The organism is Acaryochloris sp. CCMEE 5410, from assembly GCF_000238775.2.
In the GTDB taxonomy this organism is placed as follows: domain Bacteria; phylum Cyanobacteriota; class Cyanobacteriia; order Thermosynechococcales; family Thermosynechococcaceae; genus Acaryochloris.
Genome location: NZ_AFEJ02000001.1, coordinates 1,556,088 through 1,613,758 on the forward strand (window position 1 = coordinate 1,556,088; position 57,671 = coordinate 1,613,758).

At 45.8% G+C, this 57,671-nt stretch carries 44 protein-coding genes and 3 pseudogenes (2 of these 47 cut by a window edge); 26 read left to right on the forward strand and 21 right to left on the reverse strand.

Annotation, left to right across the window (positions count from 1 at the left end; translation table 11 throughout):
- Window positions 1–454: the 3' portion of a hypothetical protein gene (locus ON05_RS06875; protein WP_010480760.1), read on the forward strand. Its footprint begins 41 nt before the window's first position; 454 of the gene's 495 nt are visible here — the last part of the coding sequence; the start codon falls outside the window, past its left edge; its stop codon occupies window positions 452–454.
- A gap of 127 nt (window positions 455–581) precedes the next feature.
- On the opposite strand, the gene ON05_RS06880 is transcribed toward ON05_RS06875, so the two are convergent.
- Window positions 582–1,184 (reverse strand): FxLYD domain-containing protein, encoded by a 603-nt coding sequence (locus tag ON05_RS06880; RefSeq protein WP_262561314.1) that lies wholly within the window; start codon window positions 1,182–1,184, stop codon window positions 582–584.
- A gap of 165 nt (window positions 1,185–1,349) precedes the next feature.
- On the opposite strand from ON05_RS06880, the gene ON05_RS06885 reads away from it, so the two are divergent.
- Entirely contained in the window at window positions 1,350–2,348 is a 999-nt protein-coding gene (locus ON05_RS06885; RefSeq protein ID WP_010480764.1) for an NAD(P)-dependent alcohol dehydrogenase, read from the forward strand.
- Window positions 2,342–3,244 carry an SDR family oxidoreductase gene (locus ON05_RS06890; RefSeq protein ID WP_010480765.1) on the forward strand — a complete coding sequence of 301 codons (903 nt, stop codon included), beginning with the start codon at window positions 2,342–2,344 and terminating at the stop codon, window positions 3,242–3,244. The genes ON05_RS06885 and ON05_RS06890 overlap by 7 nt, the downstream gene beginning before the upstream one ends.
- Here the strand turns inward: ON05_RS06890 and ON05_RS06895 are convergent.
- Both ON05_RS06895 and cutA read right to left on the reverse strand, forming a co-directional pair.
- Complete coding sequence (locus tag ON05_RS06895; RefSeq protein ID WP_010480766.1) at window positions 3,241–3,573, reverse strand: DUF565 domain-containing protein; 333 nt, start codon at window positions 3,571–3,573, stop codon at window positions 3,241–3,243. The genes ON05_RS06890 and ON05_RS06895 overlap by 4 nt on opposite strands.
- A gap of 21 nt (window positions 3,574–3,594) precedes the next feature.
- Window positions 3,595–3,915, reverse strand: a complete 321-nt coding sequence (gene cutA, locus ON05_RS06900) for a divalent-cation tolerance protein CutA (RefSeq protein WP_010480767.1) — start codon at window positions 3,913–3,915, stop codon at window positions 3,595–3,597.
- A gap of 297 nt (window positions 3,916–4,212) precedes the next feature.
- Between cutA and ON05_RS06905 the strand changes: the two genes are divergently transcribed.
- Window positions 4,213–6,375 carry an ATP-binding protein gene (locus ON05_RS06905; RefSeq protein WP_010480768.1) on the forward strand — a complete coding sequence of 721 codons (2,163 nt, stop codon included), beginning with the start codon at window positions 4,213–4,215 and terminating at the stop codon, window positions 6,373–6,375.
- A 249-nt stretch (window positions 6,376–6,624) separates the two neighbouring features.
- Entirely contained in the window at window positions 6,625–8,238 is a 1,614-nt protein-coding gene (locus ON05_RS06910) for a cyclic peptide export ABC transporter (RefSeq protein WP_010480769.1), read from the forward strand.
- A 27-nt stretch (window positions 8,239–8,265) separates the two neighbouring features.
- Here the strand turns inward: ON05_RS06910 and ON05_RS06915 are convergent.
- From ON05_RS06915 to pds, 4 genes and pseudogenes are all read right to left on the reverse strand, one after another.
- Window positions 8,266–9,294 (reverse strand): annotated as a pseudogene (locus tag ON05_RS06915) (transposase).
- Between the two features lie 148 nt (window positions 9,295–9,442).
- Window positions 9,443–10,318, reverse strand: coding sequence for a 6-carboxytetrahydropterin synthase (locus tag ON05_RS06920; RefSeq protein ID WP_010478196.1), 876 nt, complete (start codon window positions 10,316–10,318; stop codon window positions 9,443–9,445).
- A 104-nt stretch (window positions 10,319–10,422) separates the two neighbouring features.
- Window positions 10,423–11,364: a phytoene synthase gene (locus ON05_RS06925; protein ID WP_010478198.1), complete on the reverse strand. Its 942-nt coding sequence runs from the start codon at window positions 11,362–11,364 to the stop codon at window positions 10,423–10,425.
- Window positions 11,348–12,790, reverse strand: a complete 1,443-nt coding sequence (gene pds / locus ON05_RS06930; protein ID WP_010478200.1) for a 15-cis-phytoene desaturase — start codon at window positions 12,788–12,790, stop codon at window positions 11,348–11,350. The genes ON05_RS06925 and pds overlap by 17 nt, the downstream gene beginning before the upstream one ends.
- A gap of 295 nt (window positions 12,791–13,085) precedes the next feature.
- On the opposite strand from pds, the gene ON05_RS06935 reads away from it, so the two are divergent.
- Entirely contained in the window at window positions 13,086–14,072 is a 987-nt protein-coding gene (locus ON05_RS06935; RefSeq protein ID WP_010478202.1) for a methyltransferase domain-containing protein, read from the forward strand.
- Window positions 14,073–14,114: 42 nt separating this feature from the next.
- Here the strand turns inward: ON05_RS06935 and ON05_RS06940 are convergent, their stop codons facing one another.
- Window positions 14,115–15,281: a glycosyltransferase family 4 protein gene (locus tag ON05_RS06940; protein WP_010478204.1), complete on the reverse strand. Its 1,167-nt coding sequence runs from the start codon at window positions 15,279–15,281 to the stop codon at window positions 14,115–14,117.
- A gap of 7 nt (window positions 15,282–15,288) precedes the next feature.
- Here ON05_RS06940 and ON05_RS06945 point away from each other — a divergent pair, with 7 nt between their 5' ends.
- The 6 genes from ON05_RS06945 to ON05_RS06975 all read left to right on the forward strand — a co-directional run bounded on the left by ON05_RS06945 (window position 15,289) and on the right by ON05_RS06975 (window position 21,946).
- Entirely contained in the window at window positions 15,289–15,555 is a 267-nt protein-coding gene (locus ON05_RS06945; protein ID WP_039781450.1) for a hypothetical protein, read from the forward strand.
- Between the two features lie 53 nt (window positions 15,556–15,608).
- A complete protein-coding gene (locus ON05_RS06955; RefSeq protein WP_236619095.1) occupies window positions 15,609–16,751 on the forward strand; it encodes a DUF4832 domain-containing protein in 1,143 nt (380 codons plus the stop codon).
- A 71-nt stretch (window positions 16,752–16,822) separates the two neighbouring features.
- The gene (gene murJ / locus ON05_RS06960) at window positions 16,823–18,208 is read left to right on the forward strand and encodes a murein biosynthesis integral membrane protein MurJ (RefSeq protein ID WP_010478211.1); all 1,386 of its coding nucleotides are present in this window, start codon (window positions 16,823–16,825) and stop codon (window positions 18,206–18,208) included.
- A gap of 137 nt (window positions 18,209–18,345) precedes the next feature.
- Window positions 18,346–19,458, forward strand: coding sequence for a glycosyltransferase (locus tag ON05_RS06965; protein WP_010478213.1), 1,113 nt, complete (start codon window positions 18,346–18,348; stop codon window positions 19,456–19,458).
- Window positions 19,455–20,816 (forward strand): O-antigen polymerase, encoded by a 1,362-nt coding sequence (locus ON05_RS06970; protein ID WP_010478214.1) that lies wholly within the window; start codon window positions 19,455–19,457, stop codon window positions 20,814–20,816. Before ON05_RS06965 ends, ON05_RS06970 begins: the two co-directional genes overlap by 4 nt.
- Window positions 20,813–21,946 carry a glycosyltransferase gene (locus tag ON05_RS06975; protein WP_010478217.1) on the forward strand — a complete coding sequence of 378 codons (1,134 nt, stop codon included), beginning with the start codon at window positions 20,813–20,815 and terminating at the stop codon, window positions 21,944–21,946. Before ON05_RS06970 ends, ON05_RS06975 begins: the two co-directional genes overlap by 4 nt.
- Window positions 21,947–22,063: 117 nt before the next feature.
- Here the strand turns inward: ON05_RS06975 and ON05_RS06980 are convergent, their stop codons facing one another.
- The gene (locus ON05_RS06980) at window positions 22,064–23,200 is read right to left on the reverse strand and encodes a DegT/DnrJ/EryC1/StrS aminotransferase family protein (RefSeq protein WP_039781455.1); all 1,137 of its coding nucleotides are present in this window, start codon (window positions 23,198–23,200) and stop codon (window positions 22,064–22,066) included.
- A 2,583-nt stretch (window positions 23,201–25,783) separates the two neighbouring features.
- Between ON05_RS06980 and ON05_RS06985 the strand changes: the two genes are divergently transcribed.
- Entirely contained in the window at window positions 25,784–28,330 is a 2,547-nt protein-coding gene (locus tag ON05_RS06985; protein ID WP_236619096.1) for a polysaccharide biosynthesis tyrosine autokinase, read from the forward strand.
- Window positions 28,331–28,382: 52 nt separating this feature from the next.
- On the opposite strand, the gene ON05_RS06990 is transcribed toward ON05_RS06985, so the two are convergent.
- Complete coding sequence (locus ON05_RS06990; RefSeq protein WP_010478223.1) at window positions 28,383–28,694, reverse strand: helix-turn-helix transcriptional regulator; 312 nt, start codon at window positions 28,692–28,694, stop codon at window positions 28,383–28,385.
- 80 nt (window positions 28,695–28,774) lie between these two features.
- Here ON05_RS06990 and trxA point away from each other — a divergent pair, with 80 nt between their 5' ends.
- Together trxA and ON05_RS07000 are read left to right on the forward strand one after the other, a co-directional pair.
- The gene (trxA, locus tag ON05_RS06995) at window positions 28,775–29,098 is read left to right on the forward strand and encodes a thioredoxin (protein WP_010478225.1); all 324 of its coding nucleotides are present in this window, start codon (window positions 28,775–28,777) and stop codon (window positions 29,096–29,098) included.
- Window positions 29,099–29,216: 118 nt separating this feature from the next.
- Entirely contained in the window at window positions 29,217–30,317 is a 1,101-nt protein-coding gene (locus ON05_RS07000) for an alkene reductase (RefSeq protein WP_010478226.1), read from the forward strand.
- A gap of 139 nt (window positions 30,318–30,456) precedes the next feature.
- Here the strand turns inward: ON05_RS07000 and ON05_RS07005 are convergent, their stop codons facing one another.
- Together ON05_RS07005 and ON05_RS07010 are read right to left on the reverse strand one after the other, a co-directional pair.
- Window positions 30,457–30,933: a nuclear transport factor 2 family protein gene (locus ON05_RS07005; protein WP_010478228.1), complete on the reverse strand. Its 477-nt coding sequence runs from the start codon at window positions 30,931–30,933 to the stop codon at window positions 30,457–30,459.
- 283 nt (window positions 30,934–31,216) lie between these two features.
- Window positions 31,217–31,348 carry a hypothetical protein gene (locus tag ON05_RS07010; protein ID WP_255345109.1) on the reverse strand — a complete coding sequence of 44 codons (132 nt, stop codon included), beginning with the start codon at window positions 31,346–31,348 and terminating at the stop codon, window positions 31,217–31,219.
- Here ON05_RS07010 and ON05_RS07015 point away from each other — a divergent pair.
- The 3 genes from ON05_RS07015 to ON05_RS07025 all read left to right on the forward strand — a co-directional run bounded on the left by ON05_RS07015 (window position 31,347) and on the right by ON05_RS07025 (window position 36,213).
- Complete coding sequence (locus ON05_RS07015) at window positions 31,347–32,603, forward strand: ABC transporter substrate-binding protein (protein WP_050857522.1); 1,257 nt, start codon at window positions 31,347–31,349, stop codon at window positions 32,601–32,603. The two genes, ON05_RS07010 and ON05_RS07015, sit on opposite strands and share 2 nt — an antisense overlap.
- Before the next feature lie 39 nt (window positions 32,604–32,642).
- Window positions 32,643–34,751, forward strand: a complete 2,109-nt coding sequence (locus tag ON05_RS07020; RefSeq protein ID WP_010478232.1) for a pentapeptide repeat-containing protein — start codon at window positions 32,643–32,645, stop codon at window positions 34,749–34,751.
- 694 nt (window positions 34,752–35,445) lie between these two features.
- Window positions 35,446–36,213 carry a GUN4 domain-containing protein gene (locus ON05_RS07025; protein WP_010478236.1) on the forward strand — a complete coding sequence of 256 codons (768 nt, stop codon included), beginning with the start codon at window positions 35,446–35,448 and terminating at the stop codon, window positions 36,211–36,213.
- Between the two features lie 29 nt (window positions 36,214–36,242).
- Here the strand turns inward: ON05_RS07025 and shc are convergent, their stop codons facing one another.
- Window positions 36,243–38,162, reverse strand: a complete 1,920-nt coding sequence (gene shc, locus ON05_RS07030) for a squalene--hopene cyclase (protein ID WP_010478237.1) — start codon at window positions 38,160–38,162, stop codon at window positions 36,243–36,245.
- Between the two features lie 321 nt (window positions 38,163–38,483).
- Here shc and ON05_RS07035 point away from each other — a divergent pair, with 321 nt between their 5' ends.
- A complete protein-coding gene (locus tag ON05_RS07035) occupies window positions 38,484–39,350 on the forward strand; it encodes a DUF928 domain-containing protein (RefSeq protein WP_010478240.1) in 867 nt (288 codons plus the stop codon).
- Window positions 39,351–39,435: 85 nt separating this feature from the next.
- Here ON05_RS07035 and ON05_RS07040 read toward each other — a convergent pair whose 3' ends face one another.
- Window positions 39,436–40,404 carry an O-antigen ligase family protein gene (locus ON05_RS07040; RefSeq protein ID WP_010478242.1) on the reverse strand — a complete coding sequence of 323 codons (969 nt, stop codon included), beginning with the start codon at window positions 40,402–40,404 and terminating at the stop codon, window positions 39,436–39,438.
- 165 nt (window positions 40,405–40,569) lie between these two features.
- Here ON05_RS07040 and ON05_RS07045 point away from each other — a divergent pair, with 165 nt between their 5' ends.
- The 3 genes and pseudogenes from ON05_RS07045 to ON05_RS07055 all read left to right on the forward strand — a co-directional run bounded on the left by ON05_RS07045 (window position 40,570) and on the right by ON05_RS07055 (window position 44,262).
- Window positions 40,570–41,112 carry a dihydrofolate reductase family protein gene (locus tag ON05_RS07045; RefSeq protein ID WP_010478246.1) on the forward strand — a complete coding sequence of 181 codons (543 nt, stop codon included), beginning with the start codon at window positions 40,570–40,572 and terminating at the stop codon, window positions 41,110–41,112.
- 579 nt (window positions 41,113–41,691) lie between these two features.
- Window positions 41,692–43,014 carry a S41 family peptidase gene (locus tag ON05_RS07050; RefSeq protein ID WP_010478250.1) on the forward strand — a complete coding sequence of 441 codons (1,323 nt, stop codon included), beginning with the start codon at window positions 41,692–41,694 and terminating at the stop codon, window positions 43,012–43,014.
- 183 nt (window positions 43,015–43,197) lie between these two features.
- Window positions 43,198–44,262 (forward strand): annotated as a pseudogene (locus ON05_RS07055) (ISKra4 family transposase).
- Between the two features lie 131 nt (window positions 44,263–44,393).
- Here the strand turns inward: ON05_RS07055 and ON05_RS07060 are convergent.
- Window positions 44,394–45,548, reverse strand: a complete 1,155-nt coding sequence (locus ON05_RS07060; protein WP_262561323.1) for a glycosyltransferase family 4 protein — start codon at window positions 45,546–45,548, stop codon at window positions 44,394–44,396.
- 663 nt (window positions 45,549–46,211) lie between these two features.
- Here ON05_RS07060 and ON05_RS07065 point away from each other — a divergent pair.
- Window positions 46,212–46,415, forward strand: coding sequence for a hypothetical protein (locus ON05_RS07065; protein WP_010470810.1), 204 nt, complete (start codon window positions 46,212–46,214; stop codon window positions 46,413–46,415).
- A gap of 288 nt (window positions 46,416–46,703) precedes the next feature.
- Complete coding sequence (locus ON05_RS07070) at window positions 46,704–47,045, forward strand: hypothetical protein (protein ID WP_010470812.1); 342 nt, start codon at window positions 46,704–46,706, stop codon at window positions 47,043–47,045.
- A 78-nt stretch (window positions 47,046–47,123) separates the two neighbouring features.
- On the opposite strand, the gene ON05_RS07075 is transcribed toward ON05_RS07070, so the two are convergent.
- The 5 genes and pseudogenes from ON05_RS07075 to ON05_RS07090 all read right to left on the reverse strand — a co-directional run bounded on the left by ON05_RS07075 (window position 47,124) and on the right by ON05_RS07090 (window position 54,016).
- A complete protein-coding gene (locus ON05_RS07075; RefSeq protein WP_262561325.1) occupies window positions 47,124–48,491 on the reverse strand; it encodes an RNAseH domain-containing protein in 1,368 nt (455 codons plus the stop codon).
- Between the two features lie 60 nt (window positions 48,492–48,551).
- A pseudogene (locus ON05_RS38440) lies at window positions 48,552–49,175 on the reverse strand (pPIWI_RE module domain-containing protein); the annotation flags it as partial.
- On the reverse strand, window positions 49,147–49,638 hold the full coding sequence (locus tag ON05_RS07080) for a hypothetical protein (protein WP_010470816.1): 492 nt from the start codon (window positions 49,636–49,638) through the stop codon (window positions 49,147–49,149). The gene ON05_RS07080 and the pseudogene ON05_RS38440, both read right to left, overlap by 29 nt.
- Window positions 49,635–52,901 (reverse strand): hypothetical protein, encoded by a 3,267-nt coding sequence (locus tag ON05_RS07085; protein WP_201767948.1) that lies wholly within the window; start codon window positions 52,899–52,901, stop codon window positions 49,635–49,637. Before ON05_RS07085 ends, ON05_RS07080 begins: the two co-directional genes overlap by 4 nt.
- 53 nt (window positions 52,902–52,954) lie before the next feature.
- Window positions 52,955–54,016 carry a hypothetical protein gene (locus tag ON05_RS07090; RefSeq protein WP_010470818.1) on the reverse strand — a complete coding sequence of 354 codons (1,062 nt, stop codon included), beginning with the start codon at window positions 54,014–54,016 and terminating at the stop codon, window positions 52,955–52,957.
- Window positions 54,017–54,243: 227 nt separating this feature from the next.
- On the opposite strand from ON05_RS07090, the gene ON05_RS07095 reads away from it, so the two are divergent.
- Together ON05_RS07095 and ON05_RS07100 are read left to right on the forward strand one after the other, a co-directional pair.
- Entirely contained in the window at window positions 54,244–54,498 is a 255-nt protein-coding gene (locus ON05_RS07095; RefSeq protein ID WP_010470819.1) for a UPF0175 family protein, read from the forward strand.
- Window positions 54,476–54,979, forward strand: coding sequence for a DUF3368 domain-containing protein (locus tag ON05_RS07100; protein ID WP_236618879.1), 504 nt, complete (start codon window positions 54,476–54,478; stop codon window positions 54,977–54,979). Before ON05_RS07095 ends, ON05_RS07100 begins: the two co-directional genes overlap by 23 nt.
- 4 nt (window positions 54,980–54,983) lie before the next feature.
- On the opposite strand, the gene bchH is transcribed toward ON05_RS07100, so the two are convergent.
- On the reverse strand, window positions 54,984–57,671 hold the 3' portion of the coding sequence (gene bchH / locus ON05_RS07105; protein WP_010470821.1) for a magnesium chelatase subunit H. It continues 1,098 nt past the right edge of the window; only the last 2,688 of its 3,786 coding nucleotides appear in the window; its start codon lies beyond the right edge, outside the window; its stop codon occupies window positions 54,984–54,986.

Below are 57,671 nucleotides of genomic sequence, written 5' to 3' on the forward strand. Positions count from 1 at the left end.
TGCCCTTTCTCTGACTGCCTGTAGCGAAGCAGGTGATGCGGTTAAGGATACAGCTGACAAGGCCAAAGAAACCGCCGCTGAAACCACCGAGAAGGTAACCGATACTGCAACTGAAACTGCAGAAAAAGCTAAAGATACTGTTTCAGATACCGTTAACAAAGGTGCAGACCTCGTTGCCCTCAAAGATAACGTCTCCACCATGAAGGATGGCGTTACCTCAACCCTAGATGCTGCAAAATCTGGAGATTTTGACACTGCAAAAACAGAATTTGCCAAAGTACAGGACGCTTGGCCTGCACTCAAGGACAGCATCAAACCTGACTCTGCTCAATCCATTCAAGATGGTATTGAGGCTGTCAAGACCAACCTAGGTGAAGGCGAGCCCAACAAAGACAAAATCGTTAGCGCTCTCCAAAACCTGCTGACATCTGTCAAAGACATCAAGCTAGGCTAGAGTTCCATATTTCTAAACTTGTAATCAATGGTAAGGGCTAGAAAATGTAACTATTCTCTAGCCTTTCTTATCTCTTCTTCAGGGGCCATGCTAGTCTGCAGCCAGATGGGCAGTCCAAGCTTCCAAGCTATTCAAAATCAGGACTAACTTGAAAGGCTGGATCGAGCAATCGGACTTCATAGGCTTCATCTGGAGCAATGGTCCACAAGGTATCGGCAAAGGTAACGGATTGACCTGGCCCAATGGTGCTGGGTTTGGGTTGAGCGCTGCCGGTTTGCAACAGATTTCCCCGTCTATCTAGAATTTCGTAGTTGACTGCAATGACGGTCACTAGCTGATCATTTTCATTGGTGAGAATTCCAGACAGATGAGATGAGCCGTTGAGCTGAATGATGTAGTCCAAGTCAATATCTTCGACCTTAAGATTACGAAGTATCTTCTGCAGCTTTACTTCTCGATCGTCACGGGCAGCATATTTGGGTTGAACGGTCGATTTTGGTCTAGCACGCTCCGCTGATTGTTTGAGATTGATTAACTGCTGCCAATAGGACTGAAATTGCTGGTTTTGCGCCGCTGTCTCACCAATAATGACAATATCCTGTTCAGCCTGAGCAATAGTGGGTAATGCGAGGGGCAGCATCGCTAGCAAGCTCAACAGAGCTTTCAGCAGTGGAGTTGGAGAATTGCGGTTCATCATTTCGCTCTTAGCCTTTTTATCGCGTGTATTCAAGTCCCCTTTTCAACCCTAACGAACGGAAACTGGAATGCGTGTGATCAGTCATAAATCTTGCAATGCAGGGTTTGAATTTCGCCAATTCTTAAAACAGTCCACAGACCCGATGTGGTGAGATTTTTTAGATTATTATCACCCCATCTGCTTCATGAGGATGAATGAATGGTCAATGCCTATGCGGCCTTTGAACAGGGGGGAGTCCTTCAGCCCTTTGAGTATGATCCTGGACCGTTAGGTCGCCAACAGGTGGATATCCAAGTTGAGTATTGTGGTATCTGCCACAGCGACCTCAGCATGATTAAAAACGAATGGGGGATGACCCAGTATCCCTTTGTGCCTGGCCATGAAATTGTCGGTATTGTGGCTGAGGTCGGCTCTGAGGTGACGCCCCTGCGGGTGGGCCAGCGCGTCGGATTGGGGTGGTATTCGTCTTCCTGTATGCATTGTGAATGGTGTATGGGAGGCGATCACCATCTTTGTCTATCTGCTGAAGGCACTATTGTGGGCCGACCCGGTGGATTTGCTGATCAGGTTCGGGCCGATCAGAGCTGGGTGGTGCCCATTCCAGAGTCCATTGATTCGGCGGTTGCAGGTCCCCTCTTCTGTGCCGGAATTACGGTATTTCAGCCGATCATTCAATGTGGCGTCCAGCCCACGGATCGAGTGGCAGTGATTGGTATTGGTGGACTCGGCCATTTAGCCCTACAGTTTCTCAATGCCTGGGGATGTGAAGTGACGGCGTTATCCACTCAACCTGACAAGGAAGCCGAAGCCCGCAGATTAGGCGCTCACCATTTTGTCAATACTCGCGATCCAGCAGCATTGCAGGCAATCGCAAATTCCTTCGATTACATCATTTCCACTGTAAATGTGTCTTTAGAGTGGTCCATCTATCTCAATGCGCTTCGGCCTAAAGGTCGACTGCATTTGGTTGGGGTGGCCCCTGATCTTTCTTTACCTGTCTTTCCCTTATTAGGGGGGCAGCGATCCATCTCAGGCAGTCCTGTAGGGAGTCCAGCCACAATCACTAAAATGCTGAACTTTGTAGCTCGCCATGGGCTTGCACCTCAGACTGAGGTTTTTCCTCTCGCTCAAGTCAATGAAGCGTTAGAGAAGTTACGCAGTCAGCACCCTCCCTATCGTTTGGCCCTGAAATGCTAAGTTCTAACGATTCCGCTCCAACCCCTAAGCTGCTGATAACGGGTGCCAGTGGCTTTTTGGGATGGTATCTCTGCCAGGTTGCCCAATCCAGATGGCAGGTCTTTGGCACCGCTTATTCCCATGCCGTCGAGATCCCTGGATGCTCGATGGTGACGGTTGATTTACGGGATTTTGCTAGCCTCAAACAGGTTTTGCAAACGGTTCAGCCGGATGCGGTCATTCACGCTGCTGCCCAAGCACGTCCCCATGTCTGTCAAGCCGAGCCCCAATCGACCCATGCTATCAATGTAGAGGCGTCCTGGACCCTCGCTGACTTATGTGGGGAGTCTCAAATTCCATTGCTGTTTGTCTCAACCGATTTGGTTTTTGATGGGCAAGATCCTCCCTATCAGGAATCTGATCTGGTTTCCCCCATCAATACCTATGGAGAACAGAAGGTAAAGGCAGAGCAAGGCATGGTGGAACGCTACCCTTCCACAGTGATTGCTCGTATGCCTTTGATGTTTGGTGTGACGCCCCATGCAGCCAGTTTTATTCAACCGATGATCCAGAATTTAGAGGCAGGCATAGCGTTGCAGCTATTTGAGGATGAGTTTCGAACCCCTGTGAGTGGATTGGATGCGGCGCGTAGCATTCTGCTGGCGCTCGCCAAGGGGGAAGGATATATTCATCTAGGTGGCAAAGAACGTCTCTCTAGATATGAGATGGGGCAACAGTTAGTAGACTGCTTAGGATATCCGCCTAGCCTATTATCTGGCTGTTCTCAGATAGATGTATCCCTGTCTACTCCCCGCCCTGCAGATGTCTCTTTAGATAGTTCTCTCGCCTATTCTCTGGGCTATGAACCGAAGGTTTTTGGCCAGGCGCTTCGTCAGCTTGAATTGGGTTCAGGTTAACTGCCCAACATAAAGGCAATCACAAATAAACCGTAGGTCAGTCCTAGTTTGAAGGTATTGAGAGCTTCTCCCCAGAGGGCTTTGCGAGCATTGCCCCGATTGCGATGAAAGATCCAGTTCACTACTTCTGTAAACAAGAGGACTAGGGCGGCGACGGTGATGTCGAGGTAGGCTAACTGACCTGCGATCGCAGCAAAGGATACGCCAATATAAATCCCAAACAACAGCGCAATCACCAGCACCGAAATCCGCCGCCAAGGGTTACGCAATTCTTGCTTCAGTTGCTGGCCTAGACCAGAGACTAAGGTATTGAGACGGGTATTCTGCATTAAAAATGTTCCCTGCAACAGTTATGACTGAACCTGGGTTGAAATCCAGTTGAGATAGGGCATCGAACCTGCCGTCACGGGCAAAGCAATGATCTCTGGTACATCATAGGTGTGTAATTCACGCACTTTCGTTTCTAAGTCCGCAAATTTATCCTGTTGAGTCTTGATCATCAACTGCCATTCTGGCTCATTCTGCACCTTGTTATCCCAGGTATAGATGGATGATACGGGAAATAGACTGACACAGGCCGCCAGGTGATCTCGAACGAGAAGCGCTGCGATCGCAACCGCTTCATCTTCAGAAGAGGCAGTAATCATCACCACAATCGCGTCTGTTTCCATGCTCGAAAATCACTAGTTGGGTTCAACAACAGTGTATCGGCTATTGGGTCTAATCTGGCATGGCAGTCTGATCAATGCTTAGGATTCGCATTCGCAGATGACCCATCAACCATAACCCTAAATATTTCTTATTTTGGATTAATCCGGAACTATACAGCAAATTCAAAGAATGAGAGCTAAAAATCTTATTTTTTTGCTCAAGGCTGATAATTCACCACCATTAACGATGCCAGGCAAACTGTATGTCTAGGGCACCTTAAAGGATATGCAGCTTAGATTAAGACCACATCTTTGAATATGGTCAACGAGTCCTCACCGAAGCGCTGGGAATTCAGAGCCCAAGACATTCCCGCGCTCTTTGCATCCGAAGCAGACTGTGACCTTCTTTTGCAGTCGTATCGTGTGCGCGCTGATGGCATTATGGTGGCCATGAACGGCTTTTTATGCCTTGTTTGTTTTGCCCTTGCTCCCCTACGCAATACAGGAGCTGCAGCATTAGCGATTGGAGTTCCGACATTGCTCCTCTCCCTTTGGCTAAGACATCGCCATTCGGGTGAGTTAGGGACGCGACTCTATATGGCCTGTGGCTTTATGATCTACACGGCTTTAATTATTCATCAGAACGGAGGTGTGACCGAAGCCCATTTTTCTGCCTTTGGACTGATTGGGGTCCTCCTTTACTATCGCGACTGGCGCACCATTCTTACTGCTACCGTATTTATCTACTTACATCATTTCGTCTTGGGTTATGGCCAAACATTAGGTTGGCCCATTTATGTGTTTGCTGACTCCCATTTTTGGCGGATGTTTGTCAGTCATGTGCTCTATTTCCTTCCCTTTGTGGGGATGATGTCCTATCTCTCTATTTGGCTACGACGAGAAGGCTATGAAAACCAACAGGATCTAATTGCCCTTAGACAAGCAGAACAGGAATTAATTCAATTTAATGAAGTCCTAGAAAAGCGGGTTGAAGAACGGACGTTTGCATTGCAAGCCGCAAAACTGGAAGCGGATCGTGCCAACCAGGCTAAAAGCGAATTTCTGGCCAATATGAGTCATGAACTCCGTACTCCCCTCAACGGCATCCTCGGTTACGCCCAAATTCTTAGCCGTTCCAAAACTCTATCCGCTGACGATAGAAACGGGGTAGGTGTCATATTAGATAGCGGTTCCCACCTATTGTCACTGATCAACGATGTCCTTGACTTAGCCAAAATCGAAGCCGGTAAACTGGAGCTTGTTCCGACCACCACATCTTTACCTAACCTCTTGCAAAGGGTCGTGGATATCTGCCAAATCAAGGCCACGCAGAAGGGACTTCAGTTCTCGTATAAACCTAGTCCCCAGTTACCTGAAGGAATATTGGCTGACGAGAAATTGCTTTCTCAGGTACTGATCAATCTCATCGGCAACGCGATTAAGTTTACCAATGCGGGGACTGTGACCTTCCAGATTGAAGTCTCCAAGGGGAGTGATGAACAGGTTTCTCTAATGTTCAAGGTGATCGATACAGGCAGGGGCATTGCCGAAGAAGATATAGACAAACTATTTGAGGCATTTGAACAAGTTGGAGATCATCACAAACAGTCTGAAGGAACTGGATTAGGTCTCGCCATTAGCCAACGCATTGTTCAACTCATGGGGGGGACGATTCACATCAACAGCAAGCCGGGGGATGGTAGCGAATTTTGGTTCATACTAGACTTCCCGCTGGTCGAAAGTGGGAAAAAGCGACAACCCTTCCGATCTCGTCAGCGGATCATCGGCTACCAAACTTCCCACAACCGACAGGGTGAGATTCCCCTTACTCTTCTGGTTGTAGATGATCATGGGGAGAATCGAGCTGTTTTGCTCAATCTGCTTGAGCCTCTTGGATTTACTGTGATTGAAGCAGAAGACGGTCAAGTCGGGTTAGAGCAAATTCGCCGACACCGCCCGGATTTAATCATCACCGATCTAGCCATGCCCATCATGGATGGTTTTGAGTTTCTGCGGCATATTCGTGAAGACGAAAACTTTAAAGCAACGAAAGTGATTGTCTCTTCTGCTTCAGTATCACGATCAGATCAGCAGATGGCCTTGGAGCAAGGTGGAGATGCCTTTTTAGCCAAACCAATTGAGATCAGCTTACTCTTTCAAATGATCGCTGAACAATTAAGCATTAGCTGGCTCTATGAGGAGGGGGAGCAACCTCTTGCATCTGAGACGGTCCCAACTGAGATCATCCTACCCTCGACTACAGTGCTCGAAGAGCTATTCGCTTTATCTCAGTACGGTGACGTATTTCGTCTAAAGGAAAAACTGAATGCATTGGTAGAGTCAGATCCGATGTATACTCCTTTCGCTCAGCCCATTTTGGAATTGACCAAGTTATTTATGGTCGAAGAAATTGCAGAGATGCTGAGCACCCAGTTAGAAGAGAAACTGGCTCTATCGGTTGCGAGTAAACCAACAGATTAAAAAAACAGGCGTTCTTCACTACACGTTCCTAGCCCTTTAGTAATGAGGCTGGCAAATCATGGTGCGTGCTAAGGATCTATCTCATATATTTTGGCTAAGATAAATATTCCTAAATACCGGATAGTAAATCTTTCCCTGGGAACAGTATGATAAACCCCTTTCAAATTCCGTTTTCAGTTTGATCGCGGACGCAGGGATTTTATTTTCATGCTTAAGCCTTAATTCCATCGCACTTCACACAAGGCATCCATGCAAATTATCTGGCTTCTGATTAAAGCATCTTGGATCAGTGCGACCCTAGCGATTCTGACTGGGATTACCAGTGGGGTTTGCAGTGCCCGGCTGATTGCTTTGGTTAATTCTGCCATTAGCCAGAACGCTACTCAGTCACTGCTTATCTCCTTTGCCGGGTTGTCTGTTTTGGCCTTTGTGACCGGGAGTCTGTCTCAGTTTCTACTGGTTGATCTGGCCCAAAATTCTGTCTATCAATTGCGCCTGCGTTTGAGTCAGCGAATACTTGCATCTTCCCTACGACAGCTAGAACAGTTAGGCCCCAGCCGACTGTTTGCTGTCTTAACCCAAGATGTGCAGGCCATTTCTAATACCGTTTTTGTGATTCCATTCTTGTGTATTGACCTTGCGGTCGTGGGTGGATGCTTGATCTATCTGGGTTGGTTGTCGATTTGGGTCTTTCTGATTGTGGCGGCTTTTATGGTCGTTGCGATTCCCTTGGTCCAGCTGTTGCTCAACTTTGCCTATCGCTATTTGAATCTGGCCCGTCAAGAAGATGATCAACTGTTTACCCATTTTCGGAGCATCACCGATGGCCTCAAAGAACTGAAGCTGCATTCTGTCCGCAGGCAGACTTTTTTTACCGAAGATCTATCTGTCAGTGCGGGGAAATCGCGTCAGTTCCAAAAAAATGCCTTTAAGTTTGCAGCATTATCTAGTGGCGGCGGCCAGTTCCTATTCTTTCTGCTGCTGGGGGTACTTCTGTTTGGCGTCCCCGAGATCTTACCTTCCACTCAAGCCGTTTTACCTGCCTATATCCTCACCCTGTCTTATCTGATGGGACCTTTGGGAAATATTATCCAACGCTTGCCCAATCTCGCCAGCGCCAATGTCTCCATTCAAAAAGTCAACCAAATGGGATTGAAGCTGGCTGAACATGCTGAGGTAGAAACGGTTGTAACCAAACCCACTCCCAAGGATTGGAACCAGTTGAAATTAGCAGGGGTGGTCCATACCTATCAAGATCCAGGGGCAGATCATCAGTTTAGGGTGGGACCGATTGACCTGACGATTAATTCAGGAGAACTCGTCTTTATTGTCGGCGGCAATGGCAGTGGCAAATCTACTCTGGCAAAGCTGATTACAGGTTTATACACCCCTGAGTCAGGAGAGATCCATTTGGATGCTGAACCAATTGTAGATACTAATCGTGAGTGGTATCGGCAGCTTTTTTCGACGGTTTTTGCAGACTATTATCTGTTTGAACGATTAATCAGCGAGGAGTTCTCTACCCTGGATGCCCAAGCTCGGGCCTATTTGCGCAAATTAGAGCTGGAGCAGAAGGTCTCCGTACAGGATGGACAGCTATCCACCACGGGACTCTCTCAAGGCCAGCGAAAACGGTTAGCCCTGTTGTCTGCCTATCTAGAGAATCGATCCATATACTTGTTTGACGAATGGGCTGCGGACCAAGATCCCATTTTTCGGGAGATCTTTTACACGCAACTGTTAGCAGAACTCAAACAGCGAGGCAAAACCGTACTTGTGATTAGCCATGATGACCATTTCTTTCATCTGGCAGACCGGATTATCAAGCTCGATTATGGTCGAATCGAATCTGATCAGGACTAACGCATTGACAGAAATTACCCCCAATGTTCAAGAGAGCCATCCCAGCAGTGGTTGTTCAAGAATGAATTGTCGAGCAACCTCTTGATATAACTTGCGTTGTAGGGCATACCAGTTGTCTATCTGTTGGTGCCAAACTTGTAATTCCAGCTCCACAAAAGCCCTAAGAGCACAAAACACATGGGTATGAACAGCCTCAGTTAAACGCACACGAAACCGCTGAAGTCCACACAATTGTTTGCCTGCACGATGAAAGCATTCAATGCCCCAATGGAGTGTGTGTAAATGCTCAAACTCAGCTTTACCTGCAATAGCAAGCTCCTTCGGGTCTGGCGCATACAGAAGGTAATAGCGACACGATTCGTTTTGAATCGCTGGCAAAAAACCTTCACGATGCCCACCCCTTTGAGGTAAACATGTAATCCTTGTTCAGGGATGACAAGGGTATCCACGCGTTGATACTGGCTCTGGCCCAATCGCACCTGTCGATTTTTGGCAACACCAACCAGGAATCCCAATTGCACGTCTTTGAGTAAATTGAGATTGGCCTTGGATGCATACCAAGCATCGCTGGTGAAGGTCGTCGGTCGAAGCCCCCAAGCTAAAACCTCTTGGAGCATTTCCTGGAGATATTGATTCTTGGTTTGCCCTCCTGTTTGTCATAAATACGATAGTTAATGGGGACTCTCAAGCCATTGGGACTGGTGTAGTACAGGGTGATTAAGGGGATTCCCAAATCGGTTTGCTATGTTTGCTACTCCAGTAATATCCCAACAGGTCCATTTTCTTGGGGTTGCTGTAGAGTTTCTCAAGAACAGTATCATCAGCACTCAAAACGCCTCCGGTCAGCTCAATCCATTCATTGTCTGCAAGTAAATCAAATAGATCTTTGGGCTCATAGCGTTCTCGAAGCAAAAAGCGGTTGATGCTGTCGTGAGAAACATCTTTGAGGATTTCTGCCATATGGCTGCATCCATCTCCTTGGGGTTGAGCTAGGAGATAGCGGACATAAAGGTCTTGGGTGCACTGAGCAGTTGAAGGCTTGCTGGGTATTCGCAACAGAGGGAGAACATTAACGGCCTTTATCTTTCAACCCACAAAATAAAACCCGTGTCAATGCGTAAGTCCTGCTGATGAGTATCTGGCTGGTAAACAGCGTTAAGCCATTAATGATGAACCAAGCCAGCGAGGATTTGATTTTCGAAAACTAGCCCACTAATGCAGGTTCACCCACTCGACCAGAGAGCACTGGCGCTGCATCAAATAAGTCAGAGCACAGCACTTCGCAGGAATTATTCGGACTTTCAATCAGCTTGATGCGATGAAGTTCGGCTCCAATTTTGAGGATCGGCTCTCGCAAGAGTTTGGCGATATAGAATGCAATATTTTCAGCCGTGGGAACGACCTTTTCAAAGTAGGGAATGTCTTTATTCAAGAAGGTATGGTCAAGGGGTTCTAGGACCACATCGTCGACCAGGCTTTGGAGAGCGACTAAATCCACAATCATGCCTGTCCGGGCATCCACCTCACCTTTGACGGTCACTTCTAGGTGGTAGTTATGGCCATGACCATGAGGTCGAGCGCATTTGCCATAGATTTCGCAGTTTTCTTCAAAACTCAGTTCGGGAAGTGCCAATCGATGCGCAGCACTAAAATGACTTCCAACAGTTAAATAGGCTTCCATGCCAGCTCCTTTATAGTCGGCCCAAAGTTTGGGATGTTCAAAAAGTTGAATATTTACTAATGGCAAGTGGGGGGCTAACCGCTGCCAGATCACCCGGGCCAGATGCTCCGTGGTAGGCAAGGTTTCCTGAAACTCGGGCCATACCTCATTTAGATAGGAAAAATTGAGGGGGTCAGTAACCTCCCGCTTAATCACTTGCTTGACATCCGAGAGATTTAAAACCATCCCATATTGATCGAGTTCGCCCCACATGGAAACAAACAGTTCATAGTTATGGCCATGACCCGGGGAACGCGTACATAGACCAAATTTTTCCTGATTTTCTGATGCAGATAGCTCAGGTAACCAATACCGATGGCTGGCAGAAAACTCAGCGCGTCGGTGGATAAGACATTTCATAACAGGGCAAACCGTAGCAACAGCCGTTCTTCGTTGGAGACACGGCGATAACATTTCTTAAAATTTTAACCTATGGCTCAGGTTCTCTGGGTGAAGCCAAAAGCTTACAGGGATTTAAGCCAAGCCAGAGGTAAGGACATCAACTTCCGCCGGCTGGGAACATAGGCTCGACGGGTAAAGACATCGTATTGGTTCTGCTCAATCACATCCAGAATTTGGCGGTAGAGCACCAGGGCCGACCATACGGGCCAGCGTGCATCCCTTTGCAGGGTGCCAATGCCTGACTCAGCCTGAGCAAAATACTTGCGCGCCCGGCGGATTTGGAACTTCATAAAGGCTCGCCAGCGATCATCGATGACGCCATTGAATAAGTCTGCTTCGGTGTAGTCAAAGGCAGCTAAATCCTCTAAGGGGAGGTAAATCCGCCCACGTCGAGCATCTTCACCGACGTCCCGGAGGATATTAGTGAGCTGATTGGCAATGCCTAAATCGACAGCCTTGTTAATGGTATTGACGGGATTGTTGAGAATTCTAGGGGGACTCCAGGGAGCCTGTAAGCGATCGCAAAAGCGTTCCACCCCCATAATCTGGGCCGACATTAGACCGACGGTTCCAGCAACCCGGTAGCAGTAGAGGTGCAAGTCTTCAAAGGTTTCGTAGCGATCGCGGACTAAATCCATCCGCTGTCCGGCAATCATATCCCGGAACGGTTGGATATCGAGGCCAAAGCGTTCTACTGTGTCCACAAGCGCCACATCCGGGTCGTCCACAGGATGGCCTGCAAACACAGATTCAAGCTGTTCTTCCCACTTATCTAGCGTCTCAGAGGTGGTAAACGCCGCTTGGGGACCGTCGACCAATTCATCCGTCAGCCGACACCAGACATAAATAGCCCATACGCCTTGACGCTTTTCGGGCGACATTAGTTGGGTGCCCAGATAAAAGGTCTTGGCATAATCGGCGGTTACTTGCCGACATTGCTCGTAGGAGTCTTCAAGAGACGCCAGTTTTTTTGTGGGTCTTGGAGTTTCAGGCAGTTGCAGCATTCGGGATTGACTGGGAAACTGGCTTGGACGTTACAGAAGCGTTATTTGAGGATGAAAGAGCTTTGGCACTGTTAATGGCTTGTGCTGTCAGCTTACCAGAAAGCACCGCCCCCTCCATACTGCCCAGATAACGTTGCATGGTGTAACTTCCAGACAAAAAGAAGTTGGAAATGGGCGTTGTTTGTACTGGACGGAACTGTTGCCGACCTGGAATCGCTTTGTAAACTGAGCGGGGTGTTTTTACCACTCGGGCTTTCAGAACTTTGGCCTGATCGGGAATTTCATCCGGGAAAAGTTTGGCGAGTTCCGCAAGGGTGGCCTCAATAATGTCTTCCTCGGATCGGCTGATCCAATCCTCTGCCGGAGCTAAAACCAGCTCCAACATCGATTTGTCTGGATCAGAATATTCTCGGCAGGCATTGCTCATATCGGCGTAGACGCTTAACAGCGGTGACCGAGAGAAGAGTAAATGGTCTACATCGCTGAGCTTGCGGTCAAACCAGAGCTGGATACTAATTACGGGCACCCCTTCTAGTTCCTGAAGCTGTTTGAAATAGGGTTTGACTTTCCACTCGTCAGGCATCATCAGCTTCATGGCGTCTACGGACATGGCCGAGACATAAGCATCTGCAGTGATGGTGTATTCCTCAGAATCAGCAGATCCTTTCATCAAGAAATGATTCACACTGCCATCCTCATTGAGGACAATCTTTTTCAGCGGGGCATTGACCAGAACTTCACCCCCTCGCTCCGTCACATAATCGACGATGGGCTGACAGAGCCGCTCCGGTGGCGCACCATCCAAAAAGGCAATCTTGGAGCCGTAGCGCTCTTGTAAAAATCGATTGAGCGCCGTTAGGGGAATGGTGGCTGAGACTTCATCGGGGTTAATAAAGGTTAGGGCTTTGGAGGCGGCGATAAAAATATCGGAATTAACCCGATCATCGATGCCCTGCTTTTCCAGCCATTCCAGCAAAGAGTAGCGATCCATATCTTCGACGTATTTCTGCCCCCGAACAATCGCAGGCAGCAACCCGATCGCAAACCGTATCTTTTGCTCCCAGGTCAACATATCGTTGTTGCGAAGGATGGAAATAATCACGTTGATGGGGGACGGTAGGTCCGGCACATCAAACCGTGACAACACCCCCGGCTTTTCGGGTTGATTAAAAATCAAGGCATGCTTTTTCCACTGCAGCCGATCTTCAATATCCAGCTCCTTAAGTAGCTGAAGCATGTTGGGATAAGCCCCAAAGAAAGCGTGCAGACCTGTTTCTACCCAGTCTCCATCTTCGTCTTTCCAGGCGGCCACTAAGCCCCCCAGGACAGAGGCCCGTTCTAAAACGATGGGAGTATGCCCTTGGTCAACTAAATATTTGGCACAGGAGAGACCAGCCAGACCTCCACCTGCGATCGCAACTCGCATGAATTGTTATGTCCCTTGGATTACAGCGTCTTTTCTGAACCACCGACCTACCAAGTGGGGGTTCACAGCCCTAATTATACCTTTGCAAACTGTAACAATTCAGAAAATCTGAAAAAAATATAAATTTTCTGAAATTAACGAATGCAGATATTGCATGACACCTTCTACTTTGGTGAGATTCATCGCCACCAGGTTTTGGATTCAACTTGCTGTACTGGTAAACCGCTCAAACCCTGTCAGTACAAGATCTTGTTATATTTAAGAGCAACTTAAGCTTTTCACCCAGTTCCCTTCAATGAACATTCTCTTTGTCCTGATTGCTCTTCTCGCCCTGGTTACCGTTGGTATTGCAGTTTACCTACTCACTGCCCGCAGCTATAATTCTGCGGACTCTGTGGCCAACTCCTACGATCAGTGGACGGAAGACGGCATTTTAGAATTTTACTGGGGTGAACATATTCATTTAGGGCATTATGGCTCCCCTCCCCATCGTAAAAACTTCTTGCAAGCCAAATATGATTTTGTCCATGAGATGGTGGCCTGGGGCGGGCTGGATAAATTCCCAGCCGGGACAACCCTTTTAGATGTGGGCTGTGGCTTCGGCGGCAGTAGTCGAGTCTTGGCCAAAGACTATGGTTTTTCCGTTACTGGGGTAACCATTAGTCCTAAACAAGTTGAGCGGGCTAGGGAATTAACCCCAGACGGGGTAGATGCTCAATTCAAAGTGGATGATGCCATGGCTTTGTCTTATCCAGATGCCAGCTTTGATGTGGTCTGGTCCGTGGAGGCTGGCCCCCATATGCCCGACAAAGCCGTATTTGCCAAAGAGCTGATGAGAGTCCTGAAGCCTGGTGGTGTATTAGTGCTTGCAGATTGGAACCAACGGGATGATCGCCAAAAACCCCTGAACTTCTGGGAGCGACCTGTGATGCGCCAACTGCTGGATCAATGGTCCCATCCTGCTTTTGCTAGTATTGAAGGCTTTTCTGAAGAACTGGCTGCCACGGGGTTCGTCGAAGGCAAGGTGATTACGTCCGATTGGACAAAAGAGACATTGCCGTCTTGGTTAGATTCTATTTGGCAGGGCGTAGCCCGTCCGGCTGGCTTAGTAAAGTTTGGTTTTTCTGGCTTATTAAAATCTTTGCGAGAAGTCCCTACGATTTTGTTGATGCGGTTGGCCTTTGGGACTGGACTGTGTCGATTTGGTATGTTTCGGGCTCAACGTGCCCATACGCCCATGAATTCCCATGCAGGCACGGTCAGCGAAATAGCTCAGGTCTAAAGGGATTTTGAGTAGGGGCTATTTCTATCGGCTTTGCCTCTGTTAAGCAGCGGCAGCAATGCCCAAATTTTGATAGTAGGAGAATAGACGTTTGAATACCACGTTCTCGTCGTAATCCTTTTCCACGCGCTGACGTCCTGCTGAGCCATAGGCCGTTCTTAAGTCGGGATCGGCCAGCAATGTCCTCAGAGCCTCGGCCAACGGAGTAGTGGTTTGGGACGGAACGATCAATCCTGTTTGACCAGGAAGAACGGCTTCGCGGCAACCGCGAATATCTGTCGTGACTACGGGCAAACCCATTGCCATCGCTTCCAAAATTGAGCGGGGTAATCCTTCATGGGCAAAGGTTGCCAGGACAAAAATATCCATTAGCCCTAGCATTTGGGGAATATCCGTCCGATCCCCAGTAAACGTGACATGGGACTTGAGGTTAAGCTGTTCAATTTTTGCAGTCAGCTGGTGGTAATAAGGTTCTGGATCAGACTTGAGTTCCCCACCCACCACTAAAATATGCAGTTGGGGAAATTCTTCCACCAACTGTGCTGCTGCTTCAATTAAATATCCACTGCCTTTGGTCCGGGTTAATCGCCCAACCGTACCGACAATTAGTTTGGCAGAAGCCGGAATCCCAAACTCATCTCGCAAACGAGATTGGTGATCGGACTCTAAAACACTGCGACTAAATCGATCAATATCAACTCCATTGCCGAGGTAGCCCAATTTCGATTCAGGGCACAACTTCTTTTGGGCAGCCGTCTCTATATCTTCATGATTTTGGGACAAAATCAGGTTGGTGATTTTGGCACATCCATATTCAATCGCAAAATATATCTGGTATTGCAGGGGTGGAGTCAGTTGATGAAAAGGCAGACCGTGGGAGGTATACACAATCGTGGGAACCCCAGCCAGCTTTGCCGCAATTCGTCCTAACACTGCGGCAATCGGAGTATGGACATGGACCAGATCGTAAGCTTGCGATCGCATCAACTGGATCAGACCCTGTATAGTCTTGACGTTTAAAAGGGGGGAAATCTTACGATCAATTTGAATCGGGTGAACCGTATACCCCTGGGCCTGTAGACGATCGACTGCACTATCGGGGGAGCAGGCAATCTCAACGGTAAGCTGTTGCGATCGCAAGTAATCAATTTGAGGTAATAACAACGTTTCCGCCGTGGCCCCCAAAGCGCAAACGTGCAAAACTTTCATATTTTCTTTGTTTACCCCTCTTCTCACTCAAGTAGACTTTAAAAAAATGGGCAAAGAACTGATGCAAAAAAAGATACAAAAAGCTAGTTCAGTACTATGGAGTTGTATTTTTTTATCAGCATACTTTAATGCTAGTACCAATGGAGTAATTGCCGCTGAAATAAGCAGCACACAATCCCAAAAATATGAAAAGAGCAACCTAGACTTCCCCAATCCAGAACGAGGTTTTTTTTTCCATATAGTCCTTGGGGGACTCAACCTCGCCCTAACCTAGAGTTAAATGAGCTAAAAAAGTTAAGGACTCAAAACATAACATTAGCTCGAAGAATCTATCTCATCTCTGAGTTTAGAACACAACCCTTATCACAATCATTTCTAGATAAAGTATCTACGGATCTTTCAACAGCCCGAAAGTCCGGAATAAAGCTAATCATCAGATTTGCCTACAATTGGCTGGGAGGAGGGGAAGACACCTCTGTTGAAAGAATAGTTTCTCATTTGGATCAGTTAGAACCAATACTGAAAAACAATTATGATGCGATTGCTTATCTAGAAGCAGGATTTATTGGATACTGGGGGGAATGGAATCGATCAACTAATGGACTACGAACCAACCCTCAAGCAAGAAGAAAAATATTAAAAAAATTACTATCCGTTCTGCCTCCCGAACGAATGGTTGCCCTAAGATATTCCTATTACAAAGGTGATATTTTTAACCAACAACAACCGCTCACTGAGAGCGAAGCCTTCAATAGAAGCGGTAGAGCCAGAACCGGAGCACATAATGATTGCTTTCTAGCTGAAATCGACGATTGGGGTACGTATAACCACACCGATCCGAAGATTATTAACCAGCAGAAGGCTTTTTTGAACTTAGATAACCGATACCTTGTACAGGGTGGTGAGGTCTGCAATCCTAGCCCATATGATGACTGTCCCAACGCTCAAAAAGAGCTAGCCTACATGCGCTGGAGTACCTTAAATAGCTTCCCTTCTGATGGGAAAAGCATATTAGCAGACTGGGTGACTCAAGGCTGTATGGACAACATCAAGCATCGCCTCGGTTATCGGTTTAGGTTAATCAATGCAGAAATGCCCATCAAAATTGCCGCTGGTGAACCATTTAGCTTAAACTTTTCAGTCATAAATGAGGGTTGGGCCAATGCCTACAATCCTCGAGAGTTAGAAATTATTCTTCGCCACAAATCAACAAGACGGAACTATACTCTACTTACAGAAGAAAATCCTCAATTTTGGATACCTGGGCAAAAGACCACTATCAATATCCTTGTCCAAACTCCCAGTACCTTACCATCGGGGACATATGAAGTATTTTTGAATCTTCCAGATCCATCGAAGCAATTATCCCATCGGCCAGAGTATTCGATCAGACTAGCAAATAAAGGCACTTGGGAAGAAGACACTGGATTCAATTCACTACAGATGAACCTAATCATTCGAAGCAAGTAAATCGCATCCAAAACTTTAAAAAACACTTTATTTAAATTCTGATTAACCTCAGAGATATTTAGGAAAAGTAGATGGAGCAAAGTAAACCACAGAAACTATTTTCTTCCCTAAAAAAAATAAAGAATAACTCCCTGAACAACCAGATTTTCAGTGCCACACTGATTGTAGTGATGCTGACAGTAGGTGTCAAAATTGCTTCTTTTATTAAAGATCTGGTTGTAGCTTGGCGTTTTGGCACCAGAGATGAGTTAGATGCCTTTTTGATTGCCTTGGTCGTTCCATCTCTACTCAGCAATGTTGTCGCATCTTCTTTCAACTCTGCCCTTATTCCTACCTATATACAGCTTAGAGAAACTAAAGGTATATCTGAAGCGAATAAGCTATTCTCCAATTTGATGGTCTGCGTTCTAATAATATTAAGCCTACTATCAATATTGATGTTAGGTTTTGCCCATCTATATTTGCCATTTCTTGCAGCAGGCTTTGATGAGCAGAAATTGGCTCTAACGTTTAGAATACTTTGCACCATTTCTCCCATCATTCTCCTAGACGGAATCATTTGTAATTGGCGAGCAGTATTGAACGCGGAAGAAAATTTTACTGTAGCTGGTGTTGCCCCAATCTTTACCCCCATTGTGACTATTATTCTCCTTCTACAGATCCATTCATGGGGTGTTTATACTTTAGCGGTTGGATTATGTGCTGGGATGATCTTAGAGGTACTGGCAATAGGACTCACACTCAGCAGAAAAGGGATTCCACTCATCCCCAAATGGCAAGGATGGGACGACAATTTAACCCATATTTTTAAGCAATATCTTCTGGTCTTATCTGGAGCTGTTTTACTTTGCAGTGCCGTTCCAATTGATCAAGCAATGGCAGCAATGCTATCACCCGGAAGTGTGGCCTCACTGAACTATGGAAATAAAGTAATTGCTGCTCCCATGGGGCTTTTTACCAGTGGTTTAACAGCTTCAATCATACCGTATTGCTCAAAAATGTATGCCAATGGAGACTGGATAAAAATCAGGCAAACGATTAGACAAAATCTAGGTTTAATTGCACTTATTGGCACTGCCTTAACCATAACAACCATTATCTTTTCAGAGCCAATCGTTCAACTTCTTTTCCAGAGAGGTTCTTTCGTTGAAAAAGATACTAAAATCGTTAGCCAAATACAGTCTTTATACTCTCTGCAAATCCCATTTTATATCGGAAACCTATTTTTAATTCGCCTAGCTAGCTCAATCAAGCAGAATCATCTTCTCCTTTGGGTTTCCGGCTTAGATCTCATCCTCAATATAGTCCTGAATTATATATTTATCAACATAATAGGGATCAAAGGGATAGCACTTTCAACTAGTATTGTCTATATATTTTCTTTCTTTTTTCTCTTCCTGCAAATCAACAGATATACGATTCAAGAAGCTAAAAAACTTAAAGTCGCAAGATATTGAGGAAAATACTAATGAAATTAGCATATAAAGAATCATCATAAAACTTCAAATGATGATTCATTCAAGAATAAATAGTTTTCAAGCTATAGTTCTTAGAAAAAACTAGGCAACCTAATTTATATTTCATATTTAAACCCATGAAAAATATAGCTTTTTTACTACCGACTCTTCACGGTGGAGGTGCCGAGAAAGTAGTTATTGCCTTAGCCAATGGTTTTATAGAAAGAGGTATACCGGTTGATTTAGTACTAGTCAATTCAGAAGGTGAATATTTTAATCAGATTCATCTCGCGGTTAATATTGTCGATCTCCAGCAAACCAGAGCTTTGAAGGCTGTAATACCTTTAGTTAAGTATTTACAAAGCTCTAAGCCATCTGTACTCATCTCCCACATGAGCCGAGCCAATCTTGCAGCCATCATAGCCAAAAAATTGTCCAGGGTAGATACGTCTCTAATCTTAGTGGAGCACAATACCCTATCTGCCACTCAGTCAAAACTATTCCGGGCTAAATTATTTCCATTCTTCATGAAACTGCTATATCCCCAAGCCGACACAATTATTGGTGTTTCTCAAGCAGCGTCAAGAGACTTAGAAAAATCATTAAACTTGAAGGCAGGGTGCATTCAAACGATATACAACCCAGTTGTAGATAAGACCTTAGGTTTAATGGCGGAGCAACCTATACAACATCGATGGTTAGAAACTGGCTCCCCTCCTGTATTTTTGGCGGTCGGTAGATTGACTGCACAAAAAGATTTCGATACCGCCATCAATGCATTTGCAATCGTCAGAAAAAAAATCCCTTCCCGGCTCATGATTTTAGGTGAAGGGGAACTAAGACCACACATTGAAGACCTGATTTCCACCCTCGATATTGCCCAAGATGTCCTTATGCCTGGTTTTGTGCAGAATCCGTTCGCATACATGCGTAAAGCAGCAGCATTTATCCTATCGTCTCGATGGGAGGGATTAGGGAATGTTCTGATTGAAGCAATGGCATGTGGCACTCCAGTTATTTCCACTAATTGCCCCCATGGACCCAAAGAAATCTTGGAAAATGGCAAATATGGCCAATTAGTACCTGTCGGTGATACGAATGCCCTCGCCAAAGCCATGCAGAACGTCTTAGAAACTCCCATAGACTGTGAACGTCTGATTGAAAGAGCTAATTACTTTTCAGTCGAGCGTGCAATCACTCAATATCTATCAGTTATTGGCATTAACGAACCCTTGAAATTGACTCTATGATCTTGTTAGCTTATCTTGGGTTAGTCATTTTCATTGTTATATTTGAACTTATCAGGGATAAACAGGCTTTAATTGATTTCCTAAGTTTTTTTAATGTTCTTTTCTGCTTGGCATTTCCTTTGCCAGGGATATTCTTACTTTTTTCAGAGCACAGCAACCTAAATACATCTATCCTCAAAGGAACGACGATTAACCTTAATAGTTTCCAAGTCCCTTTACTAATTTTTTTGACTTATTTTTTTGTTGTCATAGGATTCCATTTAGACTCTGCGATTAACTCTGCCAATAGAATTTACATCAAAGAAAAGAATAGTGGCTATTTTGTTGTTACCTATGCACTGATTTTATTGTTAATATCTTTTCTTTCAATCGTAATCTATAGCGTTCAAAACGGTGGACTTGTCAATGCAATCTCTAATGCATCCTTACTCCGTTCTACCGTCATTGAAACGCCTCAATTCTCTTTAGTTAAGAGATTCTTCTTGCTATCTTTTATGGGATCTTTCTTAATATCTTCCATCCTATTCAACGATAAATCAAAGGGAAAAAGCATCCAATTATTGATTGTATTTATATTTTCCATTGCTATTTCTTTACTTTCTTTTTTTCTGATTGCAACCCGCGCAAATATTCTAAGATATGTACTCACATTCTATTTGGTATATTCCATCAGAAAAGGTAAACACTCCTTGGGTGTCGTAATATTCTTTATTACATTACTCGCAATCATTTCTTCCTACGGGAAAGAAATCTTTGGAAGTTTAATCTACCTTTCAGATGGTATTGATGCTGTTACGGATAATTTTCAGAATAGTATTGACGCCAATATACAGTCAGAAAGCGACCAATCTAACGTACTGGATGAATTCAGTGCTCCATTTTTCTCAATATTTGCAGCTACAAACTCCACCTATGAACTCAGGCTGTTGAGTGACTGGTTCTATGGATTAGCATCATTTCTCCCTGATCGGATTTATGAAGCACCACCAACTGTCTCTTATTACAATACAAATTTCTTAGTTAATACGGATAAATATGAAATTCCGTCTGGCTTTATCTCTTCATGTTTATATAGTATGTCTTGGCCAGGATTAATTATTTTTAGTTTATCCTACGGATGGATAGGGAGATTTATCCAGCAAGTCACTTATAATCATTCACTTGAAATTCATTGGATGCAATATATATATGTCTACTCTGCATTAGTTTGGTCAGACTATACGATATATGCAGATCCCAAAATATTACTTCAAACACATTTTTGGTTTTTTATTTCATGTTTCTTTCTGGTTGTATTATCAAGTAATTTAGTTGTATCTGATAAATATTCAATTGCAAGAATGAGGTCAGATAAGTGAAGAACAAAAAAACGATATTATTTATAATCACAAACTTTGATAGAAATGGAGCGCAAGTCATACTCTATAACATCTTGTCCAAAATAGATCGCTCACTTTTTAAGCCCGTCGTTATTTCTTTAATGAGCACCTCTGATTTCAATAATCAATTCCAAGAATTAGAAATCCCCATATATGCATTAGGGATGCAACAAAGACTTCCCAATATAACTCACCTTTCCAAATTAGTCTCAATTATCAAAAAACATCAGCCAGATATCATTCAAGGGTGGATGTACCATGGCAATATTGCTAGCTGTTTTGCCTCTTTATTCAGTTCTCATTCACCTCCAGTAATATGGAGTATTCACCACTCAATAAATGAACTCTCAGCTGAGAAATTACTCACTCAACTCTTGATCAGAATTGGAACCTTACTTTCTTCGTTTACCAGGGAAATAGCTTATGTTTCCAAAACAAGCCAAGAGCAGCATGAAAAACTAGGATATGCGACTCAAAAAAGTTGTGTTATACCCAACGGCTTTGATACTTCGCTATTTGTCCCTTCCGCTGAAAAAAGGAACGCTTTTAGAAATGAACTTAACTTAACAGAAGCAGAGACTGTGATTGGTATCGCTGCCCGATACCATCCTATGAAGGATCATCATAATTTTCTTACGGCTGCAGCGCTACTTGTCCCAAAATTTCCTAACGTCCATTTTGTCCTTGTGGGGGATGGGGTAGATGAATCCAACACAACCTTAACTGAATTAGTTAAAACAGCAAGACTTCAAAAGCATGTTCATTTGCTTGGCAAGCGAATAGATATGCCAAATATTTTCGCAGCCTTAGATATATTGACCTCTGCTTCTGCATATGGGGAGGCTTTTCCATTAGTCGTTGGTGAAGCGATGTCTTGCCAAGTGACCTGTGTGGTAACAGACGTTGGAGACTCAGCTTTTCTAGTTGGGGATACTGGGATAGTGGTACCCACTAAAGATCCTGAATCCCTAGCGAATTCTTGGAGTACATTAATCACACGAACTCCAGAGCAGAGATTTCTGATGGAAAAAGCTGCCAGACAAAGAATTCTTGACTCTTTTTCATTAGAGTCAATTGTGAAACAGTATGAGGGCATGTATGTAAGCTGAGAGTCTACCTATGGCCAAAATCTCTCGATATTGAGGACCTCATAGAAAATTTACGCCTGGTCGCAAGAATAGTTTTCCCATCGCTATAGAGATGAAACTGTCAAATTATCTCAACCCTCATGAAGCAAGGGATGAAATAATGGCAATAACGCGATCCAAATCTGCATCTGTCATGCCAGAACCAGACGGCAAGCAAATACCATTATTAAACAAATCTTCGGACACTGTACCGCCAATATGGTCGCATTTAGCAAACAGTGGCTGCAGGTGCAAAGGTTTCCAAACGGGTCGGGACTCAATTTGATGATCCCGTAGAGCTTCTTGGACCCTATTTCGGCTCACTCCAAATTTGCGAGGGTCAATCAGCATACAGGATAACCAGTGCGTTGCCCGTCCGAAAGTGGGCTCCGGCATTAAGGTTAGCCCAGGTAATGACCCCAGATCTTGAAGATATCGATGATAGATGCGACGTCGGGCAGCGACTTTTTTGGGTAAGAGCCTGAGTTGGCCCCGACCTATACCCGCTAACACATTACTAAGACGATAGTTATATCCCAAGTGGGAATGTTGATAATGAGGAGCTATATCTCTGGCTTGCGTCGACAAGAAACGAGCTTTGGCAATTAACGTTGCATCTTCTGAAACCAACATTCCTCCACCAGATGTTGTGATAATTTTATTGCCGTTAAAAGAGAACACCCCCAGTCGGCCAAAGGTGCCCGTAGCTTTGCCCTGATAGTTTGCTCCCAGCGATTCAGCAGCATCCTCAATCAGGGGAATATCATACTCATTGCAGAGTTCTAAAATCGGTCCAAGATCCGCACTTTGACCGTACAAATGGACTAAGACAACGGCCTTTGGTAATTTACCTAGGCGAGCCCGCTGTCTTAAGGCCTGCGAGAGTAAATTTGGGTCCATATTCCAGGAGGTGCGATCGCTGTCTATGAAAACAGGCACTGCCCCTTGATACAGAATCGGATTCGCGCTAGCAACAAAGGTCAGTGTCGAACAAAATACTTCGTCACCTGGTTCAACGCCTACCAGCTGCAACGCTAGATGTATGCCAGCCGTACCTGAACTCAGGGCTGCTGCATGGGAAATTCCCACTGCTTCACTAAATTCCTGTTCAAAGGCATCTAAATGTGGCCCTGCAGGCGCAATCCAATTGGTTTCAAACGCATTCACCACAAAGCCCAATTCATCCGTACCCAAATGTGGTGGAGATAGAAGAATTGGGGGTGCTGTTTTTTGGATATCAAGGTCTGAATGGTCAGCAGTATTCGGTTCGCTGGTATCGGGAGTTCTATTCTCTGAGGTTTCAGATTGAAAGTGTTGCAAGAAAAAGTTAACGGTATCTTGCTGAATCCAACCTTTTCGCACAGAAATTTCCCCAAATTTGAGATCAGACTGTTCCTGAACTTGGAGAATTTCAGAAATTTGACGTTCATCTAGTAGATCAGCTGCTTGCAGATATTGTCCAATAGGCTGATAAGCAGATTGTGTTAGTAGTTGTGGGAATTTATCTACAAAAAAATGGATGGTGGACGTTTTTAAGGTACCTTGCGAAGCTAGAATTTCGCCAATTTTGAGATTGTTGCATTCTGCCTGCGTTTGCAACGCTTTTTCAAGCTGCTGAGTAGAAACTAAGCCCGCTTTTTTGAGAACAGATCCTAATGGTTTGAATGGAGTTTTAGTGATAGAGCGATCTAAAGGAGTATGTAACATCGATTTAGCAATCTCATGAAGAAAATGAACATGGACGCACACGAGAAACTAATTTAGAATTGGGAATCCCATGAGGCTTGAACAAAGGATTTCGCCATTAATGCACTCAATCTTCGTGAAGTCCTTTTAGTGCATTATTTTGGCTAGGTGATCTAGCCTACATAGTCACTATTCTAAATTTTAGATATCTTGAGGAGCTGATATTGAGTGACACAAGAGGCTCTCACTCAGAAAAGACCACACTCAAATGCCTTGTGACACTTCACTCCGCTTGAATGACTGATGCTCACGCCGTAACGACAGTAGGGATATGAGCAAGGTTGATGATTAGAATATTTGAACTAGTTGCGTCACCAAAACCATCACCCCCCCAGAATCGTTGATGTAAAGAATAAGTTGGACGCTTTTTTATTTCAAGTCTTGTGGAAATATGAAGTATCCTAAATCAAATCTACCATAATCTTTGTGTTCCTTGACACAAGAAGTTGTGCTTTCATCACCAAGATTTACTAATGAGCATCTAACTATCTGTTTTAGGGCAAAAAATGGATGTAGCTTTTTTTTATACTGAAAAGTGGTTTTATTCCAGGATCAAAATTTAATCTATACACAAGTACTTATACATATTTTTTTAAGATCAAGTAAAATACTCAATAAGCTAAAAAACATCTATGGCTACCACTAAGAAGACTCAAAACGGTTATTGAGGTAGACAAACTTATATTATGAATGTCTATTTATATAGCCATCACTCTAGTTATATCCTCAAAAAAGTAAGATATTTTTGGTCGGAATTATTTTTGATTTTAGAGATATGATATGAAAATGATCTAATTTGAAATAAACTCGTTAATATACTCTGATAATATATCTTGAAAATAAAATTCATAAGAAGCTGAATGTCAAACTAATCTATCTATTAGAAAATAAGATTTATTTGATGGTTAGTAAATGAAATTATGCGCATTCTTCTTATACTCATGTCCCATTTGTACTAATACCATTCTAAGCGATGAGATTTTACTCAGACGACTAAAAATAAAGACTTATAAAAATAGTGGCATTCCAATTTCCCGTAAGACTTCATACAATTTACTCTTCCATTTGGAAAGAATATGTAGCAGGTATCATTATTAGATTAGTCAATACCTTATACTTGTAAGATAAAATTCCATCAAGTCAGCAGATGTGATAAGCAAGTTAGTAAGACCAATGATTACTATAAAATCTATGCCTTACCCACAAGTGGATTAAACGCATATGCAGAAGCATTTTTGGTGCTAAGACAAATGTTTCAATATCCCGTAGATTGGCCTTTTCCACAGCATCGTCAACGACAGAATAGGGGTTCAACCTCCTCGCCGTGCCCACTAGGCATTCTCTGGGGCAAAGAATAAGGGGGGTTAGCTCACCTCAAGTCTTTTGCTGGTAAGTACTTCAGGACTTGTGGGTAAGGCATAGACTATAAAATAGTGGAGGGAAGACCATACAAATTTTGAATACCATTCAAAATGTATTTAATACAAGAGATATATCAGCTTCTATAACGATAAATCTCACTATGCTTAGGTCAATTGGATAACTAACTTAGTAAGTCTGAATACTCTTAAGAGTGAACTTTGATAAATATGAAATAAGCAATCAACTGCCTTTTTGTAACTAGCAATACAATTGAGATTCAATTCAGCAAAATCTTGGAACAGGCGCTATGGTCTCTCTGAGAGTAAAATATCCCGAACGAGTTCAAGAACGACTACTTCACTTCTAATACTAAGATGACAGAGTCAATAGAGTTGCGTTGATGAATGATAGTGATCAAGTCCAGCATAAATATCATCTATATTAAGACATGCGTTCTCTTAAATTTTTATCTGACTAACTAATGATTGAGTATCAGCTTAAACATGTATAAGTAAATATATCCGGTTTTTAAAAGCTAGATAAAACTAAGAGCTAGAGCTGAGGAATTAGAAAATTATTAATGTATTTTTCTACATTTTTTTTGCACAATAGGAGTTGGCATTAGTGTTAGCCTCTCAAATCAGTAAATCAAGGAAATTTAGGCTAATCCTTCAACGCCATTGGCTACCATCTTCAGTAGCTTTCATTTTGGTGCTAACCCTCGGAACACTCGCAATAAAGCTGCTATACCAGCCTCTCTATGTCGCTGAGGGCCAATTGCGATTTACAAAAGTGAACCCCATTTCTAAACTCACTACATTAGGTACCGAAATTGGGAATTTAGATCCCCTTGATTTAGAGGGAAGGCCCCTTGAGACCGAATCTGCTGTCATTCAGTCCACGCCTCTTCTGCAAACAACCTTAAACAAACTAAGCACCCAGGAAGAGATTGATTACCCACTAGATCTCAAAGGTTTTCGGCAAAATTTTGTTATTGCAGATGTTAAGGGAACAGATATTCTCCGAATTACCTATAAATCCATTAATTCTGAGCATGCTGCTGCCGCAGTAAATTTATTGATGGAGGTTTATCTTGAGAACCATCTTCAAGACAATCGAAACTCCATTGAGACGGCTAGCAAATTTATCTCAGAACGAATTCCTCAATCAGAAAAGACTGTTCAAAATGCTGAAAGAGCACTCCGACAATTTAAGCAGAAAAATCAGATTGTAGACCTGAGTAACCGAGAGCAAGATGCCGAGGCAAAAATTGCTGAATTACAAGGAAAAATCAGTGATGCCCAAGCTCAAATTGCACAACTTCAAACTGAAGCAAATGTACTAAGTAATCAATTGGGCATGACGCCGCAACAAGCCATGGCAGCAGTTAGCCTAAGCCAATCTGCCGAGATTCGCGATGTGCTCACCCAGCTACAACAAACTGAGTCTCAGCTCGCCCTACAGACTAACCAGCTTACGGCCACTCACCCTACGGTTCTCGGTCTAGCTCGGGATGTAAACAAATTAAAAGCTCTGTTCCAACAACGTGCCCAGAAAATACTGGGGACAGAAGTAGCCGCCCCTGAACCCTTGATTGGTTCCCTGCAAGAAGAGTTGACTGCTGACCTCGTCAAATTAGAGGCCCAAAGACAAGGCTTAGTCAGTCAGGTCATTGCTCACTCAAAAACTTTAGAATCCTATAAGCAACAACTCAATATTTTCCCTGGTTTGGCAGAAAAGCAGCGAGAGTTAGAGCGAAAATTGGAGGCAGCACAGTCTACCTATGCTTTACTCTTGCAAAAACAGCAGGAGATTTTAGCTGAGGCGAATCAAAAAGTGGGGAATGCGCGAGTTTTGGTCCCCGCTCAAATTCCAAAATCGCCAGTTACACCGAGTCAAGCCGACTATTTGGCAACTGGATTATTAGGGGTGTTAGCCTTCTTCTCTACTGCCTACATACTGGAAACCCTGGATAAATCCATTCGGACTGTCGAAGACGCCGTGCATCAATTTGAGTATCCTCTATTGGGGGTTATTCCCGCGTTCGGGAATTCTAATCATTCGCTGTTTTACGATGGGGGATTACAACAATTAGCCCCTAAACTATTCCTCAGAGATTTTCCTGATTCACCGGTCAGTAACGCCTTTCGAATGCTACAAGTTAGCCTAAAATCGATACAAACAGGCCGCCATTGCCAAACTTTAGTGGTGACAAGTACATCGCCCCAAGAGGGGAAATCAACGGTGGTCGCAAATTTGGCCATGGCCCTTGCCCAGGCAGGAAATTACGTTCTGGTTGTGGACGGTAATCTTCGAAATCCGTTCCAAGACCGTATGTGGGATGTCTCGAATGAATTCGGCTTAAGCAATGTCTTGTTTGGGCAGGCTGATTTAAAGTCAGCGACTCAATCGGTCACTGCCCATGTGGATGTAATGACAGCGGGTAATCTTCATGCCAATGCCATGGGGATCTTGGAATCAAAACATATGACTGTGATGCTCAATGCAGCCAAATCTACCTATCACTATGTTCTGATTGATGCTCCTTCTCTAAACTCAGCAGCAGATGTATCTATTTTGGGAGGGCGAGCGGATGGCATTGTAATTGTGGTTAAACCTGGTATCGCCAACCTTCCCAATATAGCTGCAGCAAAAGAGCTATTGATGCGCTCAGGACAACAAGTAAAGGGGCTGATTATCAATGGCGCTTTATCACAGGATCAACCCTACGGTACCTTCCAGGCTCACTCCATGAACGGTCAGGTGGCTCCCCAGCCTTTGCCAACCCCATCCTCTAGTATTTCGTTCAATCCAAATCCTTTCCCCGATTACACCCCTGAAGCCCCATCGCAGGTTTTAGTACAGCCGAAGAGTCAAGCCCCCGATGAACTCCCGTTGCGGGATTTACAAGATCAAGTTGAGCATTTGCGGGCAGTCTGGATCCGATCGGTTCAGTTTGTAGATGAACAAGAAGAAGAGCTGGTTCAACTGCACCATACAGTGTCTGATTTGCAAGAGCAGATCCGCGATGCAGGCGGTTACTCCCACAGTTCTTCGGCAGCAACGGATCTGATTCGGCTAGAGCTTCGGTTAGCCCATGAAAAAGAACGGTTGCGCTTGTTTGAAAAAACTTTGGCTGGGCAACGGCAACGTTTACAGTCCCAGCAGGCGGTTTTTCAACATCATCTAGGACTGCTCCAGCGACGGATTAAGCGAATTGTGGGCCATCTCAATCAGGATCACCATTGGCATGCTTGATGGATTGTATGTTGCCCTTTCTGATTGCGGATCTACCTCAATAGCGAGGAAACTAGGCTGAAGTTTTGAGGCTGTCTAAAACAGACGCTAATAAACCAGGGAATAGGTCATCGAGTTCTTCTCGCCGCAGAGAATTATGATGTTGAGTCCCTTCTTTGCGCGAATAAATCACACCAGACTCCCGCAAAATTTTGAAGTGATGGGAGAGGGTGGATTTCGCAATTTCACAATCGAAGGCATTGCAGGTCAATTCACCTGAAGTGGCTAGTTGATTCACAATATCTAGTCGCACGGGATCTCCCAGGGCGTACAACACAGCCGCCAAGGAGATCTGCTGCGGTTCTGGGTGGAACAAAATTTTCATAGTTGCATTATGCCATGGGATGATTTATATTTTAATTATTCGAGATTCTCGAATATACGAACAATTAAGGAGGCTCCATTATGTCTTCTACTACTGCTATCAATGACACCACCTTTACTACAGAGGTGCTTGAGAGCCAGCAGCCTGTTCTCGTTGATTTTTGGGCCCCTTGGTGTGGACCTTGCCGCATGGTCGGTCCCATCGTTGATGACATCGCTGCGGACTACCAAGATCAAGTCAAAGTCGTTAAGTTCAATGTGGATGAGAGTAGCGATGTTGCCAGTCGATATGGCATTCGTAGCATTCCCACACTAATCGTCTTTAAGGAAGGCCAACCCGTTGAAACGCTGGTAGGGGCATCTCCTAAAGCAACCTTGGTTGAAGCCTTAGACAAACATCTATAAGACTCCTGATTTTTCGTTCCTGATGGTAAGGCGAAGCGCGCGCCGCCTCACCGTTTACTTTGTTTTGCCTGGTAGGCAAGTTCAGTTCTGATACTCCAAACCAACAGGAAGAGTTTCCATGTCTATTTCATCATTGTTTGACCCCATTCGTCTGGGTGCTGTTGACCTCCGCAACCGAATGGTAATGGCACCATTAACCCGAGGTCGATCCGGCCCGGATCGAATTCCCAACGCTTTAATGGCTGAGTATTACCAGCAGCGGGCGAGTGCAGGTCTGATTATTACAGAAGCGACTCAAGTTTCTGAGCAAGCGGCGGGCTGGTCTGAAACGCCAGGGATTTATTCTGAAGCCCAAATTCAGGCTTGGCGCCAGGTGACTGATGCCGTTCATCGGCAAGATGGCAAGATTTTCCTGCAACTTTGGCATACGGGACGGGCCTCTCATCCAGATTTTCAGTTGAATGGGGCACGACCGATTTCTGCCTCGGCGATTAAGCCAGCGGGTGAAGTTCATACCCCGCAGGGTAAAAAAACATTTGTGACCCCCAGGGCTGTGAGTCTGGAAGAGATTCCAAGTATTGTTCAAGACTTTGCTCAAGCTACTGGCAATGCTCGAAAAGCGGGATTTGATGGGGTTGAAATCCATGGGGCTAATGGATACTTAATTGATCAGTTCCTTCGAGATGGCACCAACCAACGGCAAGACGCCTATGGGGGCACGATCGAAAAACGAGTCCGGTTTCTGTTAGAAGTTATCGAGGCGGTGGTGGATACCTGGAGTGCTGATCATGTTGGCGTTCGACTGTCTCCTACGAATGCCTTTAATGACATGAGAGATAGTAATCCGATCGCAACCTTCACGCATGCAGCCCAAGCCCTCAATACTTATAATCTGGCCTATCTTCATGTCCTTGAAGCCTTGCCGGGTCATATGCTGGCGGTGGAAGGCGAGCGGGTGACTCCCTATATTCGACAGGTTTTTCAAGGTCCACTGATGATCAACGGTGGCTATGATGCGGTCAGTGGTGCGGCTGCGATCGCAAACCAAGAAGCCGATGTAGTCGCCTATGGCGTCCCGTTTATTGCTAATCCTGACTTACCGGAACGCTTTGCTAAACAAGCCCCCCTCAATGAACCCGACCCATCCACGTTCTATACCCGGGGGGCAGAAGGCTATACGGACTATCCATTTTTAGACCCGTTAGAGACTGCCGCATAGCAATGAGCAATTTTTCCTGATACTTTCCTAGATCGTCTCGTGGTTTCCCGTTGGGTGACTACGAGGCTTTTTTGATCGGTGAATTTGCACCTAAAAATTAATGATGTATTTTTTAGGTGCATTGTCTCAATCGGGGCCATTACAACCCTAAGTCGGATAGGCCAGGATGATCGGCAGGACGGGGGCCTAAGGGCCAGTGGAATTTGCGATCGCCCTCCTGTATCGGCAGATCATTGATACTGGCAATACGGCGTTTCATGAGACCTAGCTCATTAAACTCCCAGTTTTCATTCCCATAGGCGCGAAACCAACTCCCCGAATCGTCATGCCATTCATAGGCAAAACGCACAGCAATTCGGTTATCGTGGGTGGCCCAGAGTTCTTTAATCAGACGATAGTCCAATTCTTTCGCCCACTTGCGCTGCAAAAAAGCCACAATTTCGGCACGACCTGAAACAAACTCAGCGCGGTTTCGCCAAACACTATCAACGCTATAGGCCAGAGATACTTTTTCAGGATTTCGACCATTCCAGGCATCTTCGGCAAAGCGGACTTTATCGGTTGCAGATTCGATATCAAAGGGAGGCAAAGGGGGTTTTGCAATATCTTCAGGCATAGGAAAACGATTCAAAGTAGAAAAACAATGAGCCTGGAGGGTTGGCTGGATTGCGGATTAGCCAAACCTAGAGCCACACTCAGTCCCCAAGGATAGGGAGTTCTGTTCCCTGAAAGGGTAGTCTATGATTCAAAATGCTATTTCCGAGGCAACACCAATTATTCTGAGGTTGTCTCTCTATCGAGCAGCATTGGCCCCATAACGACGGGATATTTTACGCCTTAAGTCGTATTGAATTTTCTCAAGGGGCGTCTTTGAATAGAGGGGTTTAGTCTAGAACGCTTCAGCCAGTAGAGTCTCCGCTATCAGTGCTGAGTCGTTGAGACCCATGAACCAACCCACTATCCGGGAGACAAGCGTTATCGTCTTTAGAGAAGTGGCGATCAGCAAATAGATTGTTTCGGCTAGCCACCATGGCTTTCTCTCAAAGTAGAAGACAGTGTTTATCCATCATCCTGCTCATGGCTTTGGGATGGCTACCTGGATGTCAACTGCCTCGTCAGACTATACCTAATGAGGGAGCTTCGGGTAGCACGATTACCTTCGGTTCAGTCTTGGCTTTAGCTGGACAAGAAGAGGGGTTGGGCAATCGTATGAAGATCGGTTTAGAAACGGCCTTGAAGGATCAAAAAGTGAAAGGGCGATCCATTCGTCTGATCTTCAAAAACGACTATTACGAACCGGCTAGTACTCGACAAGCCACCCAAGAAATCATCCAAGACCAGATCTTTTTAATGATTGGCAATGTGGGGACACCGACGGCCAAAGTATCTCTCCCCATCCTGGCCGAACAGAATATTCCTGCGGTCGGCTTTTTCACCGGCTCGGGAATTTTGAGACCCGGCAAAGGTCCCATCGTTAATTATCGTGCCAGCTATGCGCAAGAAATTAAGGCGGTGGTTCAACTGGCAATTCGCAATGGAGTAACGCCTGAACAAATCTGTGCCTATGTCCAGAATGACAGCTATGGCATGTCTGGTTTAGCAGGGTTAAAGTCAGCCCTGATCGCGACAAAGGGCGATGCAGCGATTATTCAATCCTTTGACAAGATCCTTACTATGGCGGGGGATAATCCCCAACGCAATCATATTGGCCCCGTTGGGGTCTATGCGCGCAACACGCCGAATGTAGTCCCTGGCTATCAGTCCATCAAAGCCTGGGAAAAAAACAGTGGCGTCAAGTGTCGCCTCATCGTCACAGTCGGCTCCTACAGTAACATTGCTCGCTTTGCCAGCCACCTGCAACAGCAAGGTGAAAAAAGGATTATCTCAGCGGTTTCCTTTACCGGAGGCGACGATTTTATGCTCGATTTAGAAGAGTATGGCATTCGTGACCGCGTGATCATGACTCACGTCGCTCCTCTCCTGGATTCCAACCTGCCCATCGTTCAAGAAGCGAGAACGAAACTGGAAAATGAATTTGGCCATGTCTCCTTAGAAGGCTACATTGTGGGCAAAATGACCCTGCGTATCTTAAAAGATATTCCAGGAGAAATCACACGCGACAGTTTTATGCAGCAAGTTGCCCGTTCTCAGTTTGATTTAGGAGGCGTCACGATTAATTTTGTTGAGAACCATAACCAAGGGTCAAATTTAGTGATCTTGAGCTACTTAACCCCTCAAGGATTCAGAACTTTAGACGCTGCAACCTTCAAAGCAATGCTCCAATAACCGGAGGTTAAGTGTGCATCCTACTAGACAGTGACGTTGATGAGTAAAACACCCCCAGGAGAGGCCCCCCATCCCCACTATCCAGGACCAGAGCTGAATCCAACGCTTCTAGACGAGAACGAGGGGCAGCCCTTGATAGAGAGCTTTCAGCGAGTCAATTTAATCTCCGAAGATTACCTGCGGTTAGCTGTCATTCAACAGGAAGCCAGCCAATTTCAGCTTTCTTTAGCCACCTATATTCATCAACTCGAACAATATAATCAGGCACAACAGTCTACTAGCCCTCCCAAACCCCCTCTCCTCAAGCCGTTTTCGATTCTGGATGCCAAGGTAAGTGATTTTGTCGCTTGGCTTGAAATGATTTCGATCATCAAGCTGGCAACGGTCCTGGGGGAAGCAGCTATTCTCATTGCTTTTATTTCCTATCTTTTCTCTATCCCTTATCAACAGCAAAAGAAGATAGAAGATGCGCGGAATGTTCTGGTCGATCAAAAGGGGCAACAACATAGTGATGGCAGAATAGCGGCCCTCAAAACCCTCGATTCACTCTGTGCGAGTAATGCTGGCCTGCAGGCCCCCAAGGCCCAAATGGTCGGCATTCAACTGAATCAATGCCACAAACTCTCGGTCAGTCTCCATAGTATTCAGCAATGGCCTTTCCAATTTTTCGAGCATCAAGGGATTGATTTATCCCACGCCAACTTAGAACAGGCCAATCTTGCCCATGCCAATCTTGAAAAAGCCAACTTAAAGGGCAGTAATTTAAAGGGCATCAACCTGAGTGAAGCAAATCTACAGGGCGCAAATCTGCAAGGGGCCAATTTAGAGGGAGCCAACCTGGAAGGAGCCAACCTGCAAGGGGCTAACTTTACGGATGCAGTATTGCATAAAAGCTTACTCAATAATGCCAACTTCACGAAGGCCAATCTAACCCGGGCAAAAATGCACCAGGTTCAAGGAATATGGACCAAATTCAACCATGCAATCCTCCATCGTACGGATTTATACCAAGCCAACTTGAATCGTTCCATCCTCAAGGGGAGCGATTTGTACAAAGCTAACTTGGAGAATAGCTCCCTCCAATCGGTAGATTTTTTAGACGATGCCAACTTGCGATCGACGAACTTAAAAAGGGCCGATCTCTCTAAAGCTAGCTTTTGGGCACTCCATCAACTCAAACGGGCCAAGCACTGGCAGTCTGCCATCAAAAGTCCAAATTGGATGCAAACCATTGCCCGTCCTCGCTCACCTCGCTTACGAATTGGCTTGATCAAATCAGCCGATAGCACGATCTTTAAAGCCTATGAATTGGGGATGCGGCGGGCTGCCAATCGGCGGGTAGAAATTTGGAGTTTGCTATCTGCCTCTGGGGTGGAAAATGAAGCCCAAACTATCCAGGAACTGATTGATTCCGGGATTGATGCCATTGTGTTGTCTCCAGAGGATCCATTAGGGTCTATCCCAGCCCTTGAAAAGGCTTACCAAGCTGGCGTGGTGGTAATCACGGTGGATTTTTGTTTTGACAAAGAAACCGCAAAAGATATGGTGTTTGCCTGTTTCAACACCAATAGCTTAAAGATGGGAGCCGATTCTGCAGAACACCTCACCCAATGGGCTGCCACCCATCTCCAGGATCAGCCTTTAAATATTGGTGTGGTGGATAGTGCGGAATATGAACGGTATTACCCCAACTATCAAGGCTTCCTCAACGGCATGGCGGCCTCCGACGTTACCTGGAAAGAAGTTTCGTCCGTAGATGCAATTACACAAACCGACATTGCTCACATTAAAGCAATGCTGTCGGAGAATCCCCAGATCAATATCTTATGGGGCGGATCCAACTTGGCCACAGAACTGTCTGTGGCAGCAGTGGAAGACTTAGGGTTGCAAGCAAAAGTCAAAGTTTTTGGCATTCTGGATTTATCGAAAGACAAGGCTCGAATGCTATTAGATCCCAACAGTCCTCTACAATCAATCATCGATCAGGCTGGCGTCAAAATCGGCTACAAAGCCGTCCATACCGCTGTGGAAGTTTTAAGACACAAAAAAACTCAGTACACTGAAGATCCGATAGACCACCGGCTATTGACCCAGACCGATAAAGCGGCTGTCAAAGAGCTATTAACTGAAGCCAACAGCATTCAGTAGTTAGCAGCGAAAAAGTATTTCAAAAATCATACTAACTATCTTAAAAATTAAATATTAACTAAAAAGAGAAAATATTAATATGGATTTTTATACGCTTTTGGATAGAATCAAGAAGCAACCCAGCCTTTTTCTTGCAAGACCTAGTACATATGATTTCCAGTCATTTTTGTTTGGCTATGAATATGCGAAATCTTTGTATGGAAACTCACAAACTGAGGAAGAAAAAGAATTTTATCAATTTATAGAATGACTGAGAGAAGAATTCCCAATAAAAACAAATCATTCATGGACCAATATAATCATGTTTTACTCTTGCGATGAACATGATACATTAACTAAGTTTTTTGGTTACTACTCAGGCTTAAATCATTGTGTTGAGAATGAAGGCCTGACTCTCTCTGGAGCTATGTTTTAAGCACAACAGGAGTCAAATCACAATCGTCCATTGAACAAGAAATCTTCTCATCAAAAAATTTGTGAAGCTGATAAATGGATAATTATCCTTGCTGCCATAAACTAAACTGCTTGATTGCACCAAATGTTGTGGTCGAGGGTATTTTATAAATATGAGGGAGATTTTCTAGTCAAAAAACTAAAACAAAAACATATTTATATATGAAGAAATCAGACTTCCAGAATATTTCTACTTGGTTTCTGACTGCTATTTCCAAGTAAAAATAGGTGATTTACAGCTATGAGTGATATTCGTGAGTGCTACGAGACTTTTGATCTAGAGCTAGATGCCAGCTTAAGTGATCTGAAGCTAGCCTATAGAGATCTAGCTGCCGTATGGCATCCAGACCGCTTTACAGATAATCCTAGATTACAGGCAAAAGCAGAGGAAAAATTAAAGCGGATTAATAGATGTTATGACATCCTGAAGGCTCATAACTCTCAAAACAGTTCTGCTCATTCTCCACCTAAAGCCACTAAAAAGCCGACTACCCACAAAACAAATAGTGAACAGAAAAAGCAACCCATAAAGAAACCTGCCGATCTGAGTAGACTAAGGGATCAGCTCCTAATGGGAGATTGGTGCCAAGCAGATCTAGAGACCCAAAATATTCTATTGTCATCATCAAATAGACAGTCTGAAGGGTGGCTACGACCCAAAGATGTCGATAACTTACTATATGAAGATCTTCAATCAATAGATAAACTATGGAGTGAATTCAGCCATCAGCGTTATGGTTTCAGCATTCAGAAAAAGATATGGGAAAGCTTGAGCTGTCAATCTGCCTTTTGGACCCCCGTATATGAGCAAAAGTTTGGGGATGCTCTTGGTTGGAGGGAGAACGGTTTTTGGATTAGACCAGAGAAAAGCTTTGAGTATTCACTAGGAGCATCCGAAGGCTGCTTTCCCAGGTTATATATCTTTTCATTATGGGGATGGTGGTCTTATTCAAACCGCAAAATCGGTAAATTGCGGTTTGAGTTCGAGAGAATTTTCCTTCGTCTCTGAGCCTCTGACTATCGCAAAGTCGCTTTTTCCTAACTATTCCTCCTGAGCATTTTTTGGTAACGCCCCAAAGCAGTCAAGGGAAAATGCTGCTGGTAGAGATGGTATTTCAGATAGAAATGGCAAGGAAATCCTGTGCCAGTGAAATAATCTTCATCCCAGGTGCCATCCATCTTTTGCGTGGTCGTGAGGTAATTCACGCCCCGCTCAATCGCAGCATCGGCATAGGCAGAGGTCGCTTCCCCCGCCGACAACAGTCCCATAATGGCCCAAGCCGTTTGGGAGGCTGTGCTAGGCCCTTGGCCTTTCAGCTTAGGGTCATCGTAGCTGGCACAAGTCTCGCCCCAACCCCCATCCGTATTTTGGCAACTCACCAACCAAGCCGCTGCGTGCTGAATTTGGGATTGCCAGCCTTGGGGATCGATCAAGGCTAGGGCAGCCAATACGCCGCTCGTGCCATAAATATAATTTACTCCCCAGCGTCCAAACCAGCACCCCTCCGGTTCTTGCTCAGCTCGCAAATATCGAAGGGCTCGATCCACACTGTTTTTCCCTGTCGTTTGATGGCAACGACCGATCATTTCTAACACTCGGGCCGTGACATCGGCAGTATTGGGGTCAATCATGGCTTTCAGATCCCCATAGGGCAAAGCGTTCAGCCAGTCTTGATCGTTATTGATGTCGAAGGCCGCCCACCCTCCAGGACGGCATTGCATCGTGGCGATCCAGTTTACGGCTCTGGCAATGGCTGCATCCTTTGCCTGCTCGTCCGGTAGCTGGACCTCGTTTAAGGCCATAACCACAACGGCGGTATCATCCACATCGGGATAAAAGCGATTGTCAAACTCAAAGGCCCAGCCCCCAGGTAAACCGCCTGGATTTTTGATGGACCAATCTCCGTAATCTAGGATTTGCTTATCCAGCAGCCATTCTCCTGCTTTCACTAGGGCAGGATGATCAGGCGCTAGCCCCGACTCAGCCAGTCCCCGCACGACCAAGGCGGTATCCCAGACGGGTGAGATACAGGGTTGAATCCAATATTGGTCTTCGGTTTCAAGAGCAAAGGCATCCAACGCCGCCATGCCCCGTTCAATAATTGGATCGTGGACAGCATAGTCCAGGGCCTTCAGGCCCAAAAGAGAATTAAGCATGGCCGGGATAATTCCACCCCAATCCCCTGTTGCTTCTTGACGCTCCAAAATCCAGCGTTCAGCAGCGCGAATCCCTTCTTCTCGAAAGGGAACGAGATTGGTCGATTCAGCAAATTTGAATAGGCCATCTAAATAGATAAACGCATCGGTCCATTCATTGCTGAGGGGCAGATCAAACTGGGCGCGATTTCGTCCTTCTACATAGAGTTCATCCAGATTGAACCCAGCTTCCACGGCATAGACCGGCTCCCGATCCATCACGATCAGCAAGGGAACGGTACTGCCCCTGGCCCAACTCGACATCTCATAAATGGTGAAGGGAAATTGTTCAGGCAACAACATCACCCAGGGCGGTAAGGAAGGAATACCTCGCCATTCATAGCAGCCGATCAGGGCTAAATGCAGCTTGGTAAACACGCGGGTGCGACTTATCCCCCCATGCTCCAAAATAAACTGCCGTGCTCGCACCATGGCCGGATCTTCCATGGGCACGCCTAAGAGCTTCAGGGCCATATAGGCTTCGACAGAAACGCTGATTTCCCCTCCATCGCCGAAGTAGAGTTCCCAGCCGCCGTGATCTCGCTGTTGCGATCGCAAATACGTCTCCACTTTCTCCAAGGGCCGACTGCGATCTGTTCCCCAAATCTTATGCAGCAGCACCACTTCAGAAGTAATCGAAACATTGGATTCCAGCTCCGCCCACCAATAGCCCTTCTCGTCTTGCTGGGTGAGCAAATAGCTTTGCGAAGCTGCGATCGCAGCTTCGAGGGTTTTTGGATTCACTCTGTCTCGAACAGCCATAGCTCTTAAAATTCAGTCAATTGTGACGACAGTCGATTCATCTTACCGGATTCCGCAAAGGTGCAGCACAATGGTGGTTCCACTCTCCTATCTGGAACACATTCTTAGAGGGAGGAGTCTATGTTAAATAACTGTTTCCCCACCCAAATCCCCCTACCCCCTTTACTCAAGCGATCACCTTCCGGCATTCTCCCTTCAATCCGTGAAGCGGTCAGGATATCGCTTGGGTATGATGAGGGAGTACTTAGTGTCTGAAACATTTTGCAAGCTCCCCTTGAACCGTTCTGCACCCCACTTTTTGAGAGGCCCAGCTGACTAACAATGTCTAAATATTGTTCTACCCCTGCAACACGGATCGCGACCTTAGCAGTGGGAGGCTTAGTGGGAGTTCTATGGTGTGCCTTACCTAGCCATGCTGGATTTAAGCCACCTGGAGATCTATCAAAACCTGGTAATCGTCGAGGGCTAGCGACACGAGCCGTCGAACCCAGGAAAGGGCCGTTAAACGAAAGTACACCTCGAAGACCTTCCCGAGTGGTTCCGATTCCCTTACCCAGGCCGGATGCACCCCCCATCTGGGAATTACCGGATGACCCCGCCTTTTCGCCAGGGCCGGGCCAACCCAAAACCTGTACGGCCAGTGGTCGCCCCACTCTCACCACATTGGTGCCCAAAAGTAATATTGGCTTCAGTGCAACGGCTTACCCGACCTTTTATTGGTTTACTCCCACCCATAGCTACCGGATTGTTCAGTTCAGTTTGTACGAGGTGGGGGCTAACGGTCGCTCTAAGAAAGAAGTCTATTCCACGACTTTCCAGGCTTCAGGCCAAGCAGGGTTATCTAGAATTGCGATTCCCGATCAAGTCTCCACCCTCGCCTTGAAACCCAAGACAGATTATCAATGGGTCGTGGGACTCTTCTGCACCCGTAAAGGCCGAAATGGTATCATCGCCAATGGCTGGATTCGCTACGTACCGCCTACCCAAGAAGTCGCTAAAAAGGTCTCAAAATCTAAACTCAAGGACCAAGCGGATGCCTTCGCAGAAGCGGGCTATTGGTATGATGCCGTCCAGGCCTTAGCTGCCGCACGCCGGGAGAAGCCTGAGGATAAACGTCTCAGTAAGACATGGAAAACTCTATTTGAAGCAGACGCCGTTCAACTGTCGGGGATTGCTGCTCAGAAATAGCCCAGTATCCAATAACATCTAGAGCGTTGTCTAGGTGCATCCCTATGTTCTCAAGGGCAGTACGGAAGACTGGCACAGCGCTCTCTCACTTCAACCTGAATAATTTGCGAATGGGGCGTGAGGATCTAGCTTCTAGTGAGGTGATCAATTCATACTCTCCTGGGCGAAACTTTTTCTTAGAGGGTGTAATCCCTAAGGTAAAGGTTCCCACCTTGCGATCTAGATCATTCGTTTCTCGAAACACTTGGATGGGGGGAATTTTGTCATCCTTGGTCTTGCCAAGATAGCGGAGGATATAAGTGATTTCAGAATCTCCTCGGAATTGCACATTGGCAATGCTGGGTAGTTTAGCTGTAAAGGCTAGCGTCTTGATTTCAGTGGAGAGTTCACTCAAATCTTCGGCACAGGGGTCTTCCGCATCGCTACTCCCCTCACAAATTTTGATGCTACTGACGCTGTTATTTAGACCCGCATCTTCAATGTCCCCTTCGTTGCGCTTGCTGACATCCTTAGGATCTGTCCAAACCGAAAAGATCTGCTCTTCGGACAGCGGTTTTTGATTACCAATGCCTTCCGGCGTTAACGTCACTCGATAGATACCAGGCTGTAGGTCAACCTGATCCAGCTGCAGGGCCACTTCTCGTTTACCCTTCGGGACATCATAAACATTGCTAAACACCTCAGACTCTTGGTCAGGCTCTGGCCAGTAATCCAGGGTGGCTTTAACCTGATTTGCTGTTTTACCTTTGCGGAGTTTCGCGCTGACCGTAATGGTTTGAGTCTCTTCCAAGAAAGCAATCTCATGCTTTTCACACTGACCGTCTACCGGCGATTTACAAACAGCCACATTGGTAAAGCGGACCAGATTTCCCCCTGTAATGCCAAGAGCGACGAATAAAATTATCACAGCCAGAAATATTTTCAGAAACCGAGGCTTCAGCCAGGGAAAACGCTGATTGAGCCGGTCCTGAATGGGGGGAGCCACAATAATGACGGCGAGTAGTGCAATGATAAAACCAAGCCACTCTCCTGAAATCAGCAAACCTAAACTCATTAGGAGCGCTATCACTGCTAGAAGCCACTGCAAAAATTTCATGGTTTTAGCAAAATATCACCAATTCCCCCACCGTTTTATAGCACTAAATCGTCTATTTACTTTACTGAAATAGTAATTAAGAACTCTGGGTGAAGCCAAAATTTAGCAGGTCAAACGTCACCTATGGGCACAAAAGTTTCAGTTTTTATTGCGACCAGCTTAGATGGATTTATCGCCAGAACCAATGGAGACATCGATTGGCTCAATGAGGCGAATGCAGTAGTCCCAGAAGGGGAAGATTGTGGCTTTCAAGCCTTTATGGCCTCGGTGGATGTCTTGGTCATGGGGCGTAAAACCTATGAACAGGTTCTATCTTTTGGAGCGTGGCCCTACGGTCAAACCCGAGTCATTGTTTTGAGCCGAACTCCTATCCAATTTCCAGATGCTTTGCCTGCGTGCATTACCCACTCAGCAGACCCCCCACTCATGCTCTATAATCGCCTTGTCCAAGAAGGAGCCCAGCATTTATATATAGATGGTGGGGCTACAATCCAGCGATTTTTGGCGGCGGGTCTGATTGATGAACTCACCATTACCGTGATCCCTATTCTGTTAGGCGAGGGGATATCTCTGTTCGGTTCCTTGGCAAAAGAGATACCGCTGACCCTCCTCAGCTCCCATTCCTATGACTTTGGATTTGTCCAACTTAAATATGCTGTTCCTTGACATGGGCTCCCTGCTCCCGCAGATGCATGGACAGCATGGTGGTGCGATCTCAGATCTGTATTGCGGTTTGATCCTTCAGACGATCCCATCCTCATCACTGCCCCTTCAACTCAAGGATGATCAGGTCGTAAAGTTATGGCCAGCTGATCTCAGCACAATACTTCAAGTGTTTGAATTCCTTTGAGACCCGCGTTTAAGAACGGTTCAAACAATGCCGAACAGTTAAAATCTTCAACATCTTCCGGATATACCAAGATCACATCACGCTGTGGCACAGATGGAGCATGATAAAGACATCTCAACGGTTCATCAGTTAAGTCAAATCAGTTAAGACATTTGAGAAAAAAGAAACCTGTAAGTGCTGTCTCGTTATCATCAGTAGTCAGCATCGTCTCCATCCATTAAGTGCGCTCTCCCATTCAACAAAGGAATTTAAGATCAAGAAGCAGATAACTCTAACCTTTAGACTACCGGAAAACATCAGCGTTGACCGGTAGTCAGAGCCATCTCCCTCACAAACTTTAGGGTGATCCAGTCCTAAAAACCCCAATATTGACCCATCAAACGCTCCTCATATTTATGGTTATTCTTCGGCCCCAGGTTGCCCTGCTATCGACTGCCCTCTCAATTGCAACCCTCACAATCGCTTTCCCCACCCCTAAGACTTGGGCAGCCCCAAACTCCGACTCGTCCAAGGCCATCATTGACGAAGTTTGGCAGATTATCAAAAATGATTATTTAGATACAACCTTCAATGGTACAGATTGGCCCGCTATTCGCAGCCAATACCTAAACCGTACCTATACTTCCAAAGAAGAAGTCTATGATGCAGTTCGAGAAATGCTAGACCAGCTTGAGGATCCTTATACTCGCTTTTTGGATCCTCAGCAGCTTAAAAACATGCAAATCAGTACTTCAGGCGAACTAACCGGAGTGGGGGTACAAATCACTCAGGATGAAAAGACGAAAGACATTACTGTTATTGCTCCGATTGAAGGCAGTCCTGCTGCCCAAGCAGGGCTCTTAAATCAAGATGTGATCATTCAAGTAGATGACACCAGCACTGAAGGGATGGATATTGATGAAGCGGTTAAGTTAATTCGAGGCCCCGTTAACTCTAATGTGACCCTTACCGTTTTACGGGGGCAGGATCAGTTGAGTTTTAAGATCAAGCGGGCTCGTATTGAAATCCATCCGGTTCGATTTTCCTCTCAAACGACTCCATCTGGTCCTGTGGGCTATATCCGCCTTAACCAATTTAGCAACAATGCCACTTCTGAGATGCGCGAAGCCATCCAAGAATTGGAAAAACAAAAGGTCACTGGATTTGTTCTAGACCTGCGCTTAAACCCGGGTGGATTGCTATATTCCAGCACTGAAATTGCCCGAATGTGGATGGGGGAAGGAACAATTGTGGCTACTGTGGACCGTGAAGGGGGCGAAGATAAACTCACGTCTGATAAGAATACTCTAACGGATAAGCCGCTTATCATCCTGGTGGATGGAGGGTCTGCCAGTGCTAGTGAGATTCTGGCTGGGGCCTTGCAAGATCACCAACGCGCTGTTTTGCTCGGCACTCAGACGTTTGGAAAAGGACTGGTGCAATCTGTACAGCCTTTAGAAGATAATTCGGGGTTATCTATAACGGTTGCCAAATACATGACTCCCAAGGGTCGAGATATTCATAAAAAAGGTATTGAGCCCGATATCGAAGTAAAACTTACCGATAAGCAACGGAGCGACCTGTTCCAAAACCCACGCAAACTAGGCACAACCTCTGATCCTCAATATGTGAAAGCTGTAGCCGAACTCAATAAGCAAGTTGAAAAGCATCGTTGGGATAATGTCACCGTTGCCACCCAATATCTGTGCTCATACCTTACATCCTTGATCGTGAATTAAGAACGTTGCGATCGCACCCGCTAAACCAGCCAACGCCCCCTCAGCAAAGGCAAGGCATATGATCAATCCCTACCTGTAGGAGAAAAATTTTTGACCACCGGGAATAGCCGACGGGAGCATGTCACCTTTGCAGATTGTTTTGAAATCGTTCAGGATACAAGTGTTGCCCAGAAGTCTTCATCAATGAACTCCGAAAAAGCAGCTCAACTCAAAGTCCATCTTGATGCGATAGCCCAATTACTGTACGAAGAAAGCGATCCAGAGAACCTGAAGACGCTAGAAGGTATTGAGATGACGGTGCGTCAGCAAATTCAGACCCATGTCAGTCCCGAACTCGGTCATTTTTATCCGCACAGCTACTGGCACAGCAGCAGGCCGCAACCGACGCCTGAAAAGCACCTTGGGCGTTCTAAGCATTACAACTCAACAGGCACAGCATCTAGCCGTTTCCCCCTATCGTCAAATCAGTCCTCATTTAGAGAATTGTTGCTTGCGCATCAGTGCCAATGTCTCCTATGCTCAAACTGCTAAAGATGTGGCTTATTTAACTGGGATTCAGGTACCAGCCAAAACCCAGCAGCGATTGGTGCATCAACAACGGTTTCCTACCCCCAGGCTCATGAAGCTTTAACCGAAGTGAGTGTAGATGGTGGCAAAGTGCGCATCCGCACCCCTTTAGGACACCCTTGTCAGTGGAAAGACTATAAAACCCTGGCAACGCATGTGGGACTCATCGCGGATTATCACAATAATGCCCGGCTCATTGACTGGACTCACCAGCAACCGTTAGCCTCTCCACTGACTTGTTTAGGGGATGGTCATGATGGCATTTGGAATATCATTCGTCAGCTGAGCATACCTGAGCAACGGCGAGAGATTCTGGACTGGTACCATCTGGTGGAAAATCTTCATAAGGTCGGTGGGTCCCTCAAACGTCTGCACCAGGCTGAGCAGCTCTTATGGCAGGGGAAGGTTGATGAAACCTTGGCTCTATTTGAGTCATTGAAGAAAAAGCAGGCCCAAGTCTTTTGCAACTATGTTCGCAAACATCGGCATCGGATCGTCAATTATGACTATTACCAGAGTGAGCAAATCTGCTCTATTGGGTCTGGGGCTGTTGAATCTGCTATCAAGCAGATTAGTCGCAGAGTCAAAATTTCAGGGGCGCAGTGGAATGAAAGTAATGTCCCGCAAGTGCTGGCACATCGGTGTGCTTACCTCAATGGCTTAATTGGAATGCAAAGGTGACATGCTCCCATAGCCGACGAATTGCCACGTCGGCTATAGGGCTAATATTGAATTACTTTATAGACCTAAAACACAAGATCTGAAGAACTCTTCATAGCAGTCAACGTCAAAGTTTTTATTGCCCCGATAGTTTAAATCGCACTATTAGAGACTTTTAAATTAGTCCTTTTGGAGGTCAATGAAAGATATATTTCTCTCAATCTTTTATAGGAATGGGCAATATCATACTGCTTGCATTTTTCTTTTGCTTCGCTACCCATAGATTGCGCCACTTCTGAATTTTTCAGCAAGAAAATTAGTTTGTTGGCTAATAGCTCACAATCCTTAAACGGAATAATAAAACCAGTTTTCTGATCATCGATTGCAGATCCCATGCCTCCTGCAGTCGTACCCACAACCGGTTTGCTCATATTCATTGCTTCCACTAAAGCAATTGGTAATCCCTCCCATAGGGAAGGCATCGCCACAACATCAGCGAGGGCCAATAAGGTCGGAACATCTTCGCGATAGCCAGTGAAAATAACCTGATCAGCAATACCTTCACTTTGAGCAAAGGACTGGAGCATTTCTAAATCTGGGCCAGCCCCGACCAACAAGAAACGGGTATTTGGAAACTCTTTTAAAATTGAGGTTGCAGCTTTCAGTAGGTAAATTTGACCTTTTTGAGTGTCCAATCGACCTACATTACAAATCACCTTTTCTCCAGGTTGAATACCTAGCTTTGATCGTTCATGATCGACGACTTCTTGAGCAGGAGCCTTAAACTCTTTTAGCGGTAAGCCATAAAATAATGTTTCTACTTTTTGGGGTTGAACTTTACGCGCGGTCACCATAAAGTCGCGTACAGGTTCTGAACAAGCTATCGCTGTTGTTGTCAAGGGCGATAATAGGGCATCCACTGCCGTCAGATAAAGTGGCTGTTTAGGAAAAACTGCATGTTCATGAACAATATTGGGCAAACCTTTTGTGGTTCCAACTAAGCGCCCAAATGTCGTAGAACCATATCCACTTAAGTGTAGAATATCGGGTTTTTCTTGCTCAATTAATTTTGAAAGATCTAGAAAAGTCCTAGGATCAAATTTACTTCGGCCCAAGAAGAATACTGGAACTCCTTGACGTTCAAAAATTTGCGCTGCTTCCTCAGGTGCTCGTAAGCTACAAATGCTGAACCGAATCTCCTGTGAATTGAAGCAAGGAATCCACCGCTCGATAGCCTTAGATACACCATGAATCTCTGAGCCAGCAACGCTCAGCTTATCCATGACATGCATTACATGAATAGCCATATATGAAAATTTTAATCAATAGTTTACATAGTACTATAGATTCTTTAATCCAGATTTTTTGTAACTTAAATTACAATCCTGAGCCATTTTTACCTAGCTACTAAATTTACCCATCGAGAAGTCATAACTGAGTATTTAGATCGCAAAAAAAAAATTGGCAGAATTAAAATATCGATAATTCAAATAGGTCTATTACTACTAGTGAAAATCACTTTTTAGGTTCATTAACCCTCAACTAACCTTGAAGAAAATTCTAGCTTTTTATCGGAATATGTCGATCAGTAGTCTACAAACAAGTTTGACGACATGGAGGAGATGATGATGCGATCGCACCAGCTAAACCCGGCGATACTATTCTTATTGCGGGCAAAGGCCATGAAGATTACCAAATTCTCGGCACTGAAAAAATCCATTTCGACGATCGCGAAGTAGCACAAGCAATCTTATCTCAGCGTTTTGGCTAACAACTGCTGATCAGGTAACTCCACTTATCTTCGACGGATTGGTTGATAGTGCCGAATAACCACTGATTCTTCACGTACCACATGAGTTGTAAGAAGTTTTATTCAAAGCTTGTGGACTTTGGGGTTGCGCTCAAGACAACATAATTGATGTGATAATCTCACAGAGCTAGCTCTTGACCAATGCCAAGTCTCTGATTCAATGGCAATTTATCATCGCTTAGAGTCCCCCACTCAGACATCAGAAGATGCCAAGCAACAAGTGATTAGCCAAGAAATCTGGGGCAGACCACCCCGAGGTAGTGAAACGGCTAAGGTCAAAGCTTATGTGGGTTCCCTACCAACAGGAGCACGAGGGATTGAATTCACAACTGACATTAAGCTAGGGCTTGCTGAAAAAGTCTGAAACAGCTTGAAACCCCTATAGCTGCGTGATTTTTTCAAGTTATACGAACAACTTAGTGCAAGGTAAAATTGCTTGAAACGTCGCAAAATCGTTAATTGGCCTTGCACATGAAAATGTTTTCACAAGCTATAACAACCATATATCAATACTTTTGACTTTTTCAGCAAGCCCTAAGCTAGATCCCGGCTCACCACCAGGACATGCTTATTGGAGTGGACCTCGAACTGGGGTTAAACTGCAGGGCGACTTCGCTACACTCAAGGTGTTGACCATTATCAATCGTCAACAATGACAAATATTTCTGCCTCCAATAAGCTTGTAGAACTCGTTGAGGTTACCTCAGCGGTGGTACCCATTGCTGTATTCCAGCAAAGTCCAGCGGAACTTTCCGAGCAGAACTCAATAGAATTTCAAGATGGGTTTGATGACCTAGACTATCTTAAATTCTCGTTATTGCAGTTGCCCTCTGGTAAGCCGACTACCCTTGTCTATCATCAAAATTCTCCTAACCCAGGCGTTGAAATTTGTGTCATCGCAGATGAATCGAACCGAGAAGGAGTAATCCAAGAGGTTATGCAACTTTTAAATCTACCCACCACAGCTTTAATATGCGTGCATCCCGAGATTTAGGACAAGAGATAAATTGGATAGATTCTTCTGCAATAGCAGTACAATCGTAATTTCTGGAGGAAAGAAACTATGTGTTCGCTAAGGTATTTCTGAATCGTCTTCGTTAAAGGCCCACTCCTTCAGCTTTTCAGCTAGTGATAGTGGCAATGGGTATTCGCACTCATCAGGAGTCCACCAGTGCAGTGCTCTGAGTTTGTGGGTAATTGCATGATGCAACTCAATTTTTTCGGGTGACGGGGTAGCGAAAATATTATGAGCGCGTGGCTGAGGAACCTTCCAGCCACTTAATGGTGATGGAACACGAGGAACATCTACACCCTTACGTCGAGATGAATAAGCTTGAAAACGACTCATATTCCTTCGCTGTGCATTGCTAGTTCTGGGTTTTCGAGCGATGCTCAGTACAGTTTGAGTAAATGATGTCTCTTCGAGGTCACAGGCTTGTGGAACAAATATTCCCCCAGCAAAAGACGCAGTCTCTTCCTCGAAGTTCTCTGAATCCATTGGCAGACCGTATCCAGTAGGGACTTCGTGATACATCCCATCACGAATACGAATGAGATGAATCTTGGTGGTAGGTGGATGGTCAGGATCAAATTGACTGTCTTGCAACCATTGCCAATATCGACGGGCGTTCTGAGCATGGGCAAATAGGTAAATATCATCAGCGCTGGAATACATTAAGCTTAGTTGACTTAACATAGTGTTGATGACTTGCTCCGTTTTCCCTGATTGATTCTTAGCTGCTTGGGCATGGGCCAATTTACAAATTGCGGCAGGCATGGACAGAAACTCTAGACTTCTCTCCGGCAGCAGAACACCAACCTCATTCTTGTGGATACAGACCAAAACTGGTTCATTGAAGCTTTTTGAGGCTGTCTTATTATTGCGACTGATGATATAAAAACCAGCATAGACCGTGTTATCAATGCTGCTTGCCTCTATGCTGTCAGAATTCACTTCTGATAATGGGATATTTTGGTCAAAGGGCAAAATGGCGTCTAAAATCGCACTCAATGCAGGATTATCAAGATCCTTGACCTCTTTGGTCTCGTGCCCCACTTCATCGCTCACCTCTGTGGAGACAATGCACTGCGGAACAAGATTATATTTTGGTAGTTGAGATTTTAAGTGGGATTTCGGATCACGCCCATCACGATAGCTAGGATGTTGTTTAGAAAGAATTTCAATGATGATTGGAGTCGGTTTATTTGGTTGGTTTTGCTGACCAAATTCTTTAATATGCTGAAGGTTGGGGATGCTCCGATTATTCCGCTTTTCTTCCACAATAGGATCTGATAGTCCTTGTAACGGACGAAAATCTAGCTTCAGGCTGTTTCCGAAGTAGTGCTGAGCGACCTTCTCCAAAGCTGCTTGAACCTCTTCTGTACAGCAGCAAATCAGATGCGTCTGGCTGTCTATACGCTCTTTGAGAAAGTTTTTCACAGATTGATCAAGTTCAGGTAGCTTACCCTGCGACGGCTTCTTGATTTCTGGATTAGACTTAAATCTCTGTTGAAGGTTGGATTTAGTCTCTCTAGAAATAGACAGCTTCTTCCACGGCTGAGTCAAGCTGACACTCGACGGCAGCACTGCCTTAATCTGCTGGAGGAAGGCTCTCTCATCTGCGAACGGCACTCCTGTCCCCCATCCGGCTTTTTGGTGGCTGCGGGCAGGAATCAAAATGTCAGTGTGGTCTGTGTCAAGAAAGTTCAGTGGACTGGCCAGCACATCTGCAATAGCAGGAAGCCTCACAGTTAGGCGTTCTAGAATCCTAAGTATTCGCTGCCTTTTCCATTGAGGAACATAGTCATCCTCTTCTTGGCGGTAGTTAGCTTCCAGACTAGTGAATGCGTTAGGATCTTGAAGATTATAGTCACCTAGCCAGGGTTGCGATCTCCTCACGTAGCAGTGCGTCGTTCTCTTCTTTAGCCGGATACCCGATTCTTCCTTCTGCTTGACGATCCAGCGTTTCATTTTGAAATGCAGGTTTATTTTCCGGGTGTCCAGGTCACTCTGGGTGGAGAGAATGACAGCAACTGATGTCCGATGATTGTGGATTCCTCGAAATGGGGGCCAGGAGACTAACTCAACTGTATTGCTACTGCGTCCTGGACCGAACAGGTGGATGTTCCCCTAATTGGTATTGGTGCTGGGTGAGCTGTAGTGCAAGTGCCCATGCAGGTGCCCAATACTCCTGATCCGTTGCAGTAACTTTAGACCAACGAAACTGCTCTGGTCTGCAATATGGCATCAGTGCTGCGTGTGCTGACTCTGGATAGCAAACCTCAACCCACTTTCTAAAGATCAAGGCAAGGGCCTCTGGCTCAATCAGTTTAGAGGCTAAAAATGCTTGAGGGTTAGGCTTTTGATCTTTGCCAATTCTCAGACGGTTGATCGCTCGAAGTTGTGGCAGCAGTAACCGGAGCGTACCTAGAAGTGGAGTTGTCGGTGCCCTCTTCTTTGGCTCATCATAATGGGCCTCGAATTTCTCTAGATTGGGCAGCGGCATTGTATAGCCCGTAATCCCTTCGGTGAGCGTGTCGGTGTACTCAAGGGACAGAGGCTGAAAGTATTTGTATTTTGTGCTCAAAGCTTTACTCCAGTAACAAAATGGGTCAGTCGGTTCAGCGGATGGTAAATCGGGCCATACAGCGTCTCAATGATTGGGCTAGACTCTCCACCTTTGCTAATCGCATCTCCCAGCAGCGTGCGGACAGCGCGTATCACTGAGTTTTTCTCTGTATCACTAGCTGGATCGCCTTTTGCAGTATTGGGCATGAAAGCTGCATCGGTGAACCAAATCACGGTCGGACGTCCCCCACGGGTACTGCGTCCAATCAACTGAGTCAGGTTGACAGCTAGAGTCCAGACCAAGGGATCCTTGAGTGCAATATCTGCAATGGAATCTGGCAAATTAGAGAAAATCTGAGGAACTTCGAGAACCACATCTCGAACCTGTCGGGCACGTCTTTGCGTGACCTCAACAGCACGTCGGCCCATGATGTCAATGGTTTCTTTATTGACTGCGCTGACAACAACTTGATTATCGTCTGGACGAGGATGTTGTCTGACCACAATGACAATGCCGCCGAAGTATGGCTCTCCGCTATTGGGATGCATTAGGTTGACGGCACGAGAGATTGCACCCATCGGAGCAATCAGCAGTTCTTTACCGCCGTCTGGAAATTCGGTCAACTTAGAACGAGCCACTTGATCGTGGGATTTCCACTGACCATCAGCAACTACATAGGAGGCTTTATCCTGGTACGGATGCTTGAGCACGTTGTAGAAGGTCTCAGCCTCCGCATAGCTGTTAGTGACCAGCAGTAAATTTTTGCGATCAGCCCCAAAGCTAGTCTCTAAGTAGTCTTGGAACAGATCAATCAGTGCCTTGCTGTGCTTAGGAGAGCGGCACAGCCCAGAAACCATATGGCCAATATTTTCTGTGCGTCGTTCCCCCTGACTGCCCGAGATGAAAACGGGATTGCCTGCATCGTCTGAGACAGGGCAGTAGAAAAACTCACTGTCCTGGGCCACAGCTTTCCTTTTTCTAGAGGGAGGCTCAATCAACAGTGTCGGTGGCAATTGAACATGGAAAGGATAGGATTGAGCTTGCGTCCCCGAATAGCTGGTTGCGGAGGTCAGCAAGAGGTTCGCTGGGGTCATGCCATCCACATTAAATATTGAGTACCACTGACTTAGCAATGCTCTACCTACCGCGATACCGCGAAAAATATTGAGATGTCCTTGCGTAAATTGGGCGCTCGTTACGGAACCCACTGGAGAATTAGGTAGCAGTCCGTTGAAGTCTCGGGGGGGTGTGATGGGTAAGGTTGATTCCAGGGACAAATCAGCACGCTGTCTCGCGGAGATATGCTTGCCCAACGCTCCTAAGACGTGTGCGGAGTAGATTGCGAGCTGCAGCAACGTCGCCAGATTAATGATAAAACAGTCAGAATCAGTAGAGGTAGGTTCCAACGTAGCTAAATCAGTATCCCAGCGTGTTGTGAGGATAAAGTCTTCGCAGTAGGGATGGGGGACCGCCGTCAACAGATCACCAGCTAGAAGTACACCTGATACTCGCGCCAGACTCTCAACCAGCCTTCGATCAGCAGATTCAAGTCCTGTTAGATCGGGCTGTACAAGATTATCTTGCACCCGCTTAAAAAGCTCACGATAGCGCTCGTAGCTACGTTCACGTTTGTTAACGGTCTGCTGCCGTACTTTATGAACACTTCGTTCCACATGGGCTAGTCCCGACAGGTGTTTCGCCAGCTTGTCGAAGAGAGTCCAGGCACTAAAGATCCTTCCTTCCCGTGTGTAGGCTTGTAGTAACCTCTCGATGGCTTGCTTCGAAGATTTACCCTTCAGACTTTCGGCAATATTCCGTATCAAATACATGAGAGCACCGATACTACGATTAGCGAGATGCCGCTGATCTTCTGAATACTCTAGATAAGGGTCGTTCAAAACTCCAGGTACAACAACTTCACCTTCCAGAGGACCTGTTACGTGCTGATGAGCTTCTGTTCTTGTCCACGTATCTACAGTCTTAAAAGACGCCAGTGCAACGGTTGGGTAAAAAATTTCATCCAGCTTGGGCTGAGCTAGGTCCACTTCGTCAATGATGAATAAATCAGTGGTCAGGGCAAGATACTCCAACATGGTGAGGTTCTCAGCCAAGTCATGACTGGCCACTCTCTTGTGAATAAAACCTGGCAGAGTCCCAACAATGAGCTGTGCCTCTTTCAATTCGTCAGCATTGATATGTCGGGGGCAGATAGGTACCAATGGACAGTCAAATTTCTTCTCGGCCTTGTCTTGAAGCTTTTGAAAGCATGGAGGTCGGCTGCGTTGCCCCTCTGCGGGTTGGGGAATGCTTGGGTCAGCTAGGGCATAAAGTGGACAGGCTTGACTTAACCATCGAAAGCCAGGATGCGTAAAGGGCTGCTGTGAATTACTGAACATCACAGCCTGATTTAAACGACTGAGATGTTTGTGTCGCTCTGATTCACCGATAACGGGTACTGCCCGAATGCCAATCTTCTGAGCAAACTCTAGCCAATCTTGAACTTCGCCGACGCTGTTGGTTGCGATCGCAACCCGCTTCCCTCTCTCTATCAACAGGGCCACTAAGCAATCAATTAGAGTGGATTTTCCGCTTCCAGTTGGTCCCAGGATATGGGCCTGACCATTAATGCAGATAGCCGTTGCGATCTCATCGTTTTGAATATCCCGATATACAGATTGCTGCAAAACAGCTCCCGCATCATATCCAATCTGAGATTGTAGAGCTGTGCCTTGCGCAAATAAGTCAGTTAGCTCAACCTGGATGGAGTCACAACTGCTTGAGGTGTCGATGTTCGGGACACTAGAAACGTATGACGCACCAATGGACGCCAGCGTTGCCGGAATGCGGATATTTCGTTGCAGCTTTGGATTGAGATTGAATGTATATTCTCCAACCGGAGCAGGTTTATATTCTTGCGTGAGAAAGTGCAGTGGGTCTTCCGTCAATACACGTTCATAGGTGGTATAGCGCTCAAGAACCCTGTTTCTGGTAGGCGTGATTGTATTTGCATCGTAGTCAATGTCGAACCCAAGCCAGCTTGAGATTGGACTTTCAGCCAGTTCGTCATAGGCGCGCAGGGCTAGCTCCCAACTAATGGAACTCTGAAACTCCGATGCTAAGTGGCGTAGATGCGTCAGAATATGCCACTGATCGTTTGTGATCCCAGGTTCGCGGTACCCTTGCAGCAACCAATGAGCCTTCTCAATCGGCTGATGGGGGAAGTAAGTAAGCAGTGCATACAGCAATAGCTCTGTACGGATAAAAACTGAAACCTTCGGCAACCCAATGCCTGAAAACTTTCGTCTGAGAGATACTAGCCAGGTTGTCCTATCCCTCACAACAATGCCCTCTTCGCCTGCTTGACTAATTCTGACTCTGAGAGTATAGGAGGCTCTCCGACATACTGAGCCTCAATCGTTGCTTGATAGGCGAGGTTGTTCCAGCGATAGTCAGGGACGATAAAAAAAGATGTCGACTGTCCAATATCAGGAATCTCATCTTGCCCCAGCGTGTGAACTAGCTTTGTAGCGCTCCCCCAGTCTTTGGCGTCGACGGCCCAAATCTCTCCGTTTGGAAAGGTTACTTTCAGGTCTGCTTGATCAAGCTGTGGCCACAGTTCGACTGTCAAGCCCATATCCTGCAAAGTTTTTGCTAGGCGCAACTCCAGAAGAGAAGGTCTAATCAAGCAAATCACTGTGTCCTCTATTGGTGCTCTGCTCACTTCTTCTGTTAGGGGTTTGCAATAGCCAAGCTCTGCAGCCGCACAATCCAAGTAACCGCCACAGGTTTTACAAAGCGGTAGCGTACTGGACTGTGGCGGGGCTTCCCGGTATGCCTGCATGAGAAAATCCTGCACAGACTCTATTTCTGGGTTGTCCGACCGAAAACGGGCAATCTCAAATTCCGAGGGAAAGGGATGCTCAGCAATAAAGCGACGGATAGATACGTAAACACTGTCAGGTAGGCTGAGTCTTCTAATTTCATTCATCAGGTCGAGAATGTAGCTTTGATTTTGATCTCGCTCAAGATTTAAGGCATATTCACTGGCCCATGCTTCGCATTCCTCAGACGGTCGCGATAGTTCTTCAATCAGCGGCTCACCTGGGAAATCAACCAACTCAGCAAAATCAGGGTCTATTGCTTCTGTTGATTTGCGGGCAGCCTCAATCAAGCAGAGGATAGAGGGGTGCTTCATTTTCCTGCCTTTCGGTTCATCACCCTGCAGTAGCCATTTCAGGCTCAATGATTGGAAGGCTTCGTATAATGGCTGTGGGAATGGCTGAGCCGCATCAACGATGTATGCAGGCTGACCATGATTGATGCGATCGCAGACAGTCACGAGCCCCTTACACAGCTTAATAAATAGAATTTCTTTTGGATTGAATTGTTTATACATTTGCCCTTGAGACGATTATCAAGTGTCTACAGCATTGCTTTCCGTCTCACAGATCGATGCCAACATCAGCACTATACCTGCTAGGCTTTTATGGGATTTGATGAGTTAGATTACTTTAGTACAAATTTACTAAAATAACAAGCTTTCTCGTTGTGGAAACCTATATTTGCAATAACAATGCAACCTAGAAAATCTACCTTTTATGTATCAATAGACAGAGCTAGACAATGCATAATCTTTCCATTCAGCTACCTGATGATGTTTTTGCCACTTTACGTAAAGATCCTGAAGAGCTTGCACAAGAGATGCGAATTGCGGCTGCTGTGAAATGGTATGAGCTTGGGGAAATTTCCCAAGGTAAAGCTGCCGAGATCTCTGGTTTAAATCGGGCAGAATTTATTAACGCTTTAGTTCGGTATAAGGTTTCACCTTTGCAATACACAGCAGAGGAATTGATTGATGAACTTGCAGATGCCAATTGAGAGGGTTGTCGTTGATGCCTCTCCCTTGATTATTCTGTTTAAAGGTCAGCTAGAACAGCTCTTGCCCAAGCTATTCAACGAAATTATCGTACCGGCCGCTGTTTGGGAAGAAGTAACTGATAGCAAAGAGGATATTGCAGCACGGGCATTACCAACCACGTCATGGGTTAAACGACTGGAGCTTTCGGAAATTTCTGGTGAAATTTTCGCCTGGGGATTAGGTGCTGGAGAGTCAGAAGTCTTGAGTTATGCATTTAACCACCACCAATACTGGGCTATTGTTGATGACAAAGCAGCTCGTCGCTGTGCGAAGACCTTGAGAATCCGAACATTAGGAACAGGAGGTCTTCTTGTGCTGGCAAAACGTAGAGGGGTGATTCCATCAATCATCCCAGCGTTGAAAGCCATTGAGTGTGCTGGTCTGTGGCTATCGCAAGATGTAATCAAATTGCTAATGCAGCAGGCAGGAGAGGATGATTAATCCTTTAAACGCTCACCCCTTCTAATTCTTCATCCGTTAGCTCGTACAAGGCTCGGAGTTGATCCAAGGTATCTTGATCAGGACTCCAAAATCCTCGACCCTGCGCCTCCAGCATTCTGCCTACAATATTGCGAAAGGCTTCGGGATTGGCTTGGCGAAGTTTTTCCGCCATCTCAGCATCCAATGCATAGGTATCTGCAGCTTGGTCATAGACCCACCCTTCCTGGAAATCAGCAGTGCCACCCCAGCCAATGAGTGCCGTCATCCGCTGAGAAATCTCGTAGGCCCCGCCAGAGCCTTGATCCGCCATTGCATCTGCCCATTTAGGATTGAGAAGCTTAGTTCGGTACTCCATCCGCAACAGCGAATCTAAATCACGAGGGGTCGTGTCTTTGGAGAAACTTTCAACAAAATTGGCTTTGACCTTGCTGCCCCGCTGTTGCTCCGCTGCTAACTTCAGACCACCTGTATTCGCATAATATTCCTGAATATCCGTCAAACCATATTCCACAGAGTCAATTTCTTGGACGATTTGCTCTGTACTCTTCAGTAAGGTTTGCAGAACCTCAGGGCGGGCTTGGCCTTTGTCATTACGACCATAGCTAAAAGCATTCCGATCGCTCCAGGTTTGCCCCAACTCATCCGAAGATTCCCAGTTGGAGTCCGTCACCCGGTCATTGACCAAAGAGCCAAAATCCCCGGCAGGGTTAGAAAAGAGACGAGCAGAGACGTTCTCGACTCCCTGCTCTTTCAAGGCTAGGGCATGTTTGCGAATAAAGTTCTGGTCTGGGGGTTCGTCTGCTTCCGCCGCTCGTAAGAACAGGTCATCCAACAGCTCAATAATATTGACAAAGCTATCTCGGAAGATGCCAGACAGATTCGCCAAAACATCTACACGGGGGTGATCGAGCTGATCTAAGGGCGTCAGACCATAGCGAACAATTCGTCCTGTCCCTTCTTTAATCGGTTCTGCCCCCACGAGTTCTAGAAGAATACCGATGGATTCCCCGCGAGTCTTAATGGCATCTAATCCCCACAGCATCACGGCGACGGTTTCTGGGTAGCTGCCTTTTTCTTCCAGGTTTTGCTCCAATATCTTACGAGCAATCTCCCGACCTCGCTCATAGGCGGCAGGGGAGGGCATCCGATAGGGGTCAAGGGCATGGATATTTCGTCCTGTGGGTAAGACCCCGGGACCATCACGGAGCAAGTCTCCACCAGGGGCTGGGGGTACGTATTCTCCGTTTAAGCCCCGCAGTAAGTTGGTGAGTTCATCCCCAGTTTGGGCCAGTAGACTCCGGATTTGTAGGGCTTCTTCCAACTTAGGCGTACTGCCATTGAGTTCAAACCGTTGGCGAATTTGATCGGATTCTTCACCCGTAGCAACGGCTGCGATCTCATCCTCTGGTAACTCTTCTCCAAAGTAAGCCTGAAGGTAACTTTCCAGCTTTTCAGCATCGGGGGATTCCCCTAGTACATGCAGCCCAGAAGAGAATAACCGCGTTTCTAAAACTTGCAGATATTCATATAGCTCCACTAGATAGTGGTTAAAAGCGTCGGCACTAAACATGCGGGCATTCTCAGGGGTAAATTCAATACCCAACTGCTTGGCTTCCTGGAACGGACAATCTGCATCAATTCCCGCATCAATAATCTTTTTGCAGATGGCCTCCCGCAGCACCGCATTTTTTTCTGGATCTTCTCGGTATTCCTGGATCAGATCGCGCAAGGCGGCTAGCTCTTTGTAGAGTTCAGCTCGACCATAGGGTGGGACATTATGGGAGATCAAAACGCCATATCCTCGACGCTTTGCCAAGATCGACTCCGAAGGATTATTAGCCGCATAGATATAGAGGTTAGGAATGTTCCCCAACAGCACATCCGGCCAGGAATAGCCGGTATTCCCCAGGGGGCTGCCGGGGAGCCATTCGACGGTGCCGTGCATGCCAAAATGAATCACCCCATCGGCTTGGAAGCCATTTTGCAGCCATTTGTAAAAGGCCGCATATTGAGGATGAGGCGTTAAATCCCGCTCAAACATCAGACGCATGGGGTCACCGGATAAGCCTAGCGGCGGCTGCACACCAATCCAGACATTCCCCATCTGAATGCCGCCGACGCTAAATTCCTCGCCATTAGTCTTAATCCCCGTCCCCGTTAGGGAGTCCCACTGCTTTTCAATCCGATGGGTCAGCAAATATCCCAGCCACCGTTCCAGCTGGCGGACATTGACGGAGGTGCTTCCAGCATGACCATTCATCTGGGCTGGATCGACTAAGCCATTATCTGCTTCCCGCACCCAGTTGACGATTTCTTCGCCATCTTCTGGTAAATCTCCCACGTTATAGCCTTGGGATTTTAGGGATCTGAGCAGACTTAAGAGAGATTTCGGCACATTCAGTAGCGCTGCAGTTCCAGTCGCCCCGTATCCCGGTGGAAATCCATAGAGGAGAATGGCTAACTTCCTATCGGCTATTGGTTTCTGGCGGAGGGCAATCCACTGTTTCAGCCGTCCGGTGAGGCGATCGACCCGTTCGGGCACAATGTAAATATCATTACCAACCAGCCCACCTAGGGGAATCGTATCAATGGCGCCATCGAGTTCGGGCAGGGCATAGAGCACCACACTCTGCAATCCACCGATTCCTTGGCGAGTCCAGGAATAAATATCTTGAATTAGCAAAGGGGCGGC

Coding starts and splice junctions, on each gene's coding strand:
- ON05_RS07005 (WP_010478228.1), bottom strand. CDS start 30,933: ATGCCTGAAGATATTGCAAAACCCCCTTTGCCTCCCTTTGATATCGAA.
- ON05_RS07090 (WP_010470818.1), bottom strand. CDS start 54,016: ATGTATAAACAATTCAATCCAAAAGAAATTCTATTTATTAAGCTGTGT.
- ON05_RS06895 (WP_010480766.1), bottom strand. CDS start 3,573: ATGCAGAATACCCGTCTCAATACCTTAGTCTCTGGTCTAGGCCAGCAA.
- ON05_RS07020 (WP_010478232.1), top strand. CDS start 32,643: ATGAGTAAAACACCCCCAGGAGAGGCCCCCCATCCCCACTATCCAGGA.
- ON05_RS07010 (WP_255345109.1), bottom strand. CDS start 31,348: ATGGTGGCTAGCCGAAACAATCTATTTGCTGATCGCCACTTCTCTAAA.
- ON05_RS06885 (WP_010480764.1), top strand. CDS start 1,350: ATGGTCAATGCCTATGCGGCCTTTGAACAGGGGGGAGTCCTTCAGCCC.
- ON05_RS06970 (WP_010478214.1), top strand. CDS start 19,455: ATGATCTTGTTAGCTTATCTTGGGTTAGTCATTTTCATTGTTATATTT.
- ON05_RS07035 (WP_010478240.1), top strand. CDS start 38,484: ATGTCTAAATATTGTTCTACCCCTGCAACACGGATCGCGACCTTAGCA.
- shc (WP_010478237.1), bottom strand. CDS start 38,162: ATGGCTGTTCGAGACAGAGTGAATCCAAAAACCCTCGAAGCTGCGATC.
- ON05_RS07070 (WP_010470812.1), top strand. CDS start 46,704: ATGACAAATATTTCTGCCTCCAATAAGCTTGTAGAACTCGTTGAGGTT.
- ON05_RS07025 (WP_010478236.1), top strand. CDS start 35,446: ATGAGTGATATTCGTGAGTGCTACGAGACTTTTGATCTAGAGCTAGAT.
- ON05_RS06905 (WP_010480768.1), top strand. CDS start 4,213: ATGGTCAACGAGTCCTCACCGAAGCGCTGGGAATTCAGAGCCCAAGAC.
- ON05_RS07095 (WP_010470819.1), top strand. CDS start 54,244: ATGCATAATCTTTCCATTCAGCTACCTGATGATGTTTTTGCCACTTTA.
- ON05_RS06910 (WP_010480769.1), top strand. CDS start 6,625: ATGCAAATTATCTGGCTTCTGATTAAAGCATCTTGGATCAGTGCGACC.
- ON05_RS07015 (WP_050857522.1), top strand. CDS start 31,347: ATGGCTTTCTCTCAAAGTAGAAGACAGTGTTTATCCATCATCCTGCTC.
- ON05_RS07050 (WP_010478250.1), top strand. CDS start 41,692: ATGGTTATTCTTCGGCCCCAGGTTGCCCTGCTATCGACTGCCCTCTCA.
- ON05_RS06940 (WP_010478204.1), bottom strand. CDS start 15,281: ATGAAAGTTTTGCACGTTTGCGCTTTGGGGGCCACGGCGGAAACGTTG.
- ON05_RS06920 (WP_010478196.1), bottom strand. CDS start 10,318: ATGAAATGTCTTATCCACCGACGCGCTGAGTTTTCTGCCAGCCATCGG.
- trxA (WP_010478225.1), top strand. CDS start 28,775: ATGTCTTCTACTACTGCTATCAATGACACCACCTTTACTACAGAGGTG.
- ON05_RS06890 (WP_010480765.1), top strand. CDS start 2,342: ATGCTAAGTTCTAACGATTCCGCTCCAACCCCTAAGCTGCTGATAACG.
- ON05_RS06925 (WP_010478198.1), bottom strand. CDS start 11,364: ATGCTGCAACTGCCTGAAACTCCAAGACCCACAAAAAAACTGGCGTCT.
- ON05_RS06935 (WP_010478202.1), top strand. CDS start 13,086: ATGAACATTCTCTTTGTCCTGATTGCTCTTCTCGCCCTGGTTACCGTT.
- ON05_RS06965 (WP_010478213.1), top strand. CDS start 18,346: ATGAAAAATATAGCTTTTTTACTACCGACTCTTCACGGTGGAGGTGCC.
- ON05_RS07000 (WP_010478226.1), top strand. CDS start 29,217: ATGTCTATTTCATCATTGTTTGACCCCATTCGTCTGGGTGCTGTTGAC.
- pds (WP_010478200.1), bottom strand. CDS start 12,790: ATGCGAGTTGCGATCGCAGGTGGAGGTCTGGCTGGTCTCTCCTGTGCC.
- ON05_RS07045 (WP_010478246.1), top strand. CDS start 40,570: ATGGGCACAAAAGTTTCAGTTTTTATTGCGACCAGCTTAGATGGATTT.
- ON05_RS07065 (WP_010470810.1), top strand. CDS start 46,212: ATGGCAATTTATCATCGCTTAGAGTCCCCCACTCAGACATCAGAAGAT.
- ON05_RS07060 (WP_262561323.1), bottom strand. CDS start 45,548: ATGGCTATTCATGTAATGCATGTCATGGATAAGCTGAGCGTTGCTGGC.
- ON05_RS07100 (WP_236618879.1), top strand. CDS start 54,476: ATGAACTTGCAGATGCCAATTGAGAGGGTTGTCGTTGATGCCTCTCCC.
- cutA (WP_010480767.1), bottom strand. CDS start 3,915: ATGGAAACAGACGCGATTGTGGTGATGATTACTGCCTCTTCTGAAGAT.
- murJ (WP_010478211.1), top strand. CDS start 16,823: ATGGAGCAAAGTAAACCACAGAAACTATTTTCTTCCCTAAAAAAAATA.
- ON05_RS07040 (WP_010478242.1), bottom strand. CDS start 40,404: ATGAGTTTAGGTTTGCTGATTTCAGGAGAGTGGCTTGGTTTTATCATT.
- ON05_RS06990 (WP_010478223.1), bottom strand. CDS start 28,694: ATGAAAATTTTGTTCCACCCAGAACCGCAGCAGATCTCCTTGGCGGCT.